The sequence below is a fragment of the Sphingomonas tabacisoli genome (assembly GCF_042678385.1).
GTDB lineage: Bacteria > Pseudomonadota > Alphaproteobacteria > Sphingomonadales > Sphingomonadaceae > Sphingomonas_B > Sphingomonas_B tabacisoli.
The window spans coordinates 117,387-161,358 of sequence record NZ_JBHUDY010000003.1 but is presented as its reverse complement, the minus strand read 5'-3'; the positions used below and the strand labels follow the sequence as shown (position 1 = coordinate 161,358).

The following is a 43,972-nucleotide window of genomic DNA, read 5'->3' as shown; positions in this document are numbered from 1 at the left end:
TCGAGACGGCGCTGAAGCTCCCGAGCGAGCATCAATATGGCAACGGCGTCGCCATCTTCACCCGCAACGGCCATGCCGCGCGCGAGTTCGCGGCGCGCGTCAACGTCGGCATGGTCGGCATCAACGTGCCGATCCCGGTGCCGGTCGCCTATCACAGCTTCGGCGGCTGGAAGCGCTCGGCGTTCGGCGACATCAACCAGCACGGCATGGAAGGCGTGCGGTTCTGGACGAAGACCAAGACCGTCACCCAGCGCTGGCCCGACGGCTCCGCAACCGGTGAGAACGCCTTCGTCATTCCAACGATGGGGTGATGGCCGAAACAGGGGGATGATCGATGACCGAACGCCAGCGAACCGCTTCCGCCTCGCCCTTTGAGGAAAGCATCGGCTTTTCGCGCGCCGTTCGCGTCGGCGATCGCATCCTTGTCTCGGGCACCGCACCGGTCGAGGCGGATGGGTCCTCGACGCCGGGCAATGCCGAGGCGCAGACAGACCGCTGCTTCGACATCATCATCGGGGCCATCCGTCAGCTGGGCGGGCAGCGCACCGACATCGTGCGCACGCGTATGTTCATCACCGATCCGGCCGACGCCGATGCGGTGGGCCGCGCGCATGGCCGGCGCTTCGCGGACGTGCGCCCCGCGGCAACGATGGTCGTCGTGGCCGGCCTGCTGCGTCCGGAATGGAAAGTGGAAATCGAAGCGGAGGCAGTGCTAGGCGCGACGTCATGACCCAGTTCGATCTGACCGACGATCAGCGCGAGATCCAGGATCTGGCGCGCAAATTCACCGCCGACCGCATCACGCCTTTCGCCGCGGAATGGGACGAGAAGCACCATTACCCTGTCGACGTCTGGAAGGCGGTCGGCGAGCTCGGCTTCGGCGCGATCTATGTGTCCGAGGAGTCGGGCGGGATCGGGCTTGGGCGGCTGGAAGCGGCGCTGATCATGGAAGCGATGGCCTATGGCTGCCCGGCGACCAGCGCCTATATCTCGATCCACAACATGGCGACCTGGATGATCGACCGCTTCGGCGGGGCGGAGATCAAGGCGCGCTTCCTTCCCGATCTCGTCAGCATGGACAAGATCGCGAGCTATTGCCTGACCGAGCCGGGCTCGGGCTCGGACGCCGCCGCGCTCAAGACGACGGCACGGCTGGACGGCGACCATTATGTGCTGAACGGCACCAAGCAGTTCATCTCGGGCGCCGGCTACAACGACATCTATGTCTGCATGGTGCGCACGTCCGAGGAAAAGTCGAAAGGCATTTCCTGCCTGGTGGTCGAGAAGGACACGCCCGGCCTGTCGTTCGGCGCGCCCGAAAAGAAGCTCGGCTGGAACGCCAGCCCCACCGCGCAGGTGATCTTCGAGGATTGCCGCGTGCCGGTCGAGAATCGCGTCGGCGCGGAAGGCGACGGCTTCCGCTTCGCCATGGCGGGGCTCGATGGCGGCCGGCTCAACATCGGCGCCTGCTCGCTGGGCGGGGCGCAGCGCTGCCTGGACGAGGCGGTCAAATACACCAAGGAGCGCCAGCAATTCGGCCAGCCGGTCGCCGAGTTCCAGAACACGCAGTTCATGCTCGCCGACATGGCGACCGATCTGGAGGCGGCGCGCGCGCTGCTCTACATGGCCGCGGCCAAGGTGACCGCGAACGCGCCCGACAAGTCGCGCTTCTCGGCAATGGCGAAGCGGCTCGCGACGGACAATGGCAGCTCGATCGTCGATCGGGCGCTGCAGCTCCACGGCGGTTACGGCTATCTGCGCGACTATCCGATCGAACGCTTCTGGCGCGACCTGCGCGTGCATTCGATCTTGGAAGGCACCAACCAGGTCATGCGCATGATCGTCGGCCGGGACCTGACGCGGCAATGACCGACGAGATCATTGCGCTGACCGAACGGCACATCGGACGGATCCGATTGAACCGGCCGAAGGCGATCCATGCGCTGACCACAGCCATGTGCCGCGCGATCCTTGAGCAGCTCGAGGCGTGGCGCGGCGATGACAGCATCCGCGCGATATTGTTTGATCACGCCGAGGGCCGCGGCTTTTGCGCGGGCGGCGACATCCGGATGCTCGCGGAAAGCGGGGCGAAGGATGGCGCGGAAGCGCGCGAATTCTTCCGCACCGAATACCAGATGAACGAGCGGCTGTTCACCTATGTGAAGCCGACGGTTGCGTTCATGGACGGCATCACGATGGGCGGCGGCGTCGGCATTTCGCTGCCCTGCAAGTTCCGGGTCGCGACCGAAAACACCCGCTTCGCTATGCCCGAGACCGGCATCGGCCTGTTTCCGGACGTGGGCGGCGGCTGGTATCTGTCGCGCCTGCCCGGCCGGACAGGTCAGTTCCTGACGCTGACCGGCGCGCGGCTGGACGGGACGGAATGCCTCTTCCTCGGCCTTGCCACGCACTATCTCCCCGCCGCGGCGCTCGACGAAGCGAAGGCGAAGATCGCCGCCGATCCGTCCGCGATCGAAGCGATCCTCGACGCCTTTTCGGAAGAGCCGCCGCCGGCGCGGATCGAGGCCAATCTGGAGCAGATCGACCGGCTGTTCGCCTCCGATCATCTGGAGGACGTCTATGCCGCGCTGAAAGCCGACGGCTCCGACTGGGCGACGAAGGAGCTGGCGACGCTGAACACCAAGTCGCCGCAGACGATGAAAGTCGCGCTCCGGCTGCTGAAGGAAGGCGCCCAGATGCACAGCTTCGCCGACGAGATGCGGCAGGAATACGCCGTCGGCGCACACGTCGTGCAGCGCCACGATTTCCTCGAAGGCGTGCGCGCGGTGATCGTCGACAAGGACAATACGCCGAAATGGCATCCGGCCACGCCGGAAGGCGTCACCGAACACATGCTCGATACCATCTTCGCGCCGCTTCCGGACGACGAGGCGTGGACGCCGTATCGGTAACTCCGTGTCATCCCGAACTTGTTTCGGGACAAAGGCCGAAGCGACGGATGGTCGCGGGTTTGCTGGTTGGGTTGAGAGTGACGGACACCTTATCCCGAAACAAGTTCGGGATGACGAAAGAGAGAAAATGAGCGACTACGAGACCATCCTGATTGAGCGGCACGATGCGGTGACTCTGATCCGCCTCAACCGCCCGCAGGCGCTGAATGCGCTGAACAGCCAGGTGCTCGCCGAGCTGATCGACGCCTTCGCCGCCTATGACGCCGATCCCGCGCAGCGCTGCCTGGTGCTGACCGGGAGTGAGAAGGCGTTCGCGGCGGGCGCCGACATCAAGGAGATGTCGAGCCAGGGCTTTGCCGATATGTACGCCGGCAACTTCTTCGCCGGCTGGGAGCGGGTGACGGCGACGCGGAAGCCCTGGATCGCGGCGGTCGCCGGCTATGCGCTGGGCGGCGGCTGCGAAGTCGCGATGATGGCGGATTTCATCATCGCCGCCGACAGCGCCAAGTTCGGCCAGCCCGAAATCAAGCTCGGCGTGTCTCCGGGCATGGGCGGATCGCAGCGGCTGACGCGCGCGGTCGGCAAGGCCAAGGCGATGGAAATGTGCCTGACCGGCCGGATGATGGACGCCGCCGAGGCCGAGCGCTCCGGCCTCGTCGCCCGCGTCGTCCCCGCCGCCGAGCTGATCGACGAGGCGCTGAAGACCGCTTCGTCGATCGCCGCGATGCCGCCGCTGGCCGCGATCGCGAACAAGGAAATGGTCAACGCCGCGTTCGAGACCGGCCTCGCCACCGGCATCCTTTTCGAGCGCCGCCTGTTCCACGGCCTTTTCGGCACCGAGGACCAGAGCGAAGGCATGGCCGCCTTCGTCGAGAAGCGGCCGGGCGTTTGGACGGGTAGATAGACCTTCTCCCCTCCCGCTTGCGGGAGGGGTCGGGGGAGGGAATGTGTTTCACGCTGTGCGGTTCGGACAGGCCCTCCCCCTGCCCCTCCCGCAAGCGGTAGGGGAGTAAAATGGCACGGATCGCATTCATCGGGCTCGGCAATATGGGCGGCGGGATGGCCGCGAATCTCGCCAAGGCGGGGCATGACGTGCGCGCGTTCGACCTTTCCGCCGAGGCGCTCGACCGCGCGAAGCAGGCAGGCTGCCTGCCCGCCGCGAGCGCTGAGGAAGCGGTCGCCGAGGCCGAGGCAGTGGTGACGATGCTCCCCGCCGGCCCGCATGTGCGGCAGGTCTATCACGACGCCGTCGCCGGCAAGGCGCCGACGTCCGCGCTGCTGCTCGACTGCTCGACGATCGACGTCGGCAGCGCCCGCGCCGTGGCGGAGGGGATGGAGCAGCTCGGCTACAAGATGGTCGACGCGCCCGTTTCCGGCGGTATCGCGGCGGCGGCGGGCGGCACGCTGACTTTCATGGTCGGCGGCAGCGCAGAGGCGTTCGCGCGCGCCGAGCCGATCCTCCAATGCATGGGCAAAGCGGTCATCCACGCCGGCCCCAGCGGCTCCGGCCAGGCGGCCAAGATCTGCAACAACATGCTCTTGGGCGCCTCGATGGTCGCCACCTGCGAGGCCTTCCTGCTGGCGAAGAAGCTGGGATTGGACCCGCAGACATTCTTCGACATCAGCTCGGTCTCGTCGGGGCAGAGCTGGTCGATGACCAGCTATTGCCCGTTGCCAGGGGTCGGGCCCGAGACACCGGCCGATCGCGGCTATCAGGGCGGCTTCGCGGCGGGGCTGATGCTCAAGGACCTGAAGCTCGCCATCCAGGCGGCGAGCGACGCGAACGCTTCGGTGCCGATGGGTGCGGAAGCGATGGCGCTCTACCAGGCCTTCGCCAATGCCGGCCATGCGGGGCTCGATTTCTCCGGCATCATCAAGATGCTGGGCGGCGAGCAGGGCTGATCCGGAACGGCTGCGGCTGCCGCCCGTTGAGATCGAAACGATCTTGAAGGAGCAGCGCGATGGCCAAGAAGAACAAGAAGTCGAAGAGGCAGGACAGCAATTCCACGCTGATCGCGGCGCTGGCGATCGGCGGCATCACCGCCGTCGCTGGTCTGTTCGCGTTCAGCCGCCGCGCCCGCGACGGCGCGTCGGGCGTGGCCGGCGCGATCGACCGCGCGCTTGGCCTGCCGAGCGGTGCGGCCGAAGACGGCGGCAGCAGCGCCGCCGATCTCGGCCTCGACAAGCCGCACGGCCCCGGCGACCGCGCGAACCCGGATTTCCGCCCCAACCCGACCGCTGCGGTCCCCGAAAATCGCCGAGACGCCTTCGCGCCCGCGACCATGCCGAACCCGATGAACGCCGACCCGGTGGTCTGACTTCACCTCTCCCGTAGGGAGAGGGGATTCCTTTCGCGCCCGGCCCGCTTTAAGCAGGCCCCATGACCCTGTGGCGCGACTTGCCGGACCGGCGTTACGACGTGATCCTCGCCGATCCGCCCTGGTCCTATTATGGTCAGCAGAACAAATGGGGCGCCGCCGCGAAATTCTACGCGACCGCGCCGGACGAAGTGATCGTGCGCCTGCCCGTCCCCGATCTGCTGAGCGACCGCGGCGTGCTGTTTCTCTGGGCCACCTCGCCGCGGCTGGACGTCGCGATGGCGTGCCTCACGGCCTGGAAACTCCATTTCCGCGGCGTCGCGTTTGTCTGGGTCAAGGCGCGCAAGGACGGCGGTCCGATCGGCGCACAAGGCGTGCGTCCCTCGATCGTGAAGCCGACCGCCGAATATGTCCTCGCCGCCAGCCGCGTCCCCAAGGGCCGGCCGCTGCCGCTTGGCGACGAAGGCGTGCCGAACGTCATCCTCGCCCCCAAGCGCGCCCATTCGCAAAAGCCCGAACAGGTGCGGGATTATATCGACCGCCTGTATCCCGACGCTTCCAAGCTCGAACTCTTCGCCCGCAGCGAACGCCCCGGCTGGGACGCATGGGGCAACGAAGTCGGGAAGTTCGCGGGACCGGGCGCACTAGCCGCCGAGTAGGTTCGCACCCTTTTCCTCGTTACCCCGACCCTAAGGCGGAGTGACGATGGTAGCGGCTTCGGTTTCGAATGTCGGCATTGGGTGGTTAGCTGCCGTTCCGCTCTCGGCTTCGCTGCCTTCGGATCACCGCCACTATTCCGTTGATCAGAGCAGCGAGCAAGAGGCAGCAGGCCAAGACAGCAGCGGCGGCGAACCAGATCTCTGCAGTCCTGCTCCAGGCACATGGCTCGGCGCCACCCGTGTCACAAGCCCGGTCCCCCATCGTGAAAAGAATCAGCCACGGAACTCCGATGCAAATGAAGACTGTCGCAGCAGCTAGACAGCCGACATTTCGCGCGTGCTTGGAGTGATAGCTCACCGGCTCGAAACTAACGCACCTGCAGTTGTCCGCAATGGGCCGAAAGCAGACATTCCGCTGTCCTACACGGCAGCGCATCTGCTAGCCGCATTCTTGGCGTTCGCTGCCGCCTCTTTGAATCGTCCAGTTGATCGCGGAATCGAGATTGCGAACAGTTCCGGCAAAGGTGACGAATAGGGCGCGGTGCCGTGCACCTTTGTTACCTTTGCCGCGCCGACCTGCCCGGAATCGAAATGGGGGCCGGCGTTTCCGCCAGCCCCCACTGCGCCGAGCTTCCAGGTTGGTCTCCACCCCGAGGGGCGGACATCTTCCCTCAAACTCAGGCGTCGCCTCGCTGCCATGTCTTTCCCGAGGGAACGGCTTGGCGCTTTGGCGGCCCTTCTTGGAACTTCGCTGTCGCGCTCGTCCATCCGCCTTTTGGGCTTCCGAACAGGCGCGCCGAGCAAAGTCGCTTCCGGCGCCTGTCACCAGTGAAACTCTCGTTCGAGCCGAAGCTGTTCCGATCCTCTCACCGGCCGCGATCTTCCCGCCTTCGCTTCGGTTTCCGCCGGGGGCGGAAGCCGCTGCGATCTTGTTCCGATCACAGGCAGATGCTGTCACGGCTCCCGAGTCGCACAAAGTGGAATCTGCCCCCAAATGCCTGTGGATAACGGGGATATCGGGTGTAAGTCAGCGCTGCCGGTCGATCAGCCAGAACAAAGTCACCAGCACCGCCGCAAGCGCCAGGCCGCCGACCAGCCCGATCACCGGCTCGCCAAGGAAACCGACGCCGATGGCTCCCGCCAGAGGCAGGATGGCGAACAGGATACCGGCGGAACGGGGTGCGGGGGTACGAGGCATGCCGCCCCATGCGGTCCCCAGGCGAAGATGGTCAAGATCGCGTTGACCCTTCTCGTGCGCGCCCGGGCAAGCATCGCCCGTTACAGCCACGGCCATGCACGCCGCGCGCCACACCCCCCTTCCCTATGTTGCAAATCGCGCGGTGCTCACCGACGCGACCGATCTGATCGCCCGCTTCGGTTCCGAGGCGGCGATCGAGGCCGCCGCGCGCGCCGACCGCAGCCGCGACCTGGGCAATGTCGTCCATTTCTGCCGCTGGCGGCAGGTCGAGCGGCTGGTGGTGCTGCTCACCGCCAGCGAAGTGATCGGAACCGTGCACTAAAGCTGGCGGGGCGGGGCCGGAGGCGATAAGCCTCGGCTCATGAAGTGCTGCTCGTCGCGGCGCCCCGGCGCGGCGTTCGCCGTCGCCGCGTTGATGGCTGCGGCGACCAATCCTGTTACCCCCCTGCTCGCGCAAGCCGCGAACCAGGCCGAGCCGCCGCTCGACCCGGACTCCCCGCTCGACCCGCTGCCGGGCCTCGGCGTCGACTGGCCCGACCTGGCGACGCAGCCCGGCGAGCCGGCGGTCCCGACTCAGGGCGTCACCACCGATGCCGGCGCCGATCTCCGCTACGATATCCGGCTGGACGGTCTCGATACCGAACAGGCGGAGCTCGTCACGGCTCAGTTCAATGCGCTGTCCGTGCTGAAATCCGGCGCAAAGCAGCCGGCGAACGTTGCCCAGATCGACCGCCGCGCGCGCGAGGATGCGGACCTGCTCGCCGACCTGTTACGCTCGCGCGGCTTCTACGATGCGGAGGTCGAGCCGCAGGTCACGCCGGCGGCGGGCCGGGTGCTGGTCACGCTGTCGGCCAGCCCGGGCGAACGCTATCATTTCGCCGCCGTGGAAGTGCGCGGGCTGGACGGCGCGCCTGCCCAGGCCGATGCGCTGCGCGACGCTTTCGGGATCAAGCAGCAGGACCCGGTCGACGCGGCCGCGGTCAATGCCGGCACCGCCGCGTTGAAGGCGAAGATCGGCCAGGGCGGCTTCCCCTTCGCCAAGGTGCCGGAGCCTGAAGTCGTCGTCGATCACGAAAGCCGCACCGCCACTCTGGTGCTGACTGTCGACCCCGGCGGGGCGCGGCGGTACGGCAAGATCATCGTACCGAAGGGCGCGCTGTTCACTGCCAAGCACATTCAGCGGATTGCGCGGTTCAAGCCGGGCCAGCCCTATGAAGCGAGCGACATCGACGATCTCCGCCGCGCGCTGATCGCGACTGGCCTCGTCTCCTCGGTCGGGGTGACGCCGCAGCTGGGCGAAACGCCCGACACGGTGGACATTGCGGTCTCGATCGACAAGGCGCCGCCGCGGACCATCGCCGGCGAACTGGGCTACGGCACCGGCGAAGGCGCGCGGGCGGCGGTGAGCTGGCAGCACCGCAATTTCTTCCCGCCCGAAGGCGCGCTGACACTGCGCGGCGTGCTCGGCACACGCGAGCAAAGCGCCGCCGCCAGCTTCCGCCGCAGCAACTACAAGAAGCGTGACCATGTGCTGACCGCCGACGTGTCGCTCGCCCATCTGAAGCAGCCCGGCTACGAAGCGCGGACGTTCCTGATCGGCGCCGGCATCGAGCGGCAGAGCAACATCGTCTTCCAGAAGAAGTGGACGTGGAGCGTCGGCGCGCAGCTGCTGGCATCGGACGAGCGCGGCGCGATCAACTCGCTGACCAGCACCACGCGGCGCACCTATTTCATCGCCGCTCTGCCCGGCACGCTTGCCTATGACGGCAGCGACAATCTGCTCGATCCGACCCGCGGCTTCCGTCTGTCGGGGCGGCTGAGCCCCGAAGTGTCGCTGCAGAACACGGTGTTCGGCTATGCCCGGCTGCAGCTCGACGGCAGCGCCTATCAGCCGGTCAGTAAGCGCGTGGTGCTCGCCGGGCGCATAAGGCTCGGCTCGATCGTCGGCGCCTCGGCGGACCGGATCGCGCCGTCGCGGCGCTTCTTCGCCGGCGGCGGCGGATCGGTGCGCGGCTTCGGCTATCAGGCGATCGGCCCCCGCGATGCCGACAACAACCCGACCGGCGGCCGCAGCCTGGCCGAGTTCGGCGCCGAAGCCCGCATCCGCTTCGGCAATTTCGGAATCGTACCGTTCCTCGACGGCGGCAACATCTACCGTTCGGCGTTGCCGGACTTCAGCGGCTTCCGCTACGGTGCCGGCCTCGGCGTGCGCTATCATTCGAGCTTCGGCCCGATCCGCGTCGATGTCGGCACGCCGATCAACCCGCAAAAGGGCGATTCGCGCATCACCCTGTTCGTCTCGCTGGGCCAGGCATTTTGACGGAAGAGCCGGCCTCGCCGCCTCCGGTCCGCCGCCGGCGCCGGTGGCGCTGGGCCGTGCTCCCGCCACTGGCGCTGCTGCTTGCGCTTCTGGTCGCCGTCTGGGGGATCGACACCGACGCCGGCCACCGTTTCCTGATCGACCGGATCGAGCGGCTGCAGATCAAGTCCGGCCTGCGCATTCGCATCGGCCGCATCGATGGGTCGATCTACGGCCGCGCCACCTTGCGCGACGTGCGCTTCTACGATCCGCAGGGCCTGTTCCTGTCCGCGCCGGACGTCAAGCTGCGCTGGACGCCGTGGCGCTGGACGGTGAACACGCTCGACATCGACGAGCTGACCGCGCCTGCCGCGACACTGCACAAGCTCCCCAAGTTCCGCGCGAGCAACCAGCCTTTCACCCTGCCCAGCTTCGATATCCGCCTCGGGCGGCTGACGATCGAGCGGCTGCGCATCCTGAAAGGGATTGCCGGCCCCGAACGGGTAGGCGCGCTCTCAGCCGCAGCCGATGTCCGCCGCGGCCGGGCGATGGTGAAAGGCGCGGCCTGGACCAGCGCGGGCGACCGGCTGAAACTGGTGCTGGACTCCGAGCCCAAGGTGGGCCGCTTCGATCTTGGTGCGCAGCTTGCCGCGCCCGCGGGCGGCGTTCTCGGCAAGCTGATCGGCACCGATCGGCCGCTGGCCGCGCAGATCGCCGGCAAGGGCGACTGGTCGGCCTGGTCCGGAACCGCCCTGGTCGACGCCAGCGGCAAGCGGATCGTCGACACCGCGCTGACTCTGCGCGAGGGCGAATACCGGCTGAATGGCGGGCTGTTCCTCGACAGCGTGACCAAAGGCCGCGTCCAGCGTCTCGCCGCGCCGCGTATCGGTATTGACGGCCGCGGGCGCTTCGATCGCGGCATCCTGAGCGGCCGGCTTAAGCTTCGCTCCGCCGCACTGGCGGTGCAGGCCGATGGGGGGCTCGATCTTCGCCGCGGCCAATATGACGCCGTTGTCGTCCGCGCGGCGCTGCTGCAGCCCGCCGCCCTGTTCAAGAACATGCGCGGCCGCGACGTCCAGCTCCGCGCGCTGCTCGACGGTCCTTACCCCACCGCCAAGTTCCGCTACGTCATCACCAGCCCGGTCATCTATTTCGACAACACCGGCTTCGAGCAGGCGCGGCTGGACGGGATGGGCCGTCTCTCCAAGGCGCCTGTTTCGGTTCCGATCCGATTCACCGCCCGCCGCGTCACCGGGGTGGGCGATGTCGCCGGCGGCCTTCTCGCCAACCTGACCGTCGACGGCATCATCAAGGTGACCACCAAGACGATCACCGGCGACAATCTCCGTGTCCGCTCCGACAAGCTCACCAGCCGCGCGGCTTTGTTCGTCGACCTGCGCACCGGCGACTATGACATCCGCCTCGCCGGTGAACTGACGCGCTATTACATCCCCGGCCTCGGCATCGTCGATGTGAAGACCAGCCTGTCGGTGGTGCCCGGCGCCAATCGGCTCGGCACGCACATCGCCGGGCGGGCGCAAGCCTGGGTGCGTCGCTTCGACAATGCTTTCCTGCTCCGGCTCGCCGGCGGCCTGCCCTATCTGGAAACGGCGCTGACCCGCGATCGTGACGGTGTCGTCCATTTCACAGGCCTCAAGATCACGGCCCCCAAGCTGCTGCTGACCGGCAGCGGATTCAGGCGGCGCGACGGCACTTTCTATTTCGAGGGGGCCGGTCGGCAAGCGACCTATGGCCCGCTGCGCCTCACGCTCGACGGGAGGATCGAGCGGCCCAAGCTCGCGATCTTCCTGCCGCGCCCGCTCGATGCGCTCGGCATCGCCGACATGCGGCTGTTCCTCGATCCCAATGCGGCCGGCTTTGCCTATCGTGCCAATGGCGGCTCGCTGCTCGGGCTATGGACCAGCGCCGGCGCGATCCTGCTGCCGAAGGGCGAGCCGGCGCGGATCGGCGTCGGAACGCTGGCAGTCGCCGGGCTGAACGTCACCGGCGAACTGACCGCGCACGGCGTCGGCTTCGACGGGCGCCTGCGCGTCGCCGGCCCCGGCCTGAATGGTCTGCTCGCCTTCGACCGTCCGAACAATGTGCAGCGGATTGCGCTCAGCTTCGACGCGAACAATGCGCGACTGGCGACCGAACCCGAAACCCGCATCATCCGCGGTGCGCTGGACGGCGAAGTGCTGCTCGATCCCGCCGGCCTTGTCACCCGCGGCACGATCACGGCGCGCGGTCTCCGCCGCGGCCCGCTATCGCTCGCGCGTCTTGCGGCAAACATCGACCTGCGCGGCGGGCGCGGGACGATCAAGGCCGGGTTCGCGGGTTCCCGCGGCCGCGCCTTCGACATGCAGACCGTGATCCAGGTCGCGCCGGACAAGCTCACGATTACTGGCGGCGGCACCGTCGATCGTAAGCCGGTTCAGATCGAAAGCCCCGCGGTGCTGACCTACGACGCGGCAGGCTGGCGGCTGGCGCCGACGGCGCTCGCCTATGGCGGCGGGCAGTTGAAACTGGCCGGGCTGATCGGCGGCGCCAGCACTGAAGTCGATGCGACACTGCTGGGCGTGCCGATGACGGTGTTCGATGTCGTGACGCCGAACCTCGGCCTTGGCGGTACGGCGACGGGGCGCATCCAATATCGCGCCGGGCCTGGCGCACTGCCCTCGGGCCAGGTTGATCTCACCATCCGCCGGCTGACGCGTTCCTCTCTGGTGCTGACGTCCAAACCGATCGACCTGGGCGTGAAGGCGGTGCTGAACGGCAATCAGGCGGCGGCCCGCGCCGTGGCGGCGAGCGAAGGCAAGATCATCGGCCGCGCCCAGGCCCGGCTCGCGCCGCTGCCCGCCGGCGGCGATCTCGCCACGCGGCTAGCGAATGCGCCGCTGTTCGCGCAGCTTGGCTATGCCGGGCCCGCAGATACGCTGTGGCGGCTGACCGGTATCCAGCAATTCGATTTGTCCGGCCCGGTCGCGATTGCTGCCGATATAGGCGGGCGGCTCCCCGACCCGGTCATCCGCGGATCGGTGCGGGCGACCGGCGCGCGGCTGGAGAGCTCGACCTCCGGCACGGTGCTCACCAATGTGGATGCGAGCGGCCGGTTTGGCGGGTCGCGACTGGTCATCGACAAGATGACCGCGACCGCCGGCCAGGGCGGCTCCGTCACCGGCAGCGGCACGTTCGATTTCGGCGCGAAGAACGGCGTCGGCATGGACCTGACCGTGAACGCGCAAAACGCCGTGCTGATCAACCGCGACGACATCGGCGCGACCGTCTCCGGGCCGCTGCACATCACATCCGACGGTTATGGCGGATTGATCGCCGGCGAAGTGACGCTCGACCGCAGCCGCTACCGCCTCGGCCGCGCACGCTCCGCCGTCGCCATTTCGCGCCTCGCCAACCTCACGGAGCGCAACCGCCCTGCCGACGAAGTCGAACCACCGGCTCCGCCTGCGCCGTGGCGGATGAACCTGAAGGCGAATGCCCGAAACCGGCTGATGGTGTCGGGGCTCGGTCTCGACAGCGAATGGCGCGCGGACCTGGCGATCAGTGGCACGGTCGGCGAGCCGGTGCTGCTCGGCACCGCGACTTTGCTGCGCGGCGGCTATGAATTCGCGGGGCGCCGGTTCGACCTCGAGCGCGGCACGATCCGCTTCAACGGCTCGAGCCCGCCCGATCCGGTGCTCGACATCGCCGCCGCCGCGAATCTGCAGGGCCTGTCCGCGACCATCCGGGTGACCGGCACCGGCCTCAAGCCCGACGTCAGCTTCACCAGCAATCCGGCATTGCCCGAGGACGAGCTGCTGTCGCGCCTGCTGTTCGGCACATCGATCACCAACCTGTCCGCGCCCGAGGCCGTGCAGCTCGCTTCCGCCGTGGCCGCGTTGCAGAGCGGCGGCGGGCTCGACCCGATCAATGCGCTGCGCCGCGCCGTCGGGCTCGACCGGCTGAGGATCATCGCCGCCGACCCGACGATCGGCCAAGGGACCGCAATCGCCGCCGGCAAATACATTACGCGCCGGGCGTTCGTGGAGCTGGTCACGGACGGTCAGGGCTATTCTGCGACACGCCTGGAGTTCCAGATCACGCGCTGGCTGTCGGTGCTGTCGACGATTTCGACGATCGGACGGCAAAGCGCGAGCGTGCGCGTGTCCAAGGACTATTGAACAGGGCCGCGGCGTTCCTACATCGTTCCTGTCATTCGAATCGCCGGCGATTTGGGTTCTGCGCGGGGTTGCTTCGCCGCGGCCGGATCGTTGGCGGGCGGCGCGGCTCCCCTCCCTTGCCGCGCCGCCGAACCTTACAATCGTGCGCTTACAGCTTCAGCCAGATGGTCGAGCACATGCTCGCCGTGATGGAAGTAAAGATCGGGCTCGATCGCTTCGAACTCGATCAGCGCCAAGTGGCCATCAAGCCGCCGCAGCAGATCGATCCGCGCATACAGCGCCTCGCCGGGCGCTGCGGCCAGCGCAGCTTCCGCCACGTCCTTTGCTTCCTCGTCCGGCTCCCAGCGCGCATTGACGCCACCGAACTGCGGCTGAATGCGGAAATCGCCATTGGTCGCGACCTTGCAGATCGCATGGCTGAATGCGCCGTCGATATAGAAGAGCGAATATTCGCCTTCATCCTGGATTGCCGGCAGGAACGGCTGGATCATTGCGTCCACAACGTCGGGTGAGTCTTCGCCGCGCTTGACGCGATAGGTGGCGTGACTGCCCGCCGACACCTGCGGCTTCACCACGAGCTCGTCCGCGCCGAGCCAGCCGAACGCCGCCGCCACGCTCCGCGCACTGGCATCCCCGAACCATGTCGGCACCGTCGGCACGCCGGCCGCGTCCAGCTCGGCCAGATAAGTCTTGCGCGTGTTCCAGCGCATCAGCGGCGCCGGATTGAACAGCGGCACGTCGGCCGGCCAGCTGTCCAGGAGCGCCGCCCAGCGCTCAGGATGCAGATGGTAGCCCCACGCAAGCAGCGCCAGCGCAGGCGCATCGCCGGCGTCCGTCCAGGCGCGCGGCCGCACGGTCAGCCCGACGCGGGCAAAGGCATCGACATAGGTTTGCGCCTGTTCCGCCGCCTCGGACGCATAGGCGTCGCCGGGCGGCGGGGTCAGCAACTCAACGATCGGCACCTGGCTGGATCAGGCCGGCTCGCCGACGACCGACTTCACTTCCATGAAGTCGGTCAGGCCGTATTTGCCGTTCTCGCGGCCATTGCCGGACTGCTTGTAGCCGCCGAACGGCGCCCCCGGATCGGGCGACCAGCTATTGATCGTGACGAGGCCGGCGCGCAGCCGCCGCGCGACCTTGGCCGCCTTGGCGGGATCGCCCGAGATCGTCGCGGACAGGCCATAGGCGGTGTCGTTGGCGATGCGGATGCCGTCTTCCTCGTCGGTGTAGGTCATCACGGTCGCGACCGGGCCGAACGTCTCTTCCTTCGCGATACGCATGTCGGGAGTCACGTCGCGGAACAGTGTCGGGCGGATATAGAAGCCGCGGTTGACGCCTTCGGGCAAGCCCGTACCGCCGGTGACGAGCGTCGCGCCTTCGTCGATCGCGCTCTGGATCAGGCCCTGGATCTTCTCCCACTGCGTCCTGTTCACGACCGGCCCGATATGATTGCCCTCGGTCAGCGGGTCGCCAACCGGCGTCGCCTCCATCATTGCCTTGATGAAGCCGGTCGCTTCGTCGACCTGGGATTGGTGGACCAGCACGCGGGTCGGCGCGATGCAGCTTTGGCCCGTATTGGCAAGCACGCCCATCACTGTCGGCGGCAGCACTGTGTTCAGGTCGGCGCCTTCCAGCACCAGATTGGGCGCCTTCCCGCCCAGTTCCTGATGCACGCGCTTGACGGTCGAGGCGGCGGCAGCAGCGATTGCAATGCCCGCGCGGGTCGAGCCGGTGAAGCTCACCATGTCGACATCCGGATGTGCGGAAAGCGCGGCGCCTACGGTCGGTCCGTCGCCCTGCACCAGGTTGAACACGCCCGCCGGCACGCCGGCAGCGTCCAGCACTTCAGCGAAGATCGCCGCGCAGGCCGGGGTTTCCTCGGACGGCTTCAGCACCATCGTGTTGCCCGCGGCGAGGGCGGGCGCGACCTTGGCGGCGATCTGGTTGATCGGCCAGTTCCAGGGCGTAATCATCGCGACGACGCCGATCGGCTCGTGAAGCACCTTGGTGCTGCCGATCGTCTCTTCGAACTTGAACTCCTTCAGCGCGCGCAGGGTGTAGGCGAAATGGCCGAGGCCGGTCGGCGCCTGCGCGCCCATGGCGAGGCCCATCGGCGCGCCCATCTCGATCGAGATGGCACGGGCGATGTCGGGCATGCGCTTCTTGTATTCGGCGATGATCCGCTCGAGCAGCGCGACGCGCTCTTCGACGCTGGTCTGGCTGAAGCTCTCGAAGGCGCGCCGCGCGGCCTTCACCGCCCGATCGGCATCGGCGGCCGAGCCGAGCGTAATTTCGGTGCACGGCTCTTCGTTCGCCGGGTTGATGACGAGGTGGCGCTTGCCGCCGTCGCTCTCTACCCAGGCACCGTCGATATAATGTTTCAGATAGCTCATCATGGCCGCGCTCTCCTGAGTCTCGTTTGCGCTCAGATTAGGTTTCCGAACGCAACTGGCAAGGAGGTTTAGCCCGCGCCGCCCTCGCAATAGCGTGCTTTTTCTTGGCGAGAGGCGCGCAAGCGGGTGTCGATATAATAGCCGATCATGCCGGGCACCCGGTCGCGATCCGCCGCAGAGATGAATGGCGCGGCGTCGCGCATCCAGCCGTCGATACAGGCTTGCTTCGTCGCCGTACCCGCAGCGCAGTCGAGCAAATTGTCGAAGGCCCTCCGCCATTGCGCAAAGCCGGCGCGGTCCATCGGCGCACCATGGCCCGGGATCAGCGTGACGAAGGGCGCCGCGGCGATATGGCCGAGCGCTGCACGCCAGCCTTGCGGGCAGGCCGTGTCCATGAATGGCGCGAGGCCGACGACGAGATCGCCGGCGATCGCCAGCCTTGCCTTGGGATCGTAGAGCCAAACGTCGCCGGCCGTCGCGGCATAATGCTCGAGATGGACCTGCAGCGTGCGGCCGGCGATCGTCATCGTCCCGCTGGCGCGCACCGGCCGCGACGGACGCAGATCGGCGACATCGTCCATCGCCGCGAAATCGGTCCGCGCATCGGCCGCCTGCTCGGGGCTCGCCTTGCCCGACGCGAGATACGCTTCGGCATCCGCCCGGCTGCGCTTCAGGAAGCCCGTGAGCGCGCCATCCACGGCTTCGCTGGCGATGATCTCGGCTTTGGGAAAGGCCGCACGAATTTCCTGGTTCCCGCCCGTGTGGTCGAGATGCCAATGCGTGTTGACGATCGCCGCGATCGGCTTTCCGCGGACCTTCGCCGCCGCGAGGATCGCCTGCTGATGATCCGGGTGACGCCCGGTATCGACCACGATCAACCCGGCCGGGGCATCAAGCACGACACTGTTACCATCAGGTCCATGGCCGCGCTGCCAACTTGCGGGGATGAGCTGCCACCCCGAGGCGACAAGAAGAGCAGCGACTAGCATCGGCCGATCTCTATCATCTGCTCCCGAACGTGAAATGGCGCCTGTCGACAGATATCACCGTTTGTCGAGATCGGTCCGCACTTGGCCAAAAAACATCGGTCCGAAATGGCCAAACATCAGGCCGTTTCGGTTCCGACTCTTCTTGGGTTCATTGCGGTGGTGCGTCATCCTACCAAAGAACAGGGGATCTAGTATGAAGCATGGCAAACCGCAGCGCATCTGTGCTGCCGCTATCGCGCTAAGCCTTTTGCCCTCCTGCAGCACAGAGATCAGGCTTCTTGAGCTCCAACGATCCCAGTTACGCACTGTGGATCTGGCCTCACATCAAATCTCGGTGTCAGCTTCCCAGCAGATATTCGATCCTTCGAAATATGATCTTTTTCTGTTTTTGAACGGGGTCATTTTCGACCAAATCCTCGCACCTTTCGATGGCTTTCAGGTGACGCTGGATCATGGGCGGCCGATTCAGATTACGCTCGCATCCGTGCGCCTGGCGTTTCGCGCGGGATCGCCTCTACTGTCGATCGATGCGTCGGCAAAGGACATCAAAACGGGGCTCCGTGCGCGCGTCCGGATGGACGCGCGCTTTATGATCGAAGGCGATGCAAAACGCCCTGATACGCTGCAGCTCCGGCTGGTTGCCACGCGGTTTGTGCCCGAGCTGAAATTCGGGCCGCTCGATTTCGAGAAATGGATCTTTCTTCGCGAGCTTACGGAATTGAAGGCCACGGAGATGACAGCCAAGCTTCCTCCAGTGCCGATTCCGCTAAAGAATGATTTCGGGATCGGGGGCAAGGCGGGCAGCCAGACGATCAGCTTCCCCACAGGAAACGGCAGCTCCGTAACGGGCACGCTCACTTATCCTGATACTTATGTCAGCGGTGCGGTCAGGGTTCAGCATGTCCTGTTCCTGAAGAACGGAATCCACGTCTACGCCAATGTGGAGGGGCTGTGATGGTTCGAACTGCAGCGCTCGTGCTTGTCCTTCCTTGCCTTGCAGGCTGTGCAACGCTCGAGAAAAGGGCGCTCCGCGCAGATATTGCCGCGTTGGAAAGGCGGATCGCGGCCAACGAAGCATCGATCGAACAGTCAACCGGCGATCTGGCGACGAACGCTCAGGGCGCGCGTTTACGCGCCGCGTATCGGCCGATCATCGGATGGGGAGCGCTACTTTCGGCCCGACCAGCGGATCAGAAAACCGTGCGGTTTCAGTCGACCAGCAGCACTGGATATTTGTATCGCGATACGAAGGGGTGCTGGCCGCTGCCGAAAGGCGAGTGGTACGCGGAACTGATGAGCGACACGACGAAAGCGCGAGTCGTCGTCAACCGGTTCGACTTTCTACCTGTCGCTGGTGGTCTCAACATGAACTCGCCGCTGGACCTTGCTCTCGAAACGCGCGTCCACTGGCATATCAAGCCGCCCTGTGCGCCCGGAGGGGGATTCGGCGGCAACATCTTTGTTGATGGACATGAAACGAAACCCGCGGTGCTGGGCGTTCGGTTTCTGCCTGTCGCAGAAGACAAGCTCCCCTATGAACTCGTTGTAGTGTCGCCACCTTCGTTATCGATTACTCTTCAAATTCATCTTGGTCAGTTTCCGACGCTCGGCGTTCCGATGGAGATGAAGAACCTCGCCAAGACGATCAGTTCGGGCCAGATCGGCTTGCTTTTTGCAAAGCAGGGAACATTTGGGCCGCTGCCCGATGGGAAGATCTATAAGTTCGAGCTGAAGACCGCCAACCCTAGCTTCGCTACCGACCTGCAGGGCTTGCAGCTCGGAACGAATATCGATGTGATTATCGGCCCAACCTGAGCTTTAGTCCCCTCGGCCTTCCTCGAAGCCGTCGGCCAGCTCTGTCCCTCCTGCGTCCTGCCTCCTGCCTCCTGCCGCCTGACGTCCAACGAGTGGCTTGGAACTGAGCAGTGTCGCCGGCGTCACCGCCCAAGCTAAACGAAAAGGCCGGCGCGCCAATCGGCGAGCCGGCCTTTCGTCGAAAGCCTTAGCGGCTCGTCGAACCGTTCAGCGCAATGCCAGCGCGGGAGCGCGGTGCAGCTCGCGCCGGGCAAGCTGATGGGACCAGACCAGTTCGCCGGTCTGAGTGCGCATCAGCTGATTGTCGTTCGACAGCACTTCCCGATAGAGATCGGCGGCCTGAACGCGGCGACCGGTCTGCATGTACAGATTGGCGAGATTGAGCCGGGCAGACGCGCCGGTCGGCTCATCTCCACGCTGCAAGAGCAGAAGCCGCTCGGTACGGGCCGCCTCCCCAGACGAACGCGCATAGATGGTGGAGGTCTGCGCGCTCGCCGCGCTCGCAACCACAACGCCCGCCGCCAAAGCCAGCCAGTAACGCATCTCCAGCTCCTCTCAACATGACATATCGTTGACGGGAGCGTGACACTTGTGTGACTCGACTGCAATCTGTTTCTGCGAAGTTTCCGCTAACGTCTTGATCGATGACGAATATTGGCAGGTCGGCCACGGCGCTTTCCCGGCCGTTCGCGGTCACGCCGCCGCGGTTCGCCGCGACTCGCAGGCGCGTCGGGCAGCTCGAAGCGCAGCGATCCGGTGACGGGGTTCGCCTCTGCCAGCCTGAGTTTCAGGCGCTGGCCCGGGGCGAACGCAGTCTCGCTGTCCTCGCCGGTCAGCGTCTGCATCTTTTCGTCGTAGCGGAAATATTCGGCGCCGAGGGTGGAGACGGGCACCAGCCCATCGCCGCCGAGGCCCTCCACCGTTGCGAAGAAGCCGAACGGCTGCACGCCGGTGATCCGGGTTTCCAGCACTTCGCCGACCCGTTCGGAGAGATAGGCGGCGACATAGCGGTCGATGGTCTCGCGCTCCGCCTCCATCGCGCGCCGTTCGAGCTGACTGATCGATTCGCCAATCAGCTCCATCGCCTCGCCTTCGGCGGGCGTCAGCGCCGTTTCCTTGACCGCCGGCCCCAGGCCATAGGCGCCGACCAGCGAGCGATGCACGATCAGGTCGGCATAGCGTCGGATCGGGCTGGTGAAATGGGCGTAGGACCCAAGCGCCAAGCCGAAATGCCCCTTATTGTCCGGCCCATAATAGGCTTGGGTTTGCGAACGGAGGATCTGCTCCATCACCTGCGGCCGGAAATCCGCCTCGCCCACGCGCTCGATGATGCGGTTGAATGTGGCCGGACGGATCACCTGGCCAAGCGCGAACTCGATGTCGAAAGTCTTCAGATAATCCTTCAGCGCGACCAGCTTCTCGCGGCTCGGCGGCTCATGGTCGCGGTACATGACCGGCGCTTTCTTCGCTTCCAGCGCCTTCGCCGCGGCGACGTTGGCGGCGATCATGAAATCCTCGATCAGCCGGTGCGCATCCAGCCGCTCGCGCGGGGCGACCGACATGATCCGGCCCATCTCATCGAGCACCACGCGCCGCTCGGGCAGATCGAGTTCCAATGGCTCCCGCTTGCTCCGCGCCTTGGCAAGCGCGGCCCAGCAGGCCCAGAGCGGTTTCAGCGCGCGTTCGACCAGGTCCGGATCGACCGTCTGCTCCGCTCCGTCGATCGCCGCTTGTGCATTCTCGTAGGCAATGTTCGCGGCGATCCGGACTACGGCGCGGCTGAATCGCCACGCCTTGAGCTGGCCGTCCTTGCCGATCGTCAGATGACAGGCGAGCGCGGCGCGATCGACGCCTTGCTTCAGCGAGCACACGTCGGCGGACAGCGTCTCCGGCAGCATCGGCACGACGCGATCTGGGAAATACACGCTGTTGCCCCGCCGCCGCGCCTCCCGATCGAGCTGCGAGCCGGGGCGGACGTAGAAGCTGACATCGGCGATGGCGACGATCGCGTTCCAACCCTCATCGGTCGCCTCGGCCCAGACGGCGTCGTCATGATCGCGCGCGTCGACCGGATCGATCGCGACGATCGGCAGGTGCCGCAGATCTTCCCTTTCAGATCCTCCCCGGGACGGGGAGGGGGACCGCCGGGCGAAGCCCGGTGGTGGAGGGGGCCCGCCAGCGGTGCGTGGCTCGGGGCCCCCTCCACCATGCTGCGCATGGTCCCCCTCCCCGTTCCGGGGAGGATTTAGCGGCAGCTTCGCGACGCGCGCAGCCTCCTCCAGCACTTCCTCCTTGAACGCGTGCGGGATGCCGTGGCGGTGGATCGCGATCAGAGAGAAACTGCGCGCTTCGAACGGATCCCCGAGCCGCTCGACCACGCGCGCGGTGATCCGCGGCGGCCGGCCGGCCTTTTCGGCCAGGACCAGATCGCCGGCCTGCGCTTCGCCGCGGTCGGAAACCGGAAAGTCGAGCCGCTCGCGCTTCTCGACGCCCTGCAGGAACCAGCGCTCGCCTTCCTGATGGAGGACGCCCAGCATCAATTCCTCACCACGCGCGAGCTTCTTCATTGGATGCGCGATCCAGCCTTTCCCCGCCTCCTCTGTGCGGGCGAGAATGCGGTCGCCGACGCCCAGCGCGGACTGGCGCTTGCGCTCGCGGACGCGGAGCTTGGGCGCGGCCGTGTCGGCTTCCCAGCGCTCTGGCACGGCCCAGGCCTGGCCGTCCTCGTCCACATCGACGACGCGCAGCACGGTGACCTTGGGCACGCCGCCCATCTTGTGGAATGCCCGGCCGGGGGCGCTATCGATCAGCCCTTCGTCGGCCATGTCCTTCAAGAGCGCCTTCAGTGCGATCTTGTCCGCGCCGACGAGTCCGAAGGCCCGGGCGATCTCCCGCTTGCCCGCTGGCTGGTCGGAGGTGGCGATGAAATCGAGGATCTGTTCGCGCGAGGGCATGCCTTGCGGTCGTTTCGGTTTGCGCATTTGCCTACTACGCACAACTTCTCCATTCGGCTAACCGACAGCGGTGTCGGATTATGACCTCCTGATTATCGGCGGCGGGATCAACGGCGCGGCGATCGCGCGCGAGGCCGCACTGAACGGCCTGAAGGTGCTGCTGGTCGAGAAGAACGATCTCGCCTCGGGCACGTCTTCCGCCTCGACCAAGCTGATCCATGGCGGGCTGCGCTACCTCGAATATTACGAGTTCAAGCTGGTCCGCGAGGGACTGATCGAGCGCGAGCGGCTGCTGAAGGCCGCGCCGCATCTTATCTATCCGCTCGAGTTCGTGTTGCCGCACCAGAATACGCTGCGGCCCAGATGGATGATCCGCGCCGGACTATTTCTCTACGACCATTTGGGCGGGCGGATTTCGCTCCCCAGGTCGCGCGCAATCGGGGCGAAGGACCGCGCATTCCTGGCGCCGCTGAGCAAGGCCAAAAGCGGGTTCGTCTATTCGGACGCCTGGGTGGACGACGCGCGGCTGGTGGTGCTGAACGCCCGCGACGCCGCCGACAATGGCGCGGAAGTGCGGACGCGGACCGAACTGATTTCGGCGCGGCGCGACGGTGGGGTGTGGCGGGCTATGCTCAGCGGCGGCGAAGTGACCGCCCGCGCGCTGGTCAACGCCGCCGGGCCGTGGATCGGGGAGGTCGAGGCGCGGTTGGGCGTGAATGCCAAGGCGCGGGTGCGGCTGGTGCGCGGCAGCCACATCATCGTGCCGCGCCTGTTTGCGGGCGAACACGCCTATATCCTGCAGCAGCCAGACCGGCGGATCGTGTTCGCGATTCCCTACCGGAACGAGACGACGCTGATCGGCACCACCGATATTCCAGTCGACGATCCCGGCGCGGCGCGGATCGGCGAGGAAGAGACCGACTATCTGCTGGCGGCGGTGAACCGCTATTTCACCAAACAGCTCCTCCGCGCAGACATCGTTTCGACCTTTGCCGGCATCCGCTCGCTCTATGACGACGGCGCGAGCGAAGCGCGGCAGGTGACGCGGGATTACGTGCTGGAGCTGGACGCCGACGGTCCGCCTTTGCTCTCCGTGTTCGGCGGCAAGATCACCACGGCCCGGCATCTGGCCGAAGTGGCAGTCGGAAAGCTGGCCCGCGCTCTCAACATACCATTTAAACCTGCAACTCTCGACCGCCGCTTTCCCGGCGGCGACCTCTTCAGGAGTGTCGAGACATATAGTCAGGAACTGAACTGGCAGTGGCCGCAGATCGGCGATGCCCGGCTTCGACGCTGGGTCAGAGCCTATGGCTCGCTGATAGATCAAATGATGGCGGATAGGTTCACTCTCACCGACCCTATGCTGGGCGAAGAGTTTGGCGCGGGGCTCACCGCCCGTGAGGTCGACTGGCTGGTCGAGCGCGAGTGGGCGCGCTCCGTCGAGGACATCCTCTGGCGGCGGACCAAGCTGGGGCTGACGGGCGAAGTCGACGAAGCGCGGTTGCAAGCCTATCTCGACCGCCGCTAGGGGCTTTGCCCCATGACCACCAACAAGCACGCGCTGAACGTCACGCGCTCGGAAGACTTCGCCCAATGGTATCAGGCCGTCATCGCCGAGGCGGACATGGCGGAAGAATCGGGCGTGCGCGGCTGCATGGTCATCCGCCCCTGGGGCTATGGCATCTGGGAGCGGATGCAGCGCCTGCTGGACGACGCCATCAAGGCGACCGGTCATGAGAATTGCTATTTCCCGCTGTTCATCCCGCTTTCCTATTTCGAGAAGGAAGCGGAGCATGTCGAAGGCTTTGCCAAGGAAATGGCGGTGGTCACCCACCACCGGCTGAAGGCCGAGGGCGGCAAGCTGGTCGTCGACCCGGAGGCGAAGCTGGAAGAGCCGCTGGTCGTCCGCCCCACCTCCGAGACCGTGATCGGCGCCGCCTTCTCCCGCTGGGTGCAGAGCTGGCGCGACCTGCCGGTGCTCATCAACCAATGGGCGAACGTGGTGCGCTGGGAAATGCGCACCCGCATGTTCCTGCGGACGGCCGAGTTCCTGTGGCAGGAAGGCCATACCGCCCACGCCACCGAAGCCGAAGCGCGCGAAGAGACGCTGCGCATGCTCGAAGTGTATCGCCGCTTCGCCGAGGAAGCGGTGGCGATGCCGGTGATCGCCGGCGAGAAGCCGGAGAATGAGCGCTTCCCAGGCGCCGTCGCCACCTACAGCATCGAAGCGATGATGCAGGACGGGAAGGCTTTGCAGGCCGGCACGTCGCACTTCCTGGGCACGACGTTCAGCCAGGCGCAGAACATCCGCTACCAGAATGCCGAAGGGCAGCTCGAGCTCGCTCAGACGACGAGCTGGGGCGTCTCGACCCGGATGATCGGCGGGCTAATCATGACGCACGGCGACGACGACGGGCTGCGCGTGCCGCCGCGCCTGGCGCCGTGGCAAGTCGTGATCGTGCCGATGCTGCGCGACACCGAAGAGGATGCGGCGGTCCTCGATTATTGCCGCGATTTGGTCTCCGAGCTGCAGGGCCGGACGGCGATGGGCGAGCCGGTGCGGGCGCTGCTCGACGCGCGGCCGGCCAAGGCGGCGAACAAGCGCTGGGCCTGGATCAAGAAAGGCGCGCCGGTGATCGTCGAGGTCGGGCCGCGCGACATGGCCGGCGGCAACGTCAGCGCGATCCGCCGCGACCGGCTGTACCAGGACAATGGCAAGCTCGCGTCGACGATCCAGCCGCGGGCGGAGTTCGCGGGCGGCGTCGCGGCGCTGCTGGAAGAGATCCAGACCGGGCTATTCGCCGAGGCGAAGGCGCGGCTGGACGCCAACGTCAAGCGTGGCGTTGCCGACTTCGCCGAGCTGGAAAGCTTCTTTGCCGAGAGCGTGAAATTCCCCGGCTGGGTCGAGGTCGAATGGGCAAAGCCGTCAGGCGCGGAGCTGGACGCGGTGGACCAGCGGCTGAAGGCGCTGAAGCTGACGCTCCGCAACGTGCCCGAGGATGCGGCGCCGGCGTCCGGCGCGTGCATCTTTACGGGGCAGCCGGCTGTGGAGCGGGTGCTGGTGGGGCGGAGTTACTGAGATCAGCCATAATCGTCATGCCGGGCCCGACCCGGCATCCCGCTTCTTCTTCTACATCGCCAAGTAAGCGGGACCCCGGCTCAAGGCCGGGGCGACGAAGGGAGGGTTCCTCTCTCGCTCCCTCCTCCTTCACGAAGCCGAAAAAGAGGTCCCGTTCTCTCGCGTCGATGGCGCGGGCGGCGGTGGTGTGCTCGTCTTCCGGCTCGGGAGGGCGGGCGAGGAAGGCGGCTTCCTCCGCGGTCGTGAGGGTGCGCATGTAATCCTGCTCGCCCCATTCACCGACCTGCTTCCCGGCATAGTCGTCCGGCGGCGGGAAATCGGTGACGGGGCCGTAGGTCTCGTCCTCCCAGACCGGCGGCAGGCCTTCGTCGCGGTAGCGAAGTTGAGGAAATTGAGTTGGTGAGAAGGAGTCTTCGTCGGCGTCTTCTTCCTCGACAGGCCCTCCCCCGGCCCCTCCCGCAAGCGGGAGGGGAGAAACGGCCAGCAGCCCGGCGGCTTCGGCGCGTTGCCATTGGTCGGCGGTCCAGCCGGCGCGTTGGGTGAGGTCGAGGTCGGTGACGTCGACTTCTTGCGTCAGGCTGGCGCCGGCGCGGGCGAAGCGGTCGGCGCGGGCAAGGGCGATGACGGGGGCGAGCTCGGCCTCCGCCTCGGTGACCGCGCGGGTGCCCAAGAAGAGACCGGCGCGTGCCGGGCTGTCGTCGCGGACCAGCGCCTCGGTATAGGCCTCGAACTCCTGCGCGACGAGGCGGGCGGCCTGCGCTGCGGCGCTGTTGCTTTCGGCCTGGCGGTCGAGCCGGGCGAGCAGGCCGAGCGCGGTGCGGTTGTCATATTTCAGGCGATCGACGGTGAGGCCGTCCGATCGCGTCACGGTCTCGATCTGGCCTTCCAGCGCGCGGGTGAGGAGCGTGTCGGCGATCCGCTCGCGCGCCAAGAGCTTCGCCGCCGCCCAGCCGAGCGCGAACGCCGCGCCGCTCGCGCGGTTGCGGAAAGCGTAGGCGGACTGGACCGACAGGCCGACGCCGGCGCAGGCGAGCTCGACCGTCTTGCCTTCCGCGATCGAGCGCAGGAACACCTGCTGGCGAAAAGGCGTCCAGCCATCGTGGCGAAACCCCGGCTTCGGCGCGCCGGGCGGAGCGAAGCTGGCCCAGTGATCGTCCTCCGGGCGGTAAGCGCGCGTGGTGGTGGTGACGGCATTGCTGGCCATGTGCGTCCTCCAGACAAGGGGACTCGCCAGATATGCCGGAACGAGGTGTGTAGGACAGGGTTTTGTTGCTGGTTTGTTCCAGGCCGTCATCCCGTCCTGAACTCGATTCAGGATTGTTTCGGGACAAGGGCAGGGCCTTGCGCGGCGCGTTCGGTTCACGCGGCCTTGTTGGCAACGACCAACATCCGTCGCACTCAAGCCTTGTCCCGAAACAAGTTCGGGATGAGGAAGGAGCTTGGTTCGCGCCGAGGCGCGGAGGTGGGTGTGAGTGCCCGCTGCGTCAGGCTACCAGCGCCAGCCCTGTTTTTCGGTGATGACGTTGATGGCGTCGAGGAGCGCCTGCTTGCTCGCCGTGCGGCGCTTGCCGGAGTTGCGGGGGACGGGGATGGGGCCGTTCTTCGCTTCATACTCGGCACGGCGGCGCGCGAGGTCGCGGCCGAAGTCGACGAAGTCGATCGTGCGGCCGGGCCAGTTCTCCACGTCAGGCTTCGAGGTCTTCGACGCCATAATCGCCAACGCTTTCCTCGCGAATACGCTCATTAGATAGTCGATGTCCAAGGCGACGTTAAGGCCGAAGAGCGTGCGGGCCTGATCGATCATGTCGCGGGCGGTGCTACTGGCATATTGGCCCATGCGCGATCGAGACGCGCTATTCAAAATGCATGTGTCGCGCGTATGCCTCTGTTTAAGCGGGCAGTTGACCGGGCAGAGAACATCCGCCAGCGTGGGTTGTCTCAATCCTGAAACGTTTGCTTATTCAGTACTTCAGACCTGTAGGATTTTAATGGGAAGTCACACCGAACTGGCAGCTGAGCTTGAGAAGGCTATCACAAATTGGTGGGACGCTCATCAATCGCCCATTTTGCTGTCAAAGCTGGGAGGGCTGTTATCCTCGGACATTCAGGCCAGAATCCGAGAAGAGAAAGTGGGATTGAAGCGTTTCCTCGCGGAGGAGTTGCCCCAAATGCGCGTGCTCGCATTGGGGCGTCATGGCGGCGGAGTGGCGCCTGCAGATAAGATTGATGGCCAAACTGATCAGGAGATTACAGCTAATTTCGAAGCCCGTCGCAGGAGGGAATTGGTCGATCGTATACCATCGTATGACCGGTCTGTGTGGCAGGCGTTTCGAACGCGTATTGAGGATGGAGTTCGGCGATTTCTGCGCGTGCAGAAGGGCGAGAAGGTGGAGGCTCTCGAAGTGTCTCCCGAGGAGAGTCCTCCGCCGGGAGAAGAGTGGATTGAGATCACTCCCGCGGACTTGCAGCATCTCACCTTAGCCGCTCCATCTGCTCGGGACATACACAACGCGATTCAATCGTGGGCAAGAGGTCGGCTCGATCCGACTTTGCTCGAGCGAGCGCCGGAGATTCGGTCGGCGTATACGAGCGAAAGCCCTGCGAGATCGTTTGGTCGGGTCGGAACGCTCGAGTCGGTCGTAGTTGGGCTGAAGGGCTTCACCCGCGACGAGTTGGCCCGCATTCAAGTGCCAGCTGATGTCTTACTGTCATTATTAGAACGGAGCAGGCGAGATCGATGACCGTGCGACGGCTGATCGTGTTGAGCGGAATCTCGACGCGAGTGGCCGATAAAATCGGCCCCTCTCTACGCTCAATGGGGGGAGATGTCGCTTTCGTGAAAATTGGCTCAGACGGCCTAACTAGTGATTATTTTGACCGTCTCGTGGATCGGACATTGTCTTTAGCTGGCCGAGCTTCGCAAAGTCTCAGCTCCAAGATCTTTGGTCTGCTCGTTAGCGCCGTCCCGAGCGGCTCCGAGTCGCTCGAGGCTGACTATTTTTTTCCAGCAATGAGAAGGATTGGTGTTCCACCGGAGTATCGTAATGATCCTAACAGGGCACAGGCGCTCGTTCGTCTAATTATGCAAGCATTCGCCTCGGATATCTATCAAACAGTGGCAAAGGTGGTGGCACCCCAGGAGGATGAGCGGCTGCTCTTACCGGTCCGCAACTCGGGCGTGGACAGGCTCGAACGGCAATTTCGAGAAATATACCATATGCGTCAGACCGGCTTTACGCGTCGGCTCACCCGCGAGGTCGTTCGGATGAAAAAGGGGCGAGGCTTGCGTATGCGCGGCCTCGACTTCAAGAGCGCAGTTAACAACGGCACTCATCCTATTCGACGGTGCACTGGTACCCCGACGTGCGATTTGAAGGCGCTTCTCAGATTTGGGGTCAGCGTGGTTGACCGATTCGAGTTTGACGTCAGCTGCGAAAGCGGCCTTAACGGGAAGACCTTTTATTTGTGTGACGGCACTCCGGTGCGGATATCAGCCTCACCATCGCACCTAAACATGCGGTTAAACGATGACTTTATGGCTGCGTAATTGAATGAGGCGGAGCAGCTGCTCCGCCTCACTCTTTTTCGGTTCACCCATCATGATCGTGACGAGGTGGCCCATATAAGCCGTTTACCCTCATCATCCTTGCTACTCAAAACCTCCGGTGCGACCGGCGGCCAAGGACGCCCAGGACAACTTAATGTCTAACGCCCTTTAGCAGCATGAGCCGGGGCCAAAGCTATCGGTGAATGTTAGCTCCAGCGGATCCGGCAGGCAGGATCACAACGGGGATATCGTAGTCCTGTTCCTATTAGTCAACAGTTAATGCTGAGGCGGGCGTTCCGCAACGAAACAACTCACTCCGCCGCCACGGCCTCTTTCTCCACGCCCGCGCTCACCCGCCGCCCGCGTTCCAGCAGCGGCTTGAGGTATGAGCCGGTGTAGCTCCGCGGCTCCGCCGCCACCGCTTCTGGCGTGCCGGTCACCAGCACTTCGCCGCCCTTCACCCCGCCTTCCGGCCCCAGGTCGATGATCCAGTCCGCCGTCTTGATGACGTCAAGGTTGTGCTCGATCACCACCACGGTGTTGCCTTGCTCGACCAGGGCGTGGAGGACTTCGAGGAGCTTGCGCACGTCCTCGAAGTGGAGGCCGGTGGTGGGCTCGTCGAGGATGTAGAGGGTCTGGCCGGTGCTGCGGCGGCTGAGTTCCTTGGCGAGCTTGACGCGCTGGGCTTCGCCGCCCGAGAGCGTAGTCGCCTGCTGGCCGACCTTGATATAGCCCAGGCCCACTTCGACCAGCATCGCCATCTTGTCGCGGATGCCGGGCACCGCCTTGAAGAACTCGGCGGCGTCCTCGACCGTCATGTCGAGCACGTCGGCGATCGAGCGCCCCTTGAACTTCACTTCCAGCGTCTCGCGATTGTAGCGGGCGCCGTGGCAGACGTCGCACGTCACATAGACGTCGGGCAGGAAGTGCATCTCGATCTTCAGCACGCCATCGCCCTGGCACGCCTCGCACCGCCCGCCCTTCACGTTGAAGCTGAAGCGGCCGGGCTTGTAGCCGCGCGCCTGCGCCTCCGGCAGACCGGCGAACCAGTCGCGGATCAGGGTGAAGGCGCCGGTGTAGGTGGCAGGGTTGGAGCGCGGGGTGCGGCCGATCGGCGACTGATCGATGTCGATTACCTTGTCGCAATGTTCGAGGCCGGTGATCTTGTCGTGCGGGCCGGCGAGCATACGGGCGCCGTTCAGCGCGCGGGCGGCGCCGGCATAGAGGGTGTCGATGGTAAAGCTGGACTTGCCCGAGCCCGACACGCCGGTGATGCAGGTGAAAGTGCCGAGCGGGATCGAGGCGGTGACGCCGCGCAGATTGTTGGCGCGGGCGTTGTGGACGGTCAGCTTCTTGCCATTGCCCTTGCGGCGCTTGGCCGGCACGGCGATCTCGCGGCGGCCGGAGAGATAGTCGGCAGTGACGCTGTTTTCATGGGCGAGCAGCTCGGCGAGATCGCCTTGCGCGACGACTTCGCCGCCATGCACGCCGGCGCCCGGCCCCATGTCGACGATGTAATCGGCGGTGCGGATCGCGTCCTCGTCATGCTCGACGACGATCACGGTGTTGCCGAGGTCGCGCAGCCGCTTGAGTGTGGCGAGCAGCATGTCGTTGTCGCGCTGGTGGAGGCCGATCGAGGGCTCGTCGAGCACGTAGAGCACGCCCGACAGGCCGGAGCCGATCTGCGAGGCGAGGCGGATGCGCTGGCTCTCGCCGCCGGAGAGGGTGCCGGAGGTGCGGTCGAGGTTCAGATAGTCGAGGCCGACATTGTTGAGGAAGCCGAGGCGCTCGACGATTTCCTTCAGGATGCGCTCGGCGATCGCGCGCTGCTGGTCGGAGAGGTGGGGCGGCAGGCCAGTGAACCAGGCGAGCGCGTCGACCACGCTGAGGCGGGTGGACTGGCTGATGTCGCGGCCGGCGATCTTCACCGCCAGCGCCTCGGGCTTGAGGCGGGCGCCGCGGCAGGTCTCGCAGGGCTGGGCCGACTGGTATTTGCCGAGCTCCTCGCGCATCCAGGCGCTCTCGGTCTGCAGCAGGCGGCGGTTGAGGTTGCCGATCACGCCTTCGAACGGCTTTTTCACTTCGTAGGACTTGCGGCCGTCGATGAAGCGCAGCGTCACCGGGCGGCCCTCGGTGCCGTGGAGGATGGTGCGCTGGATCTCCGGGCTCAGCTCGGCCCAAGGGGTTTCGAGGCTGAAGTCGAACTCGCGGGCGAGGCTAGCCAGCACCTGCATGTAATAGGGGCTGGGCGGCTGCGACTTGGCCCAGGGGACGATCGCGCCCTTCTTGAGGCTGAGCTGTTCGTTGGGGACGACGAGGTTTTCGTCGAAGATCAGCTTTTCGCCGAGGCCGTCGCAGGCCGGACACGCGCCCTGGGGGGCGTTGAACGAGAACAGGCGCGGCTCGATCTCGGGGATGGTGAAGCCGGAGACCGGGCAGGCGAATTTCTGCGAGAAGACGATGCGGCCTTCCGGCGCATATTCGCCGGCGACCAATTTCTTACTCCCCTCCCGCTCGCGGGAGGGGTCGGGGGTGGGACTGTCATCCCCCTCCGAGCCTTCCGGAATTCCCACCCCTAGCCCCTCCCGCAAGCGGGAGGGGGATTGGTTCGCCGGGTCGACATAGGCCAGCCCATCGGCCAGCTTCAGCGCCTGTTCGAACGAGTCCGCCAGCCGGCTCTCGATCCCCTCGCGGACCACGATGCGGTCGACCACGACTTCGATGTCGTGCTTGTATTTCTTGTCGAGCGCCGGGGCTTCCTCGATGTCGTAGAATTGGCCGTCGATGCGGACGCGGGTGAAGCCGGCCTTTTGCCATTCGGCCAGCTCCTTCCTGTACTCGCCCTTGCGGCCGCGGACGACGGGGGCGAGCAGGAACAGGCGGGTGCCTTCGGGCAGCGCCATCACCCGGTCGACCATCTGGCTGACCTGCTGCGCGGCGATCGGCTCGCCCGTGGCGGGCGAATAGGGAACGCCGACGCGCGCCCAGAGCAGGCGCATATAGTCATAAACTTCGGTGACGGTGGCGACGGTCGAGCGCGGGTTGCGGCTGGTCGTCTTCTGCTCGATCGAGATCGCCGGCGACAGACCCTCGATATGATCGACGTCGGGCTTCTGCATCAGCTCGAGGAACTGGCGCGCATAGGCCGACAGGCTCTCGACGTAACGCCGCTGCCCCTCGGCATAGATGGTGTCGAAGGCGAGGCTGGACTTGCCCGAGCCGGAAAGGCCGGTGATCACGATCAGCTTGTCGCGCGGCAGGTCGAGATCGACGCCCTTCAGATTATGCTCGCGCGCGCCGCGCACCTGAATGTGAGTCAGCATGGACAGGTTTGTTCCATATTTGTTCGGGTGGGGCAAGCGGGTGCCGCGCCTGCTAAGTGGGCAGCACAAAGGCTGCGTGCAAGGCTTGGCGATTGCGGCCCCCACCCGATGCGGATAAGCTGCCGGCAAGGGGGAGGCGCACGTCATGCGAGCGTTACCGATCGTCCTGATCGCATTGGCGGGGGCGCCCGCTTCAGCGCAGCGCGCACCCTTGTTCGGCGAAGCCATAGGCAGCAAGCCAATAGCGCCCGTTGCCGGCCGTCTGATGACCGGGCGGGAGCGCGTGGAGGGCGCGCGGATCGATTTGAACCAGCCGCTCGCCCGCCCTCCGATTATAAGTGGGACCGGCAATCAGCCGCTTGTGCTCAACGGCATCCCCGTGGCGGCCGGCAATGCGCAATGGCAGGTCCAGATTCGTTGGGCGAGCCTGCGCTTCGATCCTGCGCCGATGACGGCCTGGCAAAAAAAGCATCTCTGCGGCGGCGCCCTGATCTCGGCACGCTGGATCGCCACCGCGGCGCACTGCGTTTTCATAAAGGACGATGCCGGCCAGATCGTGCCTATCGCCCCCGATCGCCTGCGCATCCGGGCCGGGCTGGTTACGATCGACAACGACACAGTGCCCGATCGCACGATTTCGCAAATCAAGGTCCATCCCGACTATGATCCTTCCGATCGCGTGCCTTCGGTTCCGCGACTTCACGACATCGCGTTGATCGAGCTCAACGAGGATCTGCCGGTATCGAGCGCGATCGAAGCCATTCCGCTGGCCGGCGATTTCGGCGACGATGTGCTTCCGGCGGGCGCGTCGGCGCAGGTCACGGGCTGGGGGAGGACCGCAATCGACGACGAGCGCCCGCCGGCCAAGCTGCAACGCGGCGACCTGCACATCGTCAGTCTAGCCGATTGCAGCACGCAGAACGGCGTCCCCGTCGAGTCATCGATGCTGTGCGCGGTCGGCATCGATTCATCCGGCGACCCGGTAACGGTGTGCAACGGCGATAGCGGCGGCCCTTTAGTGGCGCGATCCCTAGCAGCGCACCGCAGGCGCGAGTTGCTCGGCTTGGCGAGCTGGACCTCGGCTTGCGACGAGCGCCCCGCGGTCTTCACCGACATCCGTGCGCATCGGCAATGGATCAGGGAGACGGCTGGCCTGCCCTGATCCTGCCCAATCGGTCAGGGCGCGGTATCCGTCTGATGTACGTCGCCGCCTGCCTTTGTCGCGGTCGCATTGGCTCCGGCAGCCTTGGCCCGGCGCGACCACCAGATGCCGCCTACGATTATGATCCCCGCAGCGGCGACCACGATCCAACCTGTCTCGGTCATGTTACCACCTCCCCTTGGTAAAAAGGATTCGCAACCTCACGACACTACGCCGATAATCCCAATCGCGCCAGCATCTGAAAAAAACGCGAATCCCGCCGAAGCGGGTCGAGCATGGGATCGTTCCGCAAATAGATAAGGCCCGGGTCACCCACCCGAAATGCGGCATCGAGCTTTTCAAAAGCCTTTTGCGTCTGTCCCCATTGGGCCAGAACCTGCGCCTGTTGGTAAGCTCCACTGTCACCCGATTTTTCGACGAGGCTGTCGAATGCCTCCTGTGCTTGCGCCTTTCTTCCCAACCTAGCCTCGGCAATGGCGAGACCGGTGTTCCGCGCGAAGTCGAGCGGCTCGTGCCGGTAGGCTGCGGCCGCCGCAGTTGCCTGTCCCGACAACAACAGACAGTCCCCGATCGACGAAGAGACCGAGGAAATCTGCGGATTGAGCTCAAGCGCATGCCGCAAAGGCGTCAGCGCCTCCCGATATCTACGCGCGACGTAGAGCGCCTGGCCGAGGGCTTTGAAGGCGCGCGGATTCAGAGGATCGAGCACGCTGGCGCGTCGGAGCGCTTCCAACCCCGCATCCATGCGGCCGGCCCGGGTCGCGAACAGGCCGTAGCGGATCAGCACGTCTGCGTTGTTGGCGCCCAATGCGCGCGAGCGCTCGTAGGGACCGTGGGCAGCAGCGAAATCGAGCGAGCCGTTGACCAGCAGATAGCCCAACGCGGACTGCGCTTCGTCCAGGTCGGGGGCAAGCGCGACTGCGCGCCGTGCCGCTTGCAGCCCTTCCGCGAACGTCGGTTTCAGCCGGTCGGCCGCGACGAATTGGCTGGCGAGCGCGGCCAGGGTGCGAGCGCGCGCGGCGTGGGCAGCGGCGTACCGCGGGTCGAGCGCAATGGCGCGGTCGAACGCGGCAAGCGCGTTGCGGTAGGTGACCTCGTCGCCGGACAAATCGAAGAGCGCGCGGCCGCGCGCGTAGGCGTCGAATGCCTCCGGACTTGTCGTTCCCGCCCGGTCGAGGCTGGCGGAATGCGCGCCAAGCACTTCGCCTTCCAAGGCCCGCGTTACCGACTGCGCGATATCGCCCTGCAGCGTCAGTATATCGGCAAACGGCCGATCGTAGCTTTGCGACCAGCGCTCGAAGCCAGTGCGCGCGTCGATCAGACGGGCGGCGATGCGAACCGCGCCTGCGTCCCGCCGCACGCTGCCTTCCACGATGTACGACACACCGAGTTTGCGCCCGATAGAGCCGATGTCGGCGGCGGCGCCGCGGAAGCTGTTCGACGAGGTGCGCGCCGCGACCTGAAGCGCGGGCAAGCGCGAAAGTCGGCTGCGCAGCTCTTCTGCCATTCCGTCGGAAAAATAATCTTGCTTCGGGTCGCCGCTTAGATTCGCGAACGGTAGAACGGCGATGCGATGCGCGCTCCCAGCGCCGTTGAACAGCCCGGAGACGGCAATCGGCCGCAGCATCGCGACCGCGCCGGCTGCCACAATCGCAGTGCCGATCCCAATGACGGCGACGCGGCGGCTGACCTGCAGCTCGTTTGACCGAACGGCCGGCAAGCCTGGCGCCCGAGTGAGCGCCTCTCGTTCGATATTCGGAGAGACGCTCACAGGCGCCAGGAAGCGGTAGCCCCGCCCATAGACGCTTTCGATGAACCGCGGCTCTCGCGTGTCGTCGCCAAGGGCGCGCCGCAACTCCTTCACCACCGAAGTAAGCGCCGACTCCGACACGGCCGCGCCGTCCCATACGCAATCGAACAACTCGTCCTTAGTCACCAAGCGCCCGTCTGCAGCAATGAGCGCGTCCAGGACACAATAGGCCTTGTGGCCAATGCGGATCGGCCCAGACTCGCCAAGCAGGCGCTCGTCCCCGCGGTCGAGAACGAAACTCTCGAATGCGATTCGCGAACCAGAGCCGGCCACTGCCACTTTCCCGCGCCTCCCCCTTCAGCAGCCGGAAACGGGCCAAAAATAACGCAAAACGGCGACGAAGCAAAAGAGCGCCCATGAAGAGCGGCGGAAATGTGCGGGCGATCATGGAAACACTGCGGCGCAGCGTCTTTCCAGCATCATTCCAAGATCGGCGGCGCCGGTTCGGCAATCCTGAGGGTGTCGGCAATCAAGCCGGCAGGTTCGGGAGAAGTGACATGATCGTTCGTTCCATTGTGTTCGCCGCCGCAATCGTTGCGTCGACCGCGGCCAGCGCTCAGCAGGCCACTATCCGGTATCGTCCGTACGAGCTGACAAGCTCCGAGGGACGGCATACCATCGCAGACCGCGTCAAGCTCGCCGTGCGGAATGCCTGCCGCAACGAGCCGTGGATGAGCACCGTGCGCAAGTGCCGTGGGGAGCTGTCGAGCCAGCTGCTCAGCAAGATCGGCAATGCCGACGTTGCCGCGGCCTATAACGGTCAGCCGGTGCAGGTCGCCTCGCGCGACTGAATATCGAGCTGGTGCGACGAGGGCGGTTCCGGACAGCCGGGGCCGCCCTCGCTGTTATCTGGGACCCGCGATTGACAAAGTCCGACGGCGCGCCAGTGTCCGCGCTTCCTCGCGTTCGGAGTCGTCGCATGCTTGATCGCCGCCAATTTCTTCTTGGTTCCGCAAGCGCTTGGGTCGTGGCGGCGTTGCCGGCGAAGCTGTTTGCCGCGCTGCCGGCGGGCGGGTCCTCGCCGCAGCTTGCGGCGCTGTTCGACACGCTGTTCAATGAGCAGCTTCGGCAGTCGCCGGAGAGCGCGACTCAGCTTGGGCTCGACAAGGGCGCGAACGCCGATCTGCGCGGCAAATTGTCCGAAGCCGACGATGCCTCGCGGGCGCGCGCGCGGGCGCTGACGCAGAGTCAGTTGCAGCGGCTGGAGGCGTTTCCCCGCGCCGGGCTGAGCGATGCGGACAAGCTCAACCTGGACGTCGTCACCTATACGCGGCGCTCGCAGGCGGCGGTGCAGCGGTTCGATTTCGGCGGATCGGCGTTCGGCCCCTCGCCCTATGTCGTGTCGCAGCTTTCGGGTGCGTACCAGTCGGTGCCCGACTTCCTCGACACCAAGCATCCGATCGAGACGAAGGAGGACGCCGACGCGTACCTCTCGCGCCTCTCCGCCTTTGGCAAAAGGCTGGACGACGAAACGGCGCGGATGCAGCACGACGCCGGGCTGGGCGTGATCCCGCCGGACTTCATCCTGGACCTGACCATCGCGCAGATGACGGCGCTGCAGGTGCCGGCGGCGGAGACGGTGGTCGTCAAGTCGATCGCGCGGCGGGCGGCGGCGAAGGGGCTGGGCGAGGGCTATGCCCGCGACGCGGCGCGCATCCAGGACGAGACAGTCCGGCCGGCGCTCGACCGGCAGCTCGCCGCGGTCAAGGCGCTCCGGGCCAGAGCCGGGCACGATGCCGGCATGTGGCGGTTCAAGGACGGTCCGGCCTTCTACGAAACCGCGCTCCACAACACGACCACGACCCGGCTGAGCCCGGCGGAAGTGCATCAATTCGGGCTGGACCAGGCGAAGATGATCTCGTCGCGGCTGGATGCGCTCTTGAAAGCGCAGGGCATGACCAGGGGGACGGTCGGCGAGCGGATGGCGGCGCTCTACAAGGACCCGCGGCAGATCTATCCCGACACCGACGAAGGCAAGGCGCAGGCGATCGCCTATTGCAACGAGCGGCTGGCGGCGATCCGAGGGCGGCTGCCCCGTGCGTTCAGCCGGATGCCGCCTTATTCGTTCGAAGTGCGCCGCGTGCCGAAGCAGACCGAGGCGGGCGCGGCCTCGGCCTTCTCGCAATCGCCGTCGATCGACGGCAAGCGGCCGGGCCTCGTCTATTTCAACCTGCGCGACAGTGCGGAATGGCCGAAATTCTGCCTGGCGACGACTGTCTATCACGAGGGGCTGCCCGGCCATCAGTTCGAGGGCGGGTTGGCGCTGTCCAACCAGGACCTGCCGCTGATCCGCAAGACGGGCGGTTTTTCCGGATATGGCGAGGGCTGGGCGCTTTATGCCGAGCAGCTCGCCGACGAGCTCGGCATGTACGACGACGATCCGCTGGGGCGGCTGGGCTACCTCAAGTTCCAGCTTTTCCGCGCCAATCGCTGCGTGGTCGATACCGGCATCCATACGCTCAAATGGAGCCGCGAGCAGGCGATCCGCCATTTCGTCGAGCAGGACGGCGAAGCGCCGGGCTTTGCCGCGCGCGAGGTGGAGCGCTATTGCGTGTCGGTGGGCCAGGCGTGCAGCTACAAGCTCGGCCATTCGGTGTTCACCGGTTTGCGCGAGAAAGCGAAGGCGAAGATGGGCGCGCGGTTCGACATCAAGGCGTTCCACGACGCGGTGCTGGGCACCGGCCGGGTGCCGCTCGACATATTGCAGCAGGTCGGCGATCGCTGGATCGCCGCGCAGGCGGTGTGATGTTCGTCGCCGTTTACTGGTGGCGGGTGCATCCGGGGAAGGAAGAGCAATTCCGGGCGGCGTGGCGCAGGGGAACGGAGCTGATTACCGAGAAATATGGAAGCTATGGGTCGCGGCTGCACCGGGAGGCGGACGGGCGCTTCGTCGGCGTCGCGGAATGGCCGGACGAAGCGACGTGGCGGAAGGCGTTCGACGCGAAGATGGTCTATGACGATCCGGAAACCCGCGCCGCCTTCGTCGATGCGATCGCCGAGGCGCCGCACGAGCCGCTGCTGCTGATGGACGTGACCGACGACCTGTACCGGACGGCGCACGGGTGAAGGTCAGGGCGGTGCAGAGGCTCGGCGGCGGCGCGCTGGCGCTGCTGCTCGGCGCCTGCTCGCCGCTCGGCCTGTTCAACGGCGTGATGCCGAAGGACGCCGGCTCGCGGCTGGTCGCGTCGGGCGTACCCTATGGCGAAGGGCCGCGGCGCGTGCTCGACGTCTATGCGCCGACGGGGAAGGCCGCGGCGCCGCATCCGGTGATCGTGTTCTTCTACGGCGGGTCGTGGAATTCGGGCGTGCGGACCGGCTATGCGTTCGTCGGACGAGCACTGGCGGCGCGCGGGTTCGTGACTGTGATCCCCGATTACCGGCTGGTCCCGGAAGTGACCTATCCCGGCTTTATCGAGGACGGCGCGGCCGCGGTGCGCTGGGTGCGGGCGCACGCCAAGGACTATGGCGGCGACGGCGAGCGCATCGTGCTCGCGGGCCATTCGGCGGGCGCGTACATCGCGGCGATGCTGGCGGTGGACGGACGCTGGCTTGGGGACGACCGGAAGGCTGTGCGCGGACTGGCGGGGCTTGCCGGGCCCTATGATTTCGCGCCGTTCACCGTGCCGGCGAGCCAGGCGGCGTTCGGAGGCTGGCCGAAGCCCGCCGAGACCCAGCCCGTCACATGGGCCGATGCCGGTGCGCCGCCGGCGCTTCTGCTGGCCGGCGCGGACGACACGACAGTGAAGCCGCGCAACAGCCAGGCGCTGGCGGCGGCGTTGCGCAAGGCGGGCGTCTCCGAAGAAGTGAAGCTGTATCCCGGCATCGGCCATATCGGCGTGCTGACCGCGATCGCGAAGCCATTCCGCGGCAAGGCGCCGGTGCTGGACGATGTGGCGGCGTTTGCGGGCCGGGTGACGAGATAGTCATCACCCCTCCCCCCATGTGGGGAGGGTAAGGGAGGGGGCCGGCTCGCGTCTGCGAGCCGAAAGAGTCTTTGTTGGCGCGCTCGGCTATCGCCGATCCCGCGCCCCCACCCAACCCTCCCCACGAGGGGGAGGGCTCCATTAGGCGCGTTCCACGTCCTCTTTCAGCCGGGTCAGCATCGCCGCGGCGCGCTCCGCATGGGGGCCGATCCAGCGTTCGTGGATTTGCTGGATGGGCACGGCGTTCAGGTGGTTCCAGCGCTCGCGGCCTCGCTTCACGGGTATGACCAGTTCGGCTTCTTCCAGAACCTTCAGGTGCTGCATGACGGTGCAGCGGTCGAGCTCCGGGAAATGCGCGCAAAGGGTGCCGGTGGTGAGCGGCTGGTCGCGCAGGTCGTCGAGAATTTGGCGCCGGACCTGGGAGGCCAGCGCCTTGAACACGCGGTCGAACGGCTCGCTTCTTGACATGTTATAAGAATATAACATAAGAGCGCGGCGCACAAGATGGAGGCGAGTCATGGACCTGCAATTTCGCGTGTTCGCCCATATTTCGAAGCCGGTCGCGGAGGTGTTCGAGGCGGTCGCCGATCCGGACCAGCTTTCGCATTATTTCACCACCGGCGGCGCCAAAGGGCGGCTGGAGACCGGCGCGACGGTCACCTGGGATTTTGACGATTTTCCCGGCGCCTTTCCGGTCAAGGTGATCGAAGTGGTGCCGAACCAGCGGATCGTGCTGGAGTGGAAAGCGAACGACAAATCCGACGGCGAATACAACACGCGCGTCACCATGACGTTCGAGCCGACCGAGGACGGCCGCACGCTCGTCGCGATCGAGGAAGGCGGCTGGCGCGAGACCGAGGCAGGGCTGAAATCCGCCTTCGGCAATTGCATGGGCTGGTCGCAGATGCTGTGCGCGCTGAAGGCGTGGGTGGAACGCGGGATCAACTTGCGCGAGGGCATGTACCGCTGACGGTCCGCTACCGCGGATCGCTCCTTCTCAACTGCGGCCCGTCACCAGCCCGCTGGCCGGCGGCGCCGCGAATTGCAGCGGCGGCACGGCGGCGCCGGGCGATTGCGCCGTGACCACACGGTAGAGCGCCTGGCCTGTGCCGCTGTAGGTTAGCGCCTCGATCAGGACGAAAGCGCCGATCATCGTCATGATGCCCGCGCGCCATGCCGGGTGAACATGGCCGTCGCGCCGCAGGTCCCGCACGAGCCCGGCGAGGGGAAACATCATGCTCGCGGCAAAGCTCGCTTCCCACGCCCAGGGCTGAAGCAGCGGCATCGGCAGCAGGCGGCCGAAGCCGGGCGCCAGCAGCATCGCCATGCCGCACAGATGCAGGCGCCGATGCCATTCGGTCCTGTCGCGCATTACGATCGCAGCCGCCGTCAGGCCGGCGAAGGTCAGCAAAGTCAGCGGGTCGAAAAGGAGAAAATGGAGCGGCTGGAAGAAGAACGGTACTTGCCCCCGCCGCACCATCGCGATGGTGACGCAAAACCCCAGCACGATCATTGGCACGATCCATCCGGCCGCGACCCAGCCGAGGCGGCGGTGGATCGCCATTCGGTCCGTCGCGACAAGGATGTTCTGCGCCAGATAGATCGTCACCCAGCCCATGAAGACGATGGCATGGGCATGGACGAGCGGCGGCGAATAGAAAGTCGAACGGCCCGCTGCCAGTTGAAGCGAAAAGCCGGCGAAAATGACCAAAGTCATTCCGATCGCCGCGCCCAGAAAGAAGCGCTCGTCCCCCGCGCGTGTCACCAGAGGCCTGTCGATGAGCGTGGCCATTGCGATCTCCCCCTGATCGTCTGGAGTCGAAGCATAACCCAGCAATGCGACGCTTCAAAGGCCGGGCGTTAGAGCAGCCGCTCGGGCCTGATCTGCTCCGGCGACACGCCTGCCGCCGCGATGTCGTCCGGCCAGGCGGCGCCGATCGCGAGCGCTTCGGCGATCTCCGCCATCGCGGGAGCGGTCTGCAAGCCGTAGCCGCCTTGGCCGGCGAGCCAGAAGAAACCCTCGGCGTCGGGCGCGAAGCCGGCGACGGGCACGCGGTCGGCGGCGAAAGTGCGCAGGCCCGCCCATTTGTGGGTGATGCGCTTGACCTCCAGCGTGGTGAACTCGGTGACGCGGTGCGCGGCGATCGCCATGTTGAGCTCGTCGGGCTGGGCATCGCAGGGATCGTCCGAATTCTCGTCGACCGGCGAAGCGAGCAGTCGGCCGGAATCGGGCAGCATGTACATATAATCGGCTGCCGTCTTCACGAACGGCCAGTCGCGCACGTCCATGCCGGAGGGCGGATCGAAGGCGATGATCGTGCGGCGGAGCGGCGTCAGGCCGAGCGGTTTCACACCAGCCAGTCCCGCGACGTGATCGGCCCAGGCGCCGGCGGCGTTGACGAGGATCGGCGCTTCATAGGTCTCGCCCGCCTCGGTGCGGATGCGCCAGCGCGGCGTTATCTCGGCGACGCGCGCGCCGGTGACGATCTCCCCGCCCGCGGCGCGGATGGCGCGGGCATAGCCTTGCAGCAGCGCATTGGGGTCGAGCTTCAGCCCTTCGCGGTGGACGAAGGCGGCGACCACCGCATCGGGCGCCCAGCGAAGCGCCGGGCAATAGCGGACGGCCTCCGCCTCATCGAACCTATCGACGGCGTCGGTCAGGCTGCGGGTGATGCGTTCGAGCTCGTCCAGCGCCGGCACCATAGCTTCGTTGGCGATGAACAGCGCGGGGCGGACATGCGCGAGCTCGTCGAAACCGTCCGGCGGGTTCTGGAAGAAAGCGCGGCTATAGGCGGTCAGCGCGCGCACCGTCGCGCCGCCGATGCCGAAATGCGAGAAGGTCACGCTGCGGCCAGAGCTGTGATAGCCGACCGCATCCTCGGCCTCGAGCAGCACGACCTTGCCATGCTTCGCCAGCCGTGCGCCGGCGGACAGGCCGGCAATGCCGCCGCCGATGACCAGGAAGTCGGCTGTGTTCATTCTCTTCGTCACCCCGGGCTTGACCCGGGGTCCAGCTTCTTCTGTGATCGGCAACAAAGAACAAGATGGATTCCCGCTTTCGCGGGAATGACGAAAAAGGGGATCGAATGAGGCGCTTTCTCGCAGGCTTTGCCGCCGCCGTTCTCCTCGCCAGCGCGGCGCCCAAGCCCGCCTATGACGTCGTGATCCGCGGCGGCACGATCTATGACGGGTCGGGCGGGACGCCCTTCGCCGGCGACGTGGCGATCCGGGGCGACGAGATCGTCGCCGTCGGCAAGGTGTCGGAGCGCGGCGCGCGCGAGGTCGACGCCAAGGGCCTCGCCGTCGCGCCGGGCTTCATCAACATGCTGAGCTGGTCGAACGAATCGCTGATCGCCGACGGGCGGAGCCAGGGCGATATCCGCCAGGGCGTGACGCTGGAAGTGATGGGCGAAGGCAAGTCGATGGGGCCGCTCAGCCCGGCGATGAAGGAACTCGCCGTCAAGCGGCAGGGCGACATCAAATATCCGATCCAATGGACCACGCTCGGAGAATATTTGAGCTGGCTGCAGAAGCGCGGCATTTCGACCAATGTCGCAAGCTTTGTCGGCGCGACGACGGTTCGGGTCCATGAACTCGGCGAAGGGGATGTCGATCCGAGTCCCGAGCAGCTCCAGCGGATGCGCGCGCTGGTGCGGCAAGCAATGAACGAAGGCGCGATGGGCGTCGGATCGTCGCTGATCTACGCGCCCGCCAGCTTCGCCGAGACGCCCGAGCTAATCGCGATCACTGCCGAAGCGGCGAAGTGCGGCGGCATGTACATCAGCCATATGCGCGACGAAGGGCCGCGCCTGCTGGAAGCGATCGACGAGCTGATCGAGATTTCGGAAAAGTCCGGCGCGCCGGCCGAAATCTACCACTTCAAGCAATCCGGCCGGGCCAATTGGGGCAAGATCGACGCGGCGATCGCGCGGGTGGAGGCAGCGCGCAAGCGCGGGCTGCGCATCACCGCGGACATGTACACCTATGCGGCAAGCTCGACCGGGCTGGACGCGGCCTTTCCGCTGTGGATCCAGGATGGCGGCATCGAAGCTTGGGTGGCGCGGCTGAAGGACCCGGCGACGCGCGCCAAGGCGCTTGCCGAAATGCACGGGCCCAAGGCGACCGAAAACGCTGCGCTGGTCGTCGACGAGCCGGACAAGGTGCTGCTGCTTGCGTTCAAGACCGAGGCGCTGAAGCCGCTGACCGGCAAGACCCTGGGCGAAGTCGCGCGGGCACGGGGCAAGTCGCCCGAAGAAACCGCGGCCGAGCTGATCGTCGAGGACGGCACGCGCATCCAGGTCGCCTATTTCGGCATGGACGAAGCCAATGTCGCGCGCGCGACGGCTTTGCCCTGGATGAGCTTCGGCTCCGACGCCAGCAGCCAGGCGCCCGAAGGCGTGTTCCTGAAATCGAGCACCCACCCGCGCGCCTATGGCAATTTCGCGCGGCTGCTCGGCAAGTACGTGCGCGAGGAAAAGACGGCGAGCCTGGCCGACGCGGTGCGGCGGCTGAGCAGTTTGCCCGCGACCAATCTTGGCCTGAAGGACCGCGGCGCGCTGAAGGTTGGCTATCGCGCCGACCTCGCCATTTTCGACCCCGCCACGATCGCCGACCGCGCGACCTTCGCGAATCCGCAGGTCTATGCGGTGGGCATGCGGCACGTGTTCGTGAACGGCGTGCAGGTGCTGAAGGACGGCGAGCACACCGGCGCCACCCCGGGCCGCGCGGTCTGGGGACCGGGCAAGGGGAAGTGTCCCGCCTAGAGCTTAGCCCCCGTCCTTAAGGGGAGGGGCTTGAGTGAGCCGGACGCCGACAGCCCGTCAGCCGCGGCCGATTGATTTCCAGCTTTCGGCGATCTCGCCGACATTGGCGACGACGTCGCGAACCAGCGCTGCGTTGCCTTCGATGCTGGCGCGCATCACCGCGTCGCGGCAGCCGCGGTAGAAACGCGACAGCGTCTCGGCGACGGCGGCGCCCTTTTCGAAATCGAGTCCGGCCTCAAGTGCGAACAGCAAGGCGACCGCCTTGGTCAGCCGCTCGTTCTTGACGGTCATATCGCCCGCATCGAGCGCCAGCGCGCCCAGCCGCAGCTCGCGCAGCAAATCCTCGTAGAGGATCGTGATGAGCTGGTGCGGGGACGCGCCGCCGGTGCGGCTGGCGACATCGACCGAGCGATAGGTCTCGCGCGGATCGCGGCTGAGGCGGGAAGCGTAGCTCATCCGCTCTTCGTCCAGGCGGCGATCTGCTGCTCGAGGAAGCTCTGCGTCGCTTTGTAGGCTGAGACGCGCGCGTCCATGTTCGCATATTGCAGCGTCAGCCGATCGGTCATCGCCTGGCTGTCGGCCGTAATCTTCGCCTCGTCGTCGGCAATCGATTTCTGCAGCCGGCTATAACCCGACTGGCTGGAGGTCAG

Annotated in this window: 40 protein-coding genes (1 of these 40 running past the window's edge); 24 read left to right on the top strand and 16 right to left on the bottom strand. The window is 66.0% G+C overall.

Features of this window, described 5'->3' with window-relative positions:
- From ACFSCW_RS16730 to ACFSCW_RS16695, 8 genes are all read left to right on the top strand, one after another.
- Positions 1-311: aldehyde dehydrogenase family protein (locus ACFSCW_RS16730; RefSeq protein WP_380891578.1), on the top strand; the 311-nt coding region annotated here is incomplete at its 5' end.
- A gap of 23 nt (positions 312-334) precedes the next feature.
- Complete coding sequence (locus tag ACFSCW_RS16725; RefSeq protein ID WP_380891576.1) at positions 335-730, top strand: RidA family protein; 396 nt, start codon at positions 335-337, stop codon at positions 728-730.
- Positions 727-1,869: an acyl-CoA dehydrogenase family protein gene (locus tag ACFSCW_RS16720; RefSeq protein WP_380891574.1), complete on the top strand. Its 1,143-nt coding sequence runs from the start codon at positions 727-729 to the stop codon at positions 1,867-1,869. The genes ACFSCW_RS16725 and ACFSCW_RS16720 overlap by 4 nt, the downstream gene beginning before the upstream one ends.
- Positions 1,866-2,912, top strand: coding sequence for an enoyl-CoA hydratase/isomerase family protein (locus tag ACFSCW_RS16715; protein WP_380891571.1), 1,047 nt, complete (start codon positions 1,866-1,868; stop codon positions 2,910-2,912). The genes ACFSCW_RS16720 and ACFSCW_RS16715 overlap by 4 nt, the downstream gene beginning before the upstream one ends.
- A gap of 127 nt (positions 2,913-3,039) precedes the next feature.
- Positions 3,040-3,816 (top strand): enoyl-CoA hydratase, encoded by a 777-nt coding sequence (locus ACFSCW_RS16710; protein ID WP_380891569.1) that lies wholly within the window; start codon positions 3,040-3,042, stop codon positions 3,814-3,816.
- 110 nt (positions 3,817-3,926) lie between these two features.
- Complete coding sequence (gene mmsB / locus ACFSCW_RS16705) at positions 3,927-4,814, top strand: 3-hydroxyisobutyrate dehydrogenase (protein ID WP_380891567.1); 888 nt, start codon at positions 3,927-3,929, stop codon at positions 4,812-4,814.
- A gap of 59 nt (positions 4,815-4,873) precedes the next feature.
- Positions 4,874-5,230, top strand: a complete 357-nt coding sequence (locus ACFSCW_RS16700) for a hypothetical protein (RefSeq protein ID WP_380891565.1) — start codon at positions 4,874-4,876, stop codon at positions 5,228-5,230.
- Between the two features lie 62 nt (positions 5,231-5,292).
- Positions 5,293-5,889, top strand: coding sequence for an MT-A70 family methyltransferase (locus ACFSCW_RS16695; protein WP_380891562.1), 597 nt, complete (start codon positions 5,293-5,295; stop codon positions 5,887-5,889).
- A 1,027-nt stretch (positions 5,890-6,916) separates the two neighbouring features.
- Here the strand turns inward: ACFSCW_RS16695 and ACFSCW_RS16690 are convergent.
- Positions 6,917-7,087 (bottom strand): hypothetical protein, encoded by a 171-nt coding sequence (locus ACFSCW_RS16690; protein WP_380891559.1) that lies wholly within the window; start codon positions 7,085-7,087, stop codon positions 6,917-6,919.
- 94 nt (positions 7,088-7,181) lie between these two features.
- Here ACFSCW_RS16690 and ACFSCW_RS16685 point away from each other — a divergent pair, with 94 nt between their 5' ends.
- From ACFSCW_RS16685 to ACFSCW_RS16675, 3 genes are all read left to right on the top strand, one after another.
- Complete coding sequence (locus tag ACFSCW_RS16685; RefSeq protein WP_380891558.1) at positions 7,182-7,409, top strand: hypothetical protein; 228 nt, start codon at positions 7,182-7,184, stop codon at positions 7,407-7,409.
- 93 nt (positions 7,410-7,502) lie between these two features.
- A complete protein-coding gene (locus tag ACFSCW_RS16680) occupies positions 7,503-9,407 on the top strand; it encodes an autotransporter assembly complex protein TamA (RefSeq protein ID WP_380891555.1) in 1,905 nt (634 codons plus the stop codon).
- A gap of 56 nt (positions 9,408-9,463) precedes the next feature.
- Positions 9,464-13,564 carry a translocation/assembly module TamB domain-containing protein gene (locus ACFSCW_RS16675; protein WP_380891553.1) on the top strand — a complete coding sequence of 1,367 codons (4,101 nt, stop codon included), beginning with the start codon at positions 9,464-9,466 and terminating at the stop codon, positions 13,562-13,564.
- A 134-nt stretch (positions 13,565-13,698) separates the two neighbouring features.
- Here ACFSCW_RS16675 and ACFSCW_RS16670 read toward each other — a convergent pair whose 3' ends face one another.
- The 3 genes from ACFSCW_RS16670 to ACFSCW_RS16660 form a co-directional block, all read right to left on the bottom strand.
- Positions 13,699-14,526 carry an ATP-grasp domain-containing protein gene (locus ACFSCW_RS16670; RefSeq protein ID WP_380891550.1) on the bottom strand — a complete coding sequence of 276 codons (828 nt, stop codon included), beginning with the start codon at positions 14,524-14,526 and terminating at the stop codon, positions 13,699-13,701.
- Positions 14,527-14,535: 9 nt separating this feature from the next.
- Complete coding sequence (locus tag ACFSCW_RS16665) at positions 14,536-15,960, bottom strand: aldehyde dehydrogenase family protein (RefSeq protein ID WP_380891548.1); 1,425 nt, start codon at positions 15,958-15,960, stop codon at positions 14,536-14,538.
- A gap of 65 nt (positions 15,961-16,025) precedes the next feature.
- Positions 16,026-16,856, bottom strand: a complete 831-nt coding sequence (locus tag ACFSCW_RS16660; RefSeq protein WP_380891545.1) for an MBL fold metallo-hydrolase — start codon at positions 16,854-16,856, stop codon at positions 16,026-16,028.
- Between the two features lie 283 nt (positions 16,857-17,139).
- Between ACFSCW_RS16660 and ACFSCW_RS16655 the strand changes: the two genes are divergently transcribed.
- Entirely contained in the window at positions 17,140-17,901 is a 762-nt protein-coding gene (locus ACFSCW_RS16655) for a hypothetical protein (protein ID WP_380891542.1), read from the top strand.
- Complete coding sequence (locus ACFSCW_RS16650; protein WP_380891540.1) at positions 17,901-18,761, top strand: hypothetical protein; 861 nt, start codon at positions 17,901-17,903, stop codon at positions 18,759-18,761. Before ACFSCW_RS16655 ends, ACFSCW_RS16650 begins: the two co-directional genes overlap by 1 nt.
- 207 nt (positions 18,762-18,968) lie before the next feature.
- On the opposite strand, the gene ACFSCW_RS16645 is transcribed toward ACFSCW_RS16650, so the two are convergent.
- The gene (locus ACFSCW_RS16645) at positions 18,969-19,304 is read right to left on the bottom strand and encodes a hypothetical protein (RefSeq protein ID WP_380891537.1); all 336 of its coding nucleotides are present in this window, start codon (positions 19,302-19,304) and stop codon (positions 18,969-18,971) included.
- 86 nt (positions 19,305-19,390) lie between these two features.
- Positions 19,391-21,742 carry a ribonuclease R family protein gene (locus tag ACFSCW_RS16640; protein ID WP_380891587.1) on the bottom strand — a complete coding sequence of 784 codons (2,352 nt, stop codon included), beginning with the start codon at positions 21,740-21,742 and terminating at the stop codon, positions 19,391-19,393.
- Positions 21,743-21,785: 43 nt separating this feature from the next.
- On the opposite strand from ACFSCW_RS16640, the gene glpD reads away from it, so the two are divergent.
- Both glpD and proS read left to right on the top strand, forming a co-directional pair.
- Positions 21,786-23,243, top strand: a complete 1,458-nt coding sequence (gene glpD / locus ACFSCW_RS16635; protein WP_380891534.1) for a glycerol-3-phosphate dehydrogenase — start codon at positions 21,786-21,788, stop codon at positions 23,241-23,243.
- Positions 23,244-23,255: 12 nt separating this feature from the next.
- Positions 23,256-24,794, top strand: a complete 1,539-nt coding sequence (proS, locus tag ACFSCW_RS16630) for a proline--tRNA ligase (protein ID WP_380891531.1) — start codon at positions 23,256-23,258, stop codon at positions 24,792-24,794.
- Here the strand turns inward: proS and ACFSCW_RS16625 are convergent.
- Together ACFSCW_RS16625 and ACFSCW_RS16620 are read right to left on the bottom strand one after the other, a co-directional pair.
- Positions 24,745-25,998, bottom strand: a complete 1,254-nt coding sequence (locus ACFSCW_RS16625; protein ID WP_380891529.1) for a hypothetical protein — start codon at positions 25,996-25,998, stop codon at positions 24,745-24,747. The genes proS and ACFSCW_RS16625 overlap by 50 nt on opposite strands.
- Positions 25,999-26,283: 285 nt before the next feature.
- The gene (locus ACFSCW_RS16620; RefSeq protein WP_380891527.1) at positions 26,284-26,631 is read right to left on the bottom strand and encodes a hypothetical protein; all 348 of its coding nucleotides are present in this window, start codon (positions 26,629-26,631) and stop codon (positions 26,284-26,286) included.
- 151 nt (positions 26,632-26,782) lie between these two features.
- On the opposite strand from ACFSCW_RS16620, the gene ACFSCW_RS16615 reads away from it, so the two are divergent.
- Positions 26,783-27,535 carry a hypothetical protein gene (locus ACFSCW_RS16615; protein WP_380891524.1) on the top strand — a complete coding sequence of 251 codons (753 nt, stop codon included), beginning with the start codon at positions 26,783-26,785 and terminating at the stop codon, positions 27,533-27,535.
- On the top strand, positions 27,532-28,341 hold the full coding sequence (locus ACFSCW_RS16610) for a hypothetical protein (RefSeq protein ID WP_380891523.1): 810 nt from the start codon (positions 27,532-27,534) through the stop codon (positions 28,339-28,341). Before ACFSCW_RS16615 ends, ACFSCW_RS16610 begins: the two co-directional genes overlap by 4 nt.
- 311 nt (positions 28,342-28,652) lie before the next feature.
- On the opposite strand, the gene uvrA is transcribed toward ACFSCW_RS16610, so the two are convergent.
- The gene (gene uvrA, locus ACFSCW_RS16605; protein WP_380891521.1) at positions 28,653-31,664 is read right to left on the bottom strand and encodes an excinuclease ABC subunit UvrA; all 3,012 of its coding nucleotides are present in this window, start codon (positions 31,662-31,664) and stop codon (positions 28,653-28,655) included.
- Positions 31,665-31,875: 211 nt separating this feature from the next.
- Between uvrA and ACFSCW_RS16600 the strand changes: the two genes are divergently transcribed.
- A complete protein-coding gene (locus ACFSCW_RS16600; protein WP_380891519.1) occupies positions 31,876-32,826 on the top strand; it encodes a serine protease in 951 nt (316 codons plus the stop codon).
- 14 nt (positions 32,827-32,840) lie between these two features.
- Here the strand turns inward: ACFSCW_RS16600 and ACFSCW_RS16595 are convergent, their stop codons facing one another.
- On the bottom strand, positions 32,841-32,990 hold the full coding sequence (locus tag ACFSCW_RS16595) for a hypothetical protein (RefSeq protein WP_380891516.1): 150 nt from the start codon (positions 32,988-32,990) through the stop codon (positions 32,841-32,843).
- 44 nt (positions 32,991-33,034) lie between these two features.
- Positions 33,035-34,909, bottom strand: a complete 1,875-nt coding sequence (locus ACFSCW_RS16590) for a winged helix-turn-helix domain-containing protein (protein WP_380891585.1) — start codon at positions 34,907-34,909, stop codon at positions 33,035-33,037.
- Positions 34,910-34,992: 83 nt separating this feature from the next.
- Here ACFSCW_RS16590 and ACFSCW_RS16585 point away from each other — a divergent pair, with 83 nt between their 5' ends.
- The 4 genes from ACFSCW_RS16585 to ACFSCW_RS16570 all read left to right on the top strand — a co-directional run bounded on the left by ACFSCW_RS16585 (position 34,993) and on the right by ACFSCW_RS16570 (position 38,559).
- Entirely contained in the window at positions 34,993-35,427 is a 435-nt protein-coding gene (locus ACFSCW_RS16585) for a UrcA family protein (protein WP_380891515.1), read from the top strand.
- Positions 35,428-35,555: 128 nt separating this feature from the next.
- Positions 35,556-37,382 carry a DUF885 domain-containing protein gene (locus tag ACFSCW_RS16580; RefSeq protein ID WP_380891513.1) on the top strand — a complete coding sequence of 609 codons (1,827 nt, stop codon included), beginning with the start codon at positions 35,556-35,558 and terminating at the stop codon, positions 37,380-37,382.
- Entirely contained in the window at positions 37,382-37,702 is a 321-nt protein-coding gene (locus ACFSCW_RS16575) for an antibiotic biosynthesis monooxygenase family protein (RefSeq protein WP_380891511.1), read from the top strand. The genes ACFSCW_RS16580 and ACFSCW_RS16575 overlap by 1 nt, the downstream gene beginning before the upstream one ends.
- A complete protein-coding gene (locus ACFSCW_RS16570; protein WP_380891508.1) occupies positions 37,699-38,559 on the top strand; it encodes an alpha/beta hydrolase in 861 nt (286 codons plus the stop codon). The genes ACFSCW_RS16575 and ACFSCW_RS16570 overlap by 4 nt, the downstream gene beginning before the upstream one ends.
- Before the next feature lie 141 nt (positions 38,560-38,700).
- Here the strand turns inward: ACFSCW_RS16570 and ACFSCW_RS16565 are convergent, their stop codons facing one another.
- A complete protein-coding gene (locus tag ACFSCW_RS16565; protein WP_380891505.1) occupies positions 38,701-39,027 on the bottom strand; it encodes an ArsR/SmtB family transcription factor in 327 nt (108 codons plus the stop codon).
- Positions 39,028-39,076: 49 nt separating this feature from the next.
- On the opposite strand from ACFSCW_RS16565, the gene ACFSCW_RS16560 reads away from it, so the two are divergent.
- Entirely contained in the window at positions 39,077-39,529 is a 453-nt protein-coding gene (locus tag ACFSCW_RS16560) for an SRPBCC family protein (RefSeq protein ID WP_380891503.1), read from the top strand.
- A gap of 27 nt (positions 39,530-39,556) precedes the next feature.
- On the opposite strand, the gene ACFSCW_RS16555 is transcribed toward ACFSCW_RS16560, so the two are convergent.
- Complete coding sequence (locus ACFSCW_RS16555; protein WP_380891501.1) at positions 39,557-40,351, bottom strand: hypothetical protein; 795 nt, start codon at positions 40,349-40,351, stop codon at positions 39,557-39,559.
- A 68-nt stretch (positions 40,352-40,419) separates the two neighbouring features.
- Positions 40,420-41,538, bottom strand: coding sequence for an NAD(P)/FAD-dependent oxidoreductase (locus tag ACFSCW_RS16550; protein WP_380891500.1), 1,119 nt, complete (start codon positions 41,536-41,538; stop codon positions 40,420-40,422).
- Between the two features lie 107 nt (positions 41,539-41,645).
- On the opposite strand from ACFSCW_RS16550, the gene ACFSCW_RS16545 reads away from it, so the two are divergent.
- Positions 41,646-43,322 carry an N-acyl-D-amino-acid deacylase family protein gene (locus tag ACFSCW_RS16545; RefSeq protein WP_380891497.1) on the top strand — a complete coding sequence of 559 codons (1,677 nt, stop codon included), beginning with the start codon at positions 41,646-41,648 and terminating at the stop codon, positions 43,320-43,322.
- Positions 43,323-43,379: 57 nt separating this feature from the next.
- Here the strand turns inward: ACFSCW_RS16545 and fliS are convergent, their stop codons facing one another.
- Both fliS and fliD read right to left on the bottom strand, forming a co-directional pair.
- On the bottom strand, positions 43,380-43,778 hold the full coding sequence (fliS, locus tag ACFSCW_RS16540; RefSeq protein ID WP_380891495.1) for a flagellar export chaperone FliS: 399 nt from the start codon (positions 43,776-43,778) through the stop codon (positions 43,380-43,382).
- A protein-coding gene (gene fliD / locus ACFSCW_RS16535) for a flagellar filament capping protein FliD (protein ID WP_380891493.1) crosses the window boundary here: on the bottom strand, positions 43,775-43,972 show its end. The gene runs 1,221 nt beyond the window's last position; 198 of the gene's 1,419 nt are visible here — the last part of the coding sequence; its start codon lies off the right edge, out of view; it ends in the stop codon at positions 43,775-43,777. The genes fliS and fliD overlap by 4 nt, the downstream gene beginning before the upstream one ends.

Excerpts from the sequence above, each read along its gene's own strand:
- ACFSCW_RS16585 (WP_380891515.1), top strand. The coding sequence starts at position 34,993 with ATGAAGAGCGGCGGAAATGTGCGGGCGATCATGGAAACACTGCGGCGC.
- ACFSCW_RS16655 (WP_380891542.1), top strand. The coding sequence starts at position 17,140 with ATGAAGCATGGCAAACCGCAGCGCATCTGTGCTGCCGCTATCGCGCTA.
- proS (WP_380891531.1), top strand. The coding sequence starts at position 23,256 with ATGACCACCAACAAGCACGCGCTGAACGTCACGCGCTCGGAAGACTTC.
- ACFSCW_RS16610 (WP_380891523.1), top strand. The coding sequence starts at position 27,532 with ATGACCGTGCGACGGCTGATCGTGTTGAGCGGAATCTCGACGCGAGTG.
- uvrA (WP_380891521.1), bottom strand. The coding sequence starts at position 31,664 with ATGCTGACTCACATTCAGGTGCGCGGCGCGCGCGAGCATAATCTGAAG.
- ACFSCW_RS16720 (WP_380891574.1), top strand. The coding sequence starts at position 727 with ATGACCCAGTTCGATCTGACCGACGATCAGCGCGAGATCCAGGATCTG.
- ACFSCW_RS16550 (WP_380891500.1), bottom strand. The coding sequence starts at position 41,538 with ATGAACACAGCCGACTTCCTGGTCATCGGCGGCGGCATTGCCGGCCTG.
- ACFSCW_RS16715 (WP_380891571.1), top strand. The coding sequence starts at position 1,866 with ATGACCGACGAGATCATTGCGCTGACCGAACGGCACATCGGACGGATC.
- ACFSCW_RS16575 (WP_380891511.1), top strand. The coding sequence starts at position 37,382 with ATGTTCGTCGCCGTTTACTGGTGGCGGGTGCATCCGGGGAAGGAAGAG.
- ACFSCW_RS16560 (WP_380891503.1), top strand. The coding sequence starts at position 39,077 with ATGGACCTGCAATTTCGCGTGTTCGCCCATATTTCGAAGCCGGTCGCG.
- ACFSCW_RS16555 (WP_380891501.1), bottom strand. The coding sequence starts at position 40,351 with ATGGCCACGCTCATCGACAGGCCTCTGGTGACACGCGCGGGGGACGAG.
- ACFSCW_RS16640 (WP_380891587.1), bottom strand. The coding sequence starts at position 21,742 with ATGCGCAAACCGAAACGACCGCAAGGCATGCCCTCGCGCGAACAGATC.
- ACFSCW_RS16565 (WP_380891505.1), bottom strand. The coding sequence starts at position 39,027 with ATGTCAAGAAGCGAGCCGTTCGACCGCGTGTTCAAGGCGCTGGCCTCC.
- ACFSCW_RS16725 (WP_380891576.1), top strand. The coding sequence starts at position 335 with ATGACCGAACGCCAGCGAACCGCTTCCGCCTCGCCCTTTGAGGAAAGC.
- mmsB (WP_380891567.1), top strand. The coding sequence starts at position 3,927 with ATGGCACGGATCGCATTCATCGGGCTCGGCAATATGGGCGGCGGGATG.
- ACFSCW_RS16700 (WP_380891565.1), top strand. The coding sequence starts at position 4,874 with ATGGCCAAGAAGAACAAGAAGTCGAAGAGGCAGGACAGCAATTCCACG.
- ACFSCW_RS16645 (WP_380891537.1), bottom strand. The coding sequence starts at position 19,304 with ATGCGTTACTGGCTGGCTTTGGCGGCGGGCGTTGTGGTTGCGAGCGCG.
- ACFSCW_RS16690 (WP_380891559.1), bottom strand. The coding sequence starts at position 7,087 with ATGCCTCGTACCCCCGCACCCCGTTCCGCCGGTATCCTGTTCGCCATC.
- ACFSCW_RS16710 (WP_380891569.1), top strand. The coding sequence starts at position 3,040 with ATGAGCGACTACGAGACCATCCTGATTGAGCGGCACGATGCGGTGACT.
- ACFSCW_RS16695 (WP_380891562.1), top strand. The coding sequence starts at position 5,293 with ATGACCCTGTGGCGCGACTTGCCGGACCGGCGTTACGACGTGATCCTC.
- ACFSCW_RS16625 (WP_380891529.1), bottom strand. The coding sequence starts at position 25,998 with ATGGCCAGCAATGCCGTCACCACCACCACGCGCGCTTACCGCCCGGAG.
- ACFSCW_RS16580 (WP_380891513.1), top strand. The coding sequence starts at position 35,556 with ATGCTTGATCGCCGCCAATTTCTTCTTGGTTCCGCAAGCGCTTGGGTC.
- fliS (WP_380891495.1), bottom strand. The coding sequence starts at position 43,778 with ATGAGCTACGCTTCCCGCCTCAGCCGCGATCCGCGCGAGACCTATCGC.
- ACFSCW_RS16615 (WP_380891524.1), top strand. The coding sequence starts at position 26,783 with ATGGGAAGTCACACCGAACTGGCAGCTGAGCTTGAGAAGGCTATCACA.
- ACFSCW_RS16680 (WP_380891555.1), top strand. The coding sequence starts at position 7,503 with ATGGCTGCGGCGACCAATCCTGTTACCCCCCTGCTCGCGCAAGCCGCG.
- ACFSCW_RS16620 (WP_380891527.1), bottom strand. The coding sequence starts at position 26,631 with ATGGGCCAATATGCCAGTAGCACCGCCCGCGACATGATCGATCAGGCC.
- ACFSCW_RS16545 (WP_380891497.1), top strand. The coding sequence starts at position 41,646 with ATGAGGCGCTTTCTCGCAGGCTTTGCCGCCGCCGTTCTCCTCGCCAGC.
- ACFSCW_RS16595 (WP_380891516.1), bottom strand. The coding sequence starts at position 32,990 with ATGACCGAGACAGGTTGGATCGTGGTCGCCGCTGCGGGGATCATAATC.
- ACFSCW_RS16650 (WP_380891540.1), top strand. The coding sequence starts at position 17,901 with ATGGTTCGAACTGCAGCGCTCGTGCTTGTCCTTCCTTGCCTTGCAGGC.
- ACFSCW_RS16665 (WP_380891548.1), bottom strand. The coding sequence starts at position 15,960 with ATGATGAGCTATCTGAAACATTATATCGACGGTGCCTGGGTAGAGAGC.
- ACFSCW_RS16685 (WP_380891558.1), top strand. The coding sequence starts at position 7,182 with ATGCACGCCGCGCGCCACACCCCCCTTCCCTATGTTGCAAATCGCGCG.